At 52.0% G+C, this 57,671-nt stretch carries 49 protein-coding genes (2 of these 49 cut by a window edge); 29 read left to right on the forward strand and 20 right to left on the reverse strand.

Annotation, left to right across the window (positions count from 1 at the left end; genetic code table 11):
- On the forward strand, positions 1 to 8 hold the final stretch of the coding sequence (locus tag PsAD26_RS11605; RefSeq protein ID WP_063299842.1) for a CoA-transferase. Its footprint begins 1,516 nt before the window's first position; the window shows 8 of its 1,524 coding nt (coding positions 1,517–1,524); the start codon falls outside the window, past its left edge; it ends in the stop codon at positions 6 to 8.
- 755 nt (positions 9 to 763) lie between these two features.
- Here the strand turns inward: PsAD26_RS11605 and PsAD26_RS11610 are convergent.
- The 3 genes from PsAD26_RS11610 to gmd all read right to left on the reverse strand — a co-directional run bounded on the left by PsAD26_RS11610 (position 764) and on the right by gmd (position 3,277).
- Entirely contained in the window at positions 764 to 1,108 is a 345-nt protein-coding gene (locus PsAD26_RS11610) for a RidA family protein (protein WP_063287656.1), read from the reverse strand.
- Between the two features lie 146 nt (positions 1,109 to 1,254).
- Positions 1,255 to 2,223 (reverse strand): GDP-L-fucose synthase, encoded by a 969-nt coding sequence (locus tag PsAD26_RS11615; protein WP_063310548.1) that lies wholly within the window; start codon positions 2,221 to 2,223, stop codon positions 1,255 to 1,257.
- On the reverse strand, positions 2,216 to 3,277 hold the full coding sequence (gene gmd, locus PsAD26_RS11620) for a GDP-mannose 4,6-dehydratase (protein WP_063310696.1): 1,062 nt from the start codon (positions 3,275 to 3,277) through the stop codon (positions 2,216 to 2,218). The genes PsAD26_RS11615 and gmd overlap by 8 nt, the downstream gene beginning before the upstream one ends.
- 321 nt (positions 3,278 to 3,598) lie before the next feature.
- Here gmd and PsAD26_RS11625 point away from each other — a divergent pair, with 321 nt between their 5' ends.
- The 7 genes from PsAD26_RS11625 (at position 3,599) to PsAD26_RS11655 (ending at position 14,242) form a co-directional block, all read left to right on the forward strand.
- Positions 3,599 to 4,855 carry an Hsp70 family protein gene (locus tag PsAD26_RS11625; protein ID WP_063310549.1) on the forward strand — a complete coding sequence of 419 codons (1,257 nt, stop codon included), beginning with the start codon at positions 3,599 to 3,601 and terminating at the stop codon, positions 4,853 to 4,855.
- Between the two features lie 353 nt (positions 4,856 to 5,208).
- Positions 5,209 to 6,054 (forward strand): hypothetical protein, encoded by an 846-nt coding sequence (locus PsAD26_RS11630; protein ID WP_063310550.1) that lies wholly within the window; start codon positions 5,209 to 5,211, stop codon positions 6,052 to 6,054.
- 36 nt (positions 6,055 to 6,090) lie between these two features.
- On the forward strand, positions 6,091 to 10,839 hold the full coding sequence (locus PsAD26_RS11635) for an Ig-like domain-containing protein (protein ID WP_063310551.1): 4,749 nt from the start codon (positions 6,091 to 6,093) through the stop codon (positions 10,837 to 10,839).
- Between the two features lie 130 nt (positions 10,840 to 10,969).
- Positions 10,970 to 11,884 (forward strand): alpha/beta hydrolase, encoded by a 915-nt coding sequence (locus PsAD26_RS11640; RefSeq protein ID WP_063310552.1) that lies wholly within the window; start codon positions 10,970 to 10,972, stop codon positions 11,882 to 11,884.
- Between the two features lie 58 nt (positions 11,885 to 11,942).
- On the forward strand, positions 11,943 to 12,956 hold the full coding sequence (locus PsAD26_RS11645; protein ID WP_063310553.1) for a glutathione S-transferase family protein: 1,014 nt from the start codon (positions 11,943 to 11,945) through the stop codon (positions 12,954 to 12,956).
- A gap of 309 nt (positions 12,957 to 13,265) precedes the next feature.
- Positions 13,266 to 13,604, forward strand: coding sequence for a hypothetical protein (locus PsAD26_RS11650; RefSeq protein ID WP_057462935.1), 339 nt, complete (start codon positions 13,266 to 13,268; stop codon positions 13,602 to 13,604).
- Between the two features lie 257 nt (positions 13,605 to 13,861).
- The gene (locus tag PsAD26_RS11655; RefSeq protein ID WP_063310554.1) at positions 13,862 to 14,242 is read left to right on the forward strand and encodes a hypothetical protein; all 381 of its coding nucleotides are present in this window, start codon (positions 13,862 to 13,864) and stop codon (positions 14,240 to 14,242) included.
- Positions 14,243 to 14,291: 49 nt separating this feature from the next.
- Here PsAD26_RS11655 and PsAD26_RS11660 read toward each other — a convergent pair whose 3' ends face one another.
- The 6 genes from PsAD26_RS11660 to repA form a co-directional block, all read right to left on the reverse strand.
- Entirely contained in the window at positions 14,292 to 15,056 is a 765-nt protein-coding gene (locus PsAD26_RS11660; RefSeq protein ID WP_063310555.1) for an isocitrate lyase/phosphoenolpyruvate mutase family protein, read from the reverse strand.
- Positions 15,043 to 16,122, reverse strand: coding sequence for a trifunctional transcriptional activator/DNA repair protein Ada/methylated-DNA--[protein]-cysteine S-methyltransferase (locus PsAD26_RS11665; RefSeq protein ID WP_063310556.1), 1,080 nt, complete (start codon positions 16,120 to 16,122; stop codon positions 15,043 to 15,045). Before PsAD26_RS11665 ends, PsAD26_RS11660 begins: the two co-directional genes overlap by 14 nt.
- 162 nt (positions 16,123 to 16,284) lie before the next feature.
- Positions 16,285 to 16,812 (reverse strand): GNAT family N-acetyltransferase, encoded by a 528-nt coding sequence (locus PsAD26_RS11670; RefSeq protein WP_063310697.1) that lies wholly within the window; start codon positions 16,810 to 16,812, stop codon positions 16,285 to 16,287.
- A 34-nt stretch (positions 16,813 to 16,846) separates the two neighbouring features.
- Positions 16,847 to 18,214, reverse strand: coding sequence for a plasmid replication protein RepC (repC, locus tag PsAD26_RS11675; protein ID WP_063310557.1), 1,368 nt, complete (start codon positions 18,212 to 18,214; stop codon positions 16,847 to 16,849).
- A 282-nt stretch (positions 18,215 to 18,496) separates the two neighbouring features.
- On the reverse strand, positions 18,497 to 19,546 hold the full coding sequence (repB, locus tag PsAD26_RS11680) for a plasmid partitioning protein RepB (RefSeq protein ID WP_063310558.1): 1,050 nt from the start codon (positions 19,544 to 19,546) through the stop codon (positions 18,497 to 18,499).
- On the reverse strand, positions 19,543 to 20,751 hold the full coding sequence (gene repA, locus PsAD26_RS11685) for a plasmid partitioning protein RepA (RefSeq protein ID WP_057462928.1): 1,209 nt from the start codon (positions 20,749 to 20,751) through the stop codon (positions 19,543 to 19,545). Before repA ends, repB begins: the two co-directional genes overlap by 4 nt.
- A gap of 533 nt (positions 20,752 to 21,284) precedes the next feature.
- On the opposite strand from repA, the gene PsAD26_RS11690 reads away from it, so the two are divergent.
- The 3 genes from PsAD26_RS11690 to PsAD26_RS11700 all read left to right on the forward strand — a co-directional run bounded on the left by PsAD26_RS11690 (position 21,285) and on the right by PsAD26_RS11700 (position 24,085).
- Positions 21,285 to 22,625: a YheC/YheD family protein gene (locus tag PsAD26_RS11690; RefSeq protein WP_063310559.1), complete on the forward strand. Its 1,341-nt coding sequence runs from the start codon at positions 21,285 to 21,287 to the stop codon at positions 22,623 to 22,625.
- A gap of 180 nt (positions 22,626 to 22,805) precedes the next feature.
- Complete coding sequence (locus PsAD26_RS11695) at positions 22,806 to 23,582, forward strand: SDR family oxidoreductase (RefSeq protein WP_063310698.1); 777 nt, start codon at positions 22,806 to 22,808, stop codon at positions 23,580 to 23,582.
- A gap of 20 nt (positions 23,583 to 23,602) precedes the next feature.
- Positions 23,603 to 24,085, forward strand: a complete 483-nt coding sequence (locus PsAD26_RS11700) for a GNAT family N-acetyltransferase (protein WP_063310560.1) — start codon at positions 23,603 to 23,605, stop codon at positions 24,083 to 24,085.
- Here PsAD26_RS11700 and PsAD26_RS11705 read toward each other — a convergent pair.
- The gene (locus PsAD26_RS11705) at positions 24,039 to 24,854 is read right to left on the reverse strand and encodes an AraC family transcriptional regulator (protein ID WP_063310561.1); all 816 of its coding nucleotides are present in this window, start codon (positions 24,852 to 24,854) and stop codon (positions 24,039 to 24,041) included. The two genes, PsAD26_RS11700 and PsAD26_RS11705, sit on opposite strands and share 47 nt — an antisense overlap.
- A 177-nt stretch (positions 24,855 to 25,031) precedes the next feature.
- Between PsAD26_RS11705 and PsAD26_RS11710 the strand changes: the two genes are divergently transcribed.
- The gene (locus PsAD26_RS11710) at positions 25,032 to 26,024 is read left to right on the forward strand and encodes a threonine dehydratase (RefSeq protein ID WP_084403646.1); all 993 of its coding nucleotides are present in this window, start codon (positions 25,032 to 25,034) and stop codon (positions 26,022 to 26,024) included.
- A 48-nt stretch (positions 26,025 to 26,072) separates the two neighbouring features.
- On the opposite strand, the gene PsAD26_RS11715 is transcribed toward PsAD26_RS11710, so the two are convergent.
- Together PsAD26_RS11715 and PsAD26_RS11720 are read right to left on the reverse strand one after the other, a co-directional pair.
- Positions 26,073 to 28,976 (reverse strand): DUF2339 domain-containing protein, encoded by a 2,904-nt coding sequence (locus PsAD26_RS11715; protein ID WP_063310562.1) that lies wholly within the window; start codon positions 28,974 to 28,976, stop codon positions 26,073 to 26,075.
- A gap of 199 nt (positions 28,977 to 29,175) precedes the next feature.
- Positions 29,176 to 29,988, reverse strand: a complete 813-nt coding sequence (locus PsAD26_RS11720) for an SDR family oxidoreductase (protein WP_063310563.1) — start codon at positions 29,986 to 29,988, stop codon at positions 29,176 to 29,178.
- A 439-nt stretch (positions 29,989 to 30,427) separates the two neighbouring features.
- Between PsAD26_RS11720 and PsAD26_RS11725 the strand changes: the two genes are divergently transcribed.
- The 5 genes from PsAD26_RS11725 (at position 30,428) to PsAD26_RS11745 (ending at position 35,593) form a co-directional block, all read left to right on the forward strand.
- Entirely contained in the window at positions 30,428 to 32,323 is a 1,896-nt protein-coding gene (locus tag PsAD26_RS11725; RefSeq protein ID WP_063310700.1) for a 2-oxoacid:acceptor oxidoreductase subunit alpha, read from the forward strand.
- The gene (locus PsAD26_RS11730; protein ID WP_063310564.1) at positions 32,320 to 33,348 is read left to right on the forward strand and encodes a 2-oxoacid:ferredoxin oxidoreductase subunit beta; all 1,029 of its coding nucleotides are present in this window, start codon (positions 32,320 to 32,322) and stop codon (positions 33,346 to 33,348) included. Before PsAD26_RS11725 ends, PsAD26_RS11730 begins: the two co-directional genes overlap by 4 nt.
- Before the next feature lie 121 nt (positions 33,349 to 33,469).
- Positions 33,470 to 34,012 (forward strand): RNA polymerase sigma factor SigZ, encoded by a 543-nt coding sequence (gene sigZ / locus PsAD26_RS11735; RefSeq protein WP_063310565.1) that lies wholly within the window; start codon positions 33,470 to 33,472, stop codon positions 34,010 to 34,012.
- 163 nt (positions 34,013 to 34,175) lie between these two features.
- On the forward strand, positions 34,176 to 34,877 hold the full coding sequence (locus tag PsAD26_RS11740; protein ID WP_063310566.1) for a glutathione S-transferase family protein: 702 nt from the start codon (positions 34,176 to 34,178) through the stop codon (positions 34,875 to 34,877).
- 188 nt (positions 34,878 to 35,065) lie between these two features.
- A complete protein-coding gene (locus PsAD26_RS11745; RefSeq protein ID WP_063310567.1) occupies positions 35,066 to 35,593 on the forward strand; it encodes a DUF1566 domain-containing protein in 528 nt (175 codons plus the stop codon).
- Positions 35,594 to 35,596: 3 nt separating this feature from the next.
- On the opposite strand, the gene PsAD26_RS11750 is transcribed toward PsAD26_RS11745, so the two are convergent.
- A complete protein-coding gene (locus tag PsAD26_RS11750; protein ID WP_063310568.1) occupies positions 35,597 to 36,304 on the reverse strand; it encodes a DUF930 domain-containing protein in 708 nt (235 codons plus the stop codon).
- A 405-nt stretch (positions 36,305 to 36,709) separates the two neighbouring features.
- Between PsAD26_RS11750 and PsAD26_RS11755 the strand changes: the two genes are divergently transcribed.
- From PsAD26_RS11755 to PsAD26_RS11765, 3 genes are all read left to right on the forward strand, one after another.
- Positions 36,710 to 37,858 carry an NnrS family protein gene (locus PsAD26_RS11755; protein ID WP_208985647.1) on the forward strand — a complete coding sequence of 383 codons (1,149 nt, stop codon included), beginning with the start codon at positions 36,710 to 36,712 and terminating at the stop codon, positions 37,856 to 37,858.
- Between the two features lie 245 nt (positions 37,859 to 38,103).
- Positions 38,104 to 39,249 carry a helix-turn-helix transcriptional regulator gene (locus tag PsAD26_RS11760; RefSeq protein WP_063310570.1) on the forward strand — a complete coding sequence of 382 codons (1,146 nt, stop codon included), beginning with the start codon at positions 38,104 to 38,106 and terminating at the stop codon, positions 39,247 to 39,249.
- A 482-nt stretch (positions 39,250 to 39,731) separates the two neighbouring features.
- Positions 39,732 to 40,520: a pentapeptide repeat-containing protein gene (locus tag PsAD26_RS11765; RefSeq protein ID WP_063310571.1), complete on the forward strand. Its 789-nt coding sequence runs from the start codon at positions 39,732 to 39,734 to the stop codon at positions 40,518 to 40,520.
- A 76-nt stretch (positions 40,521 to 40,596) separates the two neighbouring features.
- Here the strand turns inward: PsAD26_RS11765 and PsAD26_RS11770 are convergent, their stop codons facing one another.
- Positions 40,597 to 41,580: a TRAP transporter substrate-binding protein gene (locus tag PsAD26_RS11770; RefSeq protein ID WP_063310572.1), complete on the reverse strand. Its 984-nt coding sequence runs from the start codon at positions 41,578 to 41,580 to the stop codon at positions 40,597 to 40,599.
- Positions 41,581 to 42,274: 694 nt separating this feature from the next.
- Here PsAD26_RS11770 and PsAD26_RS11780 point away from each other — a divergent pair.
- Positions 42,275 to 43,375 (forward strand): FAD-binding oxidoreductase, encoded by a 1,101-nt coding sequence (locus PsAD26_RS11780; protein ID WP_063310574.1) that lies wholly within the window; start codon positions 42,275 to 42,277, stop codon positions 43,373 to 43,375.
- A 17-nt stretch (positions 43,376 to 43,392) separates the two neighbouring features.
- Positions 43,393 to 43,746 carry a RidA family protein gene (locus tag PsAD26_RS11785; RefSeq protein WP_063310575.1) on the forward strand — a complete coding sequence of 118 codons (354 nt, stop codon included), beginning with the start codon at positions 43,393 to 43,395 and terminating at the stop codon, positions 43,744 to 43,746.
- Between the two features lie 71 nt (positions 43,747 to 43,817).
- Here the strand turns inward: PsAD26_RS11785 and PsAD26_RS11790 are convergent, their stop codons facing one another.
- Positions 43,818 to 44,435 carry an NAD(P)H-dependent oxidoreductase gene (locus PsAD26_RS11790; RefSeq protein WP_063310576.1) on the reverse strand — a complete coding sequence of 206 codons (618 nt, stop codon included), beginning with the start codon at positions 44,433 to 44,435 and terminating at the stop codon, positions 43,818 to 43,820.
- Positions 44,436 to 44,563: 128 nt separating this feature from the next.
- Between PsAD26_RS11790 and PsAD26_RS11795 the strand changes: the two genes are divergently transcribed.
- Positions 44,564 to 45,442: a LysR family transcriptional regulator gene (locus PsAD26_RS11795; protein ID WP_063310577.1), complete on the forward strand. Its 879-nt coding sequence runs from the start codon at positions 44,564 to 44,566 to the stop codon at positions 45,440 to 45,442.
- A 480-nt stretch (positions 45,443 to 45,922) separates the two neighbouring features.
- On the opposite strand, the gene PsAD26_RS11810 is transcribed toward PsAD26_RS11795, so the two are convergent.
- The gene (locus PsAD26_RS11810) at positions 45,923 to 46,228 is read right to left on the reverse strand and encodes a hypothetical protein (protein ID WP_063310580.1); all 306 of its coding nucleotides are present in this window, start codon (positions 46,226 to 46,228) and stop codon (positions 45,923 to 45,925) included.
- 886 nt (positions 46,229 to 47,114) lie between these two features.
- Here PsAD26_RS11810 and PsAD26_RS11815 point away from each other — a divergent pair.
- Both PsAD26_RS11815 and PsAD26_RS11820 read left to right on the forward strand, forming a co-directional pair.
- A complete protein-coding gene (locus PsAD26_RS11815) occupies positions 47,115 to 48,683 on the forward strand; it encodes a Re/Si-specific NAD(P)(+) transhydrogenase subunit alpha (RefSeq protein ID WP_063310581.1) in 1,569 nt (522 codons plus the stop codon).
- Between the two features lie 18 nt (positions 48,684 to 48,701).
- Positions 48,702 to 50,090 carry an NAD(P)(+) transhydrogenase (Re/Si-specific) subunit beta gene (locus PsAD26_RS11820; protein WP_063310582.1) on the forward strand — a complete coding sequence of 463 codons (1,389 nt, stop codon included), beginning with the start codon at positions 48,702 to 48,704 and terminating at the stop codon, positions 50,088 to 50,090.
- Positions 50,091 to 50,183: 93 nt separating this feature from the next.
- Here PsAD26_RS11820 and PsAD26_RS11825 read toward each other — a convergent pair whose 3' ends face one another.
- The 3 genes from PsAD26_RS11825 to PsAD26_RS11835 all read right to left on the reverse strand — a co-directional run bounded on the left by PsAD26_RS11825 (position 50,184) and on the right by PsAD26_RS11835 (position 52,476).
- Positions 50,184 to 50,579 carry a hypothetical protein gene (locus PsAD26_RS11825; RefSeq protein WP_063310583.1) on the reverse strand — a complete coding sequence of 132 codons (396 nt, stop codon included), beginning with the start codon at positions 50,577 to 50,579 and terminating at the stop codon, positions 50,184 to 50,186.
- Between the two features lie 185 nt (positions 50,580 to 50,764).
- On the reverse strand, positions 50,765 to 51,655 hold the full coding sequence (locus PsAD26_RS11830) for a DUF5666 domain-containing protein (protein WP_063310584.1): 891 nt from the start codon (positions 51,653 to 51,655) through the stop codon (positions 50,765 to 50,767).
- On the reverse strand, positions 51,655 to 52,476 hold the full coding sequence (locus PsAD26_RS11835) for a DUF6502 family protein (protein WP_063310585.1): 822 nt from the start codon (positions 52,474 to 52,476) through the stop codon (positions 51,655 to 51,657). Before PsAD26_RS11835 ends, PsAD26_RS11830 begins: the two co-directional genes overlap by 1 nt.
- A 152-nt stretch (positions 52,477 to 52,628) precedes the next feature.
- Here PsAD26_RS11835 and PsAD26_RS11840 point away from each other — a divergent pair, with 152 nt between their 5' ends.
- The 3 genes from PsAD26_RS11840 to PsAD26_RS11850 are packed head-to-tail and all read left to right on the forward strand — an operon-like array spanning position 52,629 to position 56,370.
- On the forward strand, positions 52,629 to 54,266 hold the full coding sequence (locus tag PsAD26_RS11840) for an amino acid adenylation domain-containing protein (protein ID WP_063310586.1): 1,638 nt from the start codon (positions 52,629 to 52,631) through the stop codon (positions 54,264 to 54,266).
- Positions 54,266 to 55,579, forward strand: a complete 1,314-nt coding sequence (locus PsAD26_RS11845) for a hypothetical protein (RefSeq protein ID WP_063310587.1) — start codon at positions 54,266 to 54,268, stop codon at positions 55,577 to 55,579. The genes PsAD26_RS11840 and PsAD26_RS11845 overlap by 1 nt, the downstream gene beginning before the upstream one ends.
- Before the next feature lie 2 nt (positions 55,580 to 55,581).
- Positions 55,582 to 56,370, forward strand: coding sequence for an enoyl-CoA hydratase-related protein (locus PsAD26_RS11850; protein ID WP_063310588.1), 789 nt, complete (start codon positions 55,582 to 55,584; stop codon positions 56,368 to 56,370).
- A 58-nt stretch (positions 56,371 to 56,428) separates the two neighbouring features.
- On the opposite strand, the gene PsAD26_RS11855 is transcribed toward PsAD26_RS11850, so the two are convergent.
- A complete protein-coding gene (locus PsAD26_RS11855) occupies positions 56,429 to 57,328 on the reverse strand; it encodes a LysR family transcriptional regulator (protein ID WP_063310589.1) in 900 nt (299 codons plus the stop codon).
- Positions 57,329 to 57,458: 130 nt separating this feature from the next.
- Here PsAD26_RS11855 and PsAD26_RS11860 point away from each other — a divergent pair, with 130 nt between their 5' ends.
- A protein-coding gene (locus tag PsAD26_RS11860; protein WP_063296063.1) for a peroxidase-related enzyme crosses the window boundary here: on the forward strand, positions 57,459 to 57,671 show its start. 333 nt of this gene lie beyond the right edge of the window; only the first 213 of its 546 coding nucleotides appear in the window; its start codon is at positions 57,459 to 57,461; the stop codon falls past the right edge of the window.

Here is a 57,671-nt window from a genome sequence, read left to right on the forward strand (position 1 = left end):
CATTGTAGCCGTTACAAACACGAATAGCACCGCACGGCTTTGCCGGCAGTGTTGGCGCTTAAATTCCCGAGAAACGGGAGGAGCAAGGCGAGCAGGCAACACCTGCGCTACTTGTTGAAGTTAGTTTCTTCGGCATTGGCTGTCGCCTTGCCCGGGCATTTTGGTATGGACAACATCGCCTCTTACCCTGAAAGACACGATAGCCAGTTTCCTGGAAGGACAATGGCTTATTCCAGCAAGTTTCCTTACTAAAACAGTTCCTTCATCCCTGACACGCACCACTCTGACTGGTTCGTGCCACCGCGTGATGCCCCTCAGACTTGGGCCCTTCCTCTCAAACCATGCGGTCACGTTTGAAAATCGGTTCCACCGGACCACTGAAAGATACGTTACTTCTTCCAGAAGCCCCACCCAGCCTACGACAAACTGACGGACGGTCCGCCAGCAGCCCGTTACGTAGGCATAAATTCAGAGTACGAGAGATTTTGGAAAGGGGAATAAGTTTTGGCTGATAACTGACCGATTTTACGCAAAGAGCACGACTGCTTGCCTGCAAATCACGTGGTGGTGGTCATCCACTAAGCCGTGCTCACTTTAACATTTGCCATGGTTCGCAAATGGCGAGGACAAACGCTTCTCAGCTTCACTCCTAAGAGCGCACCCTGCACATGAGCAGGACGCGCACTCGCAAAATCATAGGAATGGAACTGTACTCCTTGGTTGAATGAAACCAAGCAAAAACAGCTCTAAACACCTGTCTGTCTTAATCGTAAGCCGCTGTTACGATGACTTCCACCAACAGTTCCTGAGAAGCAAGACGGGCTTCACCGCATGCGCGTGCAGGAGCATGCCCTTCTGGCACCCATGCGTCCCAGACTTCGTTCATCTCAGCAAAGTCACGCATGTCAGAGAGCCAGACGATGGCTTGCAGAATCTGCTCGCGGCTGGAGCCTGCTTCCACAAGCAGTTCATCAACACGGCGCAGGCATTCTGCGGTCTGTTCTTTGATGCTTTCACCGCGCACGCCAACCTGGCCACACAGATAAACGGTGCCGTTGTGCTTGACGATTTTGCTCATACGCTGCTTGGTGTGCATGCGTTCAATCATGGTGCTATCCCTTTGGTTTAGGGGCAGAAGGATGCAGAGATCAACATCCGCTCCAACGCCCAATCTCAGCGAGATACCATGACTGAAACTGCTCTTAATTTCACTGTGACATTTGCGGGTGTCCAAGTGTTTTCGAGAAAGCTGCGTTAAACCAGCTCTTTCTGCACCCCGTTTTCCAAAAACCACTGATAGGTTTGGCGAATTCCCTTATCCAGCGAGATGGATGGCTCCCACCCCAGCCGCTTCAGACGTGCTGAGCTCATTAGCTTTCTCGCAGTTCCATCTGGTTTGGAGGTGTCCTGTGTAATGGCACCTTGATAACCCAAAACCTTGGAGAGACGTTGCGCAAGTTCCAGAATTGAAATGTCCGCACCAAAGCCAACATTGATGTGTTCTTCTGCAGAGTATGTCTTGAGCAGATGCACCAGAGCATCCGCGCAATCATCGCAGTGCAGAAACTCTCTGCGCGGAGCACCCGTTCCCCAAATCTCAAAGGATTCAGCTCCGCTTATCTTCGCTTCGTGCACTTTGCGCATAAGGGCAGGCAAAACGTGGCTGCTTGTCAGATCAAAGTTGTCACCCGGCCCATACAAGTTGGTTGGCATGGCAGAAATGAAATCACAATCATATTGCCACCTGAAGGCCTGACACAATTTTATGCCGGCAATCTTAGCAATGGCATACCATTCGTTGGTTGGTTCCAGAGGGCCAGAGAGCAATGCCCCCTCCTCTATCGGCTGCAGAGCGTGTTTTGGGTAGATACAGGATGACCCCAAAAACAGGAGCTTTTGCACGCCAGCTGCGAAGGCACCACGAATGAGGTTGGTTTCAATCGCCAAGTTTTCATAAAGAAACTCGGCAGGATACTCATTGTTTGCCCAAATGCCCCCCACCTTGGCAGCAGCGACAATCACGACCTCAGGCTTCGCTTCCTGCAAAAATGCTAGGGTTTCTGCTTGCATGGTGAGGTCTACTTGCCTCCGGTCCGCAGTCAAAAGAGTGCACTTCTCACGCGCCAACCGTCTTATAAGAGCTTGGCCAACCATGCCCTTGTGCCCGGCTACGAAAACCGTTTTTCCAGTCAGGTCAAAGTCAACAGGTTGGAGATCAGGCATCTTCGAGCATCCTACCGTCTTTCACCTCCAGCAAGTCTGCCTGCACCATCTCCTCAATCAGTGTTTCGAGGGATGTTTTCGCCTCCCAGCCGAGTTTATCCCGCGCTTTGCTCGCATCACCAAGGAGCTCGTTCACCTCTGCTGGGCGGAAGTAGCGTGGATCGATCTCAACAAGAGTACGGCCACTTACCGAGCAGATCCCCTTCTCATCAACCCCACTCCCCTGCCATTCCAGTGTGATACCGCATTTTGAAAACGCCAGTTCTGCAAACTTGCGCACTGATGTCATGGTGCCGGTTGCCAGCACATAATCATCTGGCACATCCTGCTGCAGCATGGACCACATGCCTTCAACAAAATCCCGCGCATGCCCCCAATCCCGGGTCGCATCGATGTTACCCAAGTAGAGTTTGTCTTGCAGCCCCAGACTGATTGCGGCGGCGGCGCGGGTGATCTTACGGGTTACAAACGTCTCACCACGCAGCGGGCTTTCATGATTGAACAAAATGCCATTGCTTGCATGGATTCCGTAGGCTTCCCGGTAGTTGACCGCAATCCAGTAGGCATAAAGCTTGGCCGCGGCATAAGGGGAGCGCGGGTAGAACGGCGTGGTTTCTTTTTGTGGTACTTCCTGCACCAAACCGTAGAGTTCCGAGGTTGAAGCCTGATAAAACCGCGTTTTCTGCTCCAGGCCAAGGATGCGGATCGCCTCCAGCAATCGCAAAGCCCCCAAAGCATCGCTGTTGGCGGTGTACTCGGGCGTTTCAAAACTCACCTTCACATGCGATTGCGCCCCAAGGTTATAAACCTCATCCGGCTGCACCTCTTGCATGATGCGGATGAGGTTGGTGGCATCTGTCAAATCGCCATAATGCAGGATGAAACGTGCATCATCCTCATGAGGATCCTGATAGATCCCCTCTACCCGTCCTGTATTGAAGCTGGAAGAGCGGCGTTTGACGCCGTGCACCACATATCCCTTATCCAGCAAAAAGCGGCTGAGATACGCTCCGTCCTGTCCGGTAACACCTGTTATCAAAGCGGTTTTCTGCAAGGCCATGGCACTCTCAAAAATTTGAGGGAAACAGAGCATGAACCTAGAAGCAGATTGGTTGTTGTCGCAATTCTGAAAACACACCCCTGTATTCTTTGGGTGTTTCTGCAGCCATATGTTTTTAAACGGGTTTTGATGTTCACCCACAAAGATATCCAAGTCCCGTCAAAATTCACTGGCAATACCGCGAAGCAGCGTGTATCAAGCTCGCCCTCCCAAACGCCTTGGGAGGTATCCCGAACCTGAAAACCCATTGGTGCCGCCAATTGCCTGGCAGCCGTCCAGCTTTGCCTGACTTGAGGCATGATAAGAGGTCTTAAAATGAACACCGCATTCGCAGGCATTGATTTTGGAACCTCCAACTCAACCGTGGGCATCTTTTCCGGCGCAAGCCCTGAACTTGTGATGCTTGAAGACGGGCACAGCGAAATGCCGTCAGCTATCTTCTTTAATTTTGAAGACGAGCAGATCGTTTATGGACGCAAAGCGAAGGAAGAGTACATCAGGGGTGATGAGGGCCGCCTTATGCAGGCGCTTAAAAGCGTTTTGGGCACATCCCTCATTCAGGAAAAAACGGCTGTCATGGGCGGCCGTATGGCTTTCAGAGATATTATCGCGCTCTACCTGCGCCAACTGAAACGCAAGCTGGACGCACACATGCAGGACAATGTCTCCAGCGTGGTTTTGGGTCGCCCAGTGCACTTCATTGATGGCGATGAAACGGCTGACCGTGCTGCGGAAAAAACGCTGGAAGGGATCGCCCGTCAGGAAGGGTTCGAGCACATCGCCTTTCAGTACGAACCGATTGCAGCAGCGCTGGCTTATGAACAAACCGTTACACGCGAAGAGCTTATTCTGGTGCTGGATATCGGCGGCGGTACAGCGGACTTTTCCGTCATTCGCGTGTCACCAGAGCGGAAAAACGCAGCAGATCGCACCAATGATATTCTTGCTAATACGGGTATTCATATCGGCGGCACTGACTTTGACCGGTTGCTCTCACTCGCGCAGGTTATGCCGCATCTTGGCTACAAAACGCTGACAAAAGACGGCAAGCGCGCCCTGCCTTCAAAATACTACTTTGATCTGGCAACCTGGCAGTTCATCAACCAGCTCTATTCTCCGAATATCCTGCGGGAACTGGGCGAAGTACGCCGCGAAGCTGCACAGCCACATCTCGTGGAACGCCTGCGCGAGGTGATCCGCGCAAAAGACGGCCACATGCTGGCTACCCGCGTGGAGCAGACCAAGATCGACCTGTCCTCAGCAGAGATCGCAAGTCTCAAAATTGAGTTGGAAGAAGAAGACGTTCTGGTTGATGCAACCAATGCAGATTTCCATGCTGCTATCGGCCCATCCGTTGGCAAAATCGAAGCCACCATTCAGGAAGCGCTGAATAAGGCTGGCGTGAGCGCAGACCAGATCAACAGCATGTTCCTCACCGGTGGCACAACCCGCATCCCGATGTTGCGCGAGCACTTTAAGTCCTTGATGCCAAACGCATCTGTGGTTGAAGGTAATGTCTTCGGCGCTGTCGGTCTCGGCCTGGCCGCCGACGCCCGTCGCAAGTTCGCATAGGGTTATCATATTGAGTGGGGCCTGCGTCTTGCTCAGAATGCTTTAGCCACTGACGAACGGCAGCACACCATCTCAAGATGCATCAAGAGGCCGCTAGGCCTCTTTTTTCTTGCCTCGTCTTAACATAAGCGAATCCTCCTCCCCCTTTGCAGGGTAAGAACAAGATCCTTTGCCTTGCAGAAGGCATTCCCCCTCAAAAACAGCACCCTCATATTTAAATCTACACCATGTCTCTACCCGAATTTAAGAATTGTCACTTTCAACCAATTCAGGTTCCCTAGATGCAAATGTTAATGAATTCTTAAGAGGAGAGGTGCTGCCGGAGGGTGGATTGGGCGCCTTGAGGGGGCTTTATGAAACAGTGGCAAAATTGGTGTTTCAAACATAGTTGGTTTTGCCGATTTGCCATCATGACGGTTGCGTCCTTCATGGTCACATCAAGCGGTGCAACCACACTTCGCGACGCAGTGGAAGATAGCTTCCTCTTCACCTCAGCTGAAACTGGCGGGAGTTGGATCAAGGCATCCGAGCAAGAGACGAACGAACTTTGCCTGAGCGTTCTTGAAGCCTATCTGACACTTCACCTGAATATCCGAACTCTTGAAATTTACAGCAAATCTGAGAGTGAGTTGAAGGCATTTGCAGCGACGCTAGCCGATACTGAAGGCGTCCATTCTCCAGAAGCCGTTGAGCTTGCCGGGAAGGCCGTCGAGAAAACCCTTAAGACGCTGAATGAAATAACTATTTCAGCAAAAAACCAACTCATTGCCGCCCATGCAAAATATGTTGAGTTGACCGGAGCGCGTGCATCAAATCTGCAATCCTCCCTCAGCCCATCTCTTTTTAGTGGGTCAACGCTCACAAGAGATAATCGCAGGGATGAGAAGCGATTTCAGCGAGCCGTCGACCAGCATAAACAGCTGCAATTTCGCGCAGCTCGGCGGGCACGTGCCTATCATCAGGCACGCAAGGCCAGTCTGGTTGATCCGACGTTGTTTGCACAGTTTCTGACCGCCCTCGACGACCTACGCCAGGCTGACTTGAAGCTTGCAGCGTCTGAAGCAGACCTCGTACGCCTGCATTTTCAGGCGAGAATCCGACAAACAGACATCCTGCTGCATCTGGGGCTCTCACCCCGGCTGATTGAGAAGAAAAAACACACTCACAGAAAGCTGTTGGCTCGCCAACACGCCAAGTGATCGCAGAGCAAACCGAAAGAAAGAGGAGACGCAGCCATGACAAATCTGACCGCACCGCCCGCGACCGCGCCTTCTCAGCCCGCACCACCGCCGATCCTGCTTGCCGATCCGCTGGCCCCCTCCAGAACACCAATCCTTATGGTGCGAGAGCAAGGGCAACTTGTTGACCTTTCCAAAACCATCGGCACAGCGAAGCTTATTCGCGATGGGGACGAGCTGCATATTTTGCAAGCAGATGGGCAGATTGTCGTCATCGAGCAATTCTTTGGCGGACTCGCCAATGAGTTCTTCATTTTGATGCCAACTGGCCCGCTAACCACACAAGCTCAGTTTCTGAAGGCCGTTGAGGTTGATACGACACCAAGACTTGGCAGCTTTCAGGTTGACCTCCCCTCCCCTGCCCAGGAAAAAGCAGAGGGTGCTGACAAGACATCTGAAGAGCCAAATTGGCAGCCGACATCTAAAACAAGTTTCCAGAGTATTCATCAGGAACCAGTTCTTGAAAAATTGAGCACCCCGACACACCACACTCAGCTTTCTGCGAGTAAGCAGGATAATGATCAGGGACCACAGTTTACAAACCCACTCTCAACGCGATCAGAGAACATCGTTGTTCCGCAACTCTCACTCTCTGATCTTTACGTTCAACCAAACAGCACAGTTACCCGGGCAAGTGATCTTCCTGTCCATTCCGTTCAGGAAGCATCCTTTCGCACATCCAACAGTATTTCAGTCAGCGATAGTCTCGCTCTTGATTTCGGCCTGGATGGAACCAACTACCGCGCACTGCTCTTTACACTTGATGCAGCCGGACGCCCACTCGGCCGCTCAGGTGATCCGCTCGATATTACCTGTGGCGGTGCGCGGGTTCTTTTTCAATCTGAGTTTGGCCCGCAAGGCCAACACATATTGAAAGGTTTGAAAGGCGACGGAACGCTTGCTTTCAAGGTTACGCTGGATCCGGGTACACCAAACGGCACATACAGCTATGAGCAATTTGCGTCCTTGGACCATCCGGGTAGTTCAGCAGAACTCTTAGTGAGCCTTAGGTTCATTGCAAAGGATGCGGATGGCGACACTCTTGTTTCCTATTTAGACATACGTGTTGAAGATGATCCGATGCCGACTGAGTGGAACCTGTCAGCAACGGTTTCAGAGGCAGGGCTCGCGGGTGGTTCAGATGGCAATCCGGGGCAAGCTTCAGCCTCTGGAGACTTACCGATCACTGCTGCGCAAGGTCCTGTCGCTCTGTCTTGGAACGCAGCATCTCCAGTTGAAGGCTTTAGTTTTCATCAGGAAGGACAAACGCTCTTGATCTTGCAGGGAAACAAAGTCGTTTTGTCAGTCACACTCAATTCAACAACAGGCTCTTACAACGTCACCCAGCACAGTGCGATCAATCATGGATCTGCTGCGGAGGCCGTCTTTAACCTCCGTTTCAGCGCGACAAATACGCAAGGCCAAACGACAGAAGGCAAGCTTCTGGTTTCTTCACTGGATGATGCGCCAAAAGCATTTCCGCTCAACCAGATCAACTTTGATGAAAGCCAGCTGAGCACTGAACCAGAGCTGAGCTATTCGTCACAGTCCTTGCCTCATTCAGCAGGGGCAGATGCAGCCACGATACGCTGGCAATTACCTGATGACCTCGGCGGTCTGATCTACATTATCGAGGGGCAACAACTCAGTGTCCTGCAGGGCGATACGGTCATTCTCACTGCCCAGTTTACTGGCGGCAACGGCGCTTACTCGGTTCAACAACACAATCCATTGCAACACCAGCACGGCGTAGACCAACAAATCATCAACCTTCCCTATCTAATTACGGATGGAGACGGCGACACAGCTTCAGGCAACTTCATGGTGTCAATTAAAGATGACACTCCAGAAGTCGGGGCAACGGTCAGCCTCAGTTTAAGCGACGACGCATTTGCCCTATCAGCGCCAGCAAATGCACAAGCTGAGGATACTCATGCGTTAACCGGTGTACTCCCGATCTCAGCTGGTGTAGATGGAGGACAGGTTTCATGGACACAGTCCGCGCTTCCTCCGGGCTTCAGCTGGGACTTGACTGGCGAGAAACTGACGCTTTTCCAAAACACGACGGCGATTTTCACCGCGACGCTGAATTCCAGCAGTGGCGCGTATTCTGTCGAACAGCACGCTCCGTTGAACCACGCTCAGGGTATTGAACAGTTTCAACTCCAGTATATTGCAAGCGATGCAGATGGGGACGCTGCACCCGGTCAACTTCAGATCACGATAGCAGATAGCTCCCCCATCCTAGGCTCCGCACCTGAAACACTCAGCCTATCAGAAAGTGCTCTCTTTCAAGCACGAATGAACGACAAGGCCTCAATCACTCAAGACGGCGACCTGAACATTCAATGGGGCGCAGACGCTCAGTCAGCAACGTCTCTCACTTTCTCCTCCAGCATGAGCGGCAGTCGTGCCCCCTTCACTGTCAACGGTGCCCAAGTCTATTATGCCATTGAAGGAACCGGCAACCAACTCACAGCGAAGACACTGGACGGCACACTCGTTTTCAGGATTAAACTGAACCCGGGTGCCTCAGGCAATTACGAGGTCGAGTTCTTCACACCGATAGACCATGGGACGGCAAGCGATTTTTCCTTGTCGTTTTCGGCAGTGGCTACTGACGGTGACGGAGACACGGTTCCTCTGACCTTCTCCTTCAGCATCTCAGATGGAAAATCACTGGCATCCCCTGATCAGTTTTCTGGCAAGGAAGATACACCGCTTGTGTTGGATCTGTTAGGCAATGATATTCTAAATAGCGAAGGCTTCACCGTTCGCATCGTCTTGGCACCTGCCAAGGGCCATCTCTCTCAAAACCCGGACAACACGTTCAACTACACAGGTCACCCTAACGCCAATGGCTCGGACAGTTTCAGTTACTATATTGAAGATGCCGACGGCGAACGGAGCGACACCGTTACCGTCTCTATTGAACTGTCGCCAGAGAATGATGCGCCGATCTTTTCTGGTGTGGACCAAGACGCGCCGGTTCATCTAAGCGTTGAGGATGACGGTTCAGAGACCGTGTTCACGGCAAATGCTTCTGATGCCGACGGAGACCCCCTTCATTTTTTTCTCGAAGGGTCTGATAAGGCCCGTTTCAACATCGACGAACAGACAGGACAAGTCAGCTGGAAAGAGGATGTAACCTTCGACGCACCTACGGATATGGACGGCGACAACATCTATGAGGTCTCCGTGGTTGCAAGAGATCCTTCTGGCGCCGAGGCTGTTCAGCAGTTCCGCATTGAAGTCACCGAGGGCACAAACACACCCGTTCCGCCACCCGTCGTTTTCCTTCACACCCGAGAGCCTGGCAGTTACCAAGTCGGGTGGACCTTCGAAGAAGCAACTTATTCGTCTGAGGCAGCGGGTCATTTGCAATCCAGCCTTTGGATCGAATCTGGAGACGACGGTAAAGCAAACGCCGCCAATGATGGCTCCTCAGACATCTATATCGATGCTGGTACAGGCGCCCTTATTCTCTCTGATCGGTCTGGCTCATCCTCAAATGGAGACGACAATCTCGCCAGCATCAGCAAGACGTTTGATCTGACAGGCGCCCAAAATGCTGCAATCCAACTCACTTACACGGCGGAGTTTGCGGCGGTCGACCCAACCAGAGTGTTCTACATTGAGGTCATGTTAGCGGATGGATCGGTCCATCAGATCGGGCAAGTTTCCAGTCTGGAAAACCATGCTCAATCCCAGAGGATCAATCTTGATTTGAGCGATTACATCTCATCCGCGACAACAATCCGTTTGGTTGCGCCAGCCGAACTCACCGCTGCGGACACGCTGAGAATAGAAGACCTGACGGTTTCAATGACCCAACCAGACACTCTGGAACAGCAACACTTTGAAGCATCCTTTCAGCTTGGAGATGATGACTTGGCAATTGCCAAGTCGGCCAAGATCGAAGGAGTGCAGGACGAGATCTCGGGTCTGACCATAAAGCTCTTCAATGCGCAAAGCGGCGATCATCTCAACTTCCTGGATGTCGAAGGTGTAACCAGCCAGCTGGAAGACAACGACAATGGAACCGTAATCCTCACGTTCTCCGGTTCAACCGACAGCTCCACCTATCAGAATCTGCTCAACTCAATCACCTTCACAACCACATCGGACAGCTTGGAAACCCGTAGTCTCTCCGTGGTTGCTCACTCAGAGGATGGGAACTCCAATCCGTCCATTACCAGTATTCAAGTTCACCCCAATCCAGATGACGGTGTCACCGATACGAGGAACCATATTGACGGGACAACTGGAAACGACACTCTCAAAAGCACCGATGAAGATGATGTGATCAATGGTTTTGAAGGCAACGACCAACTGACTGCCGGAGCCGGATCAGACGAACTTACAGGCGGTGAAGGCTCTGACATCTTCTTCTTTGAGCAACTCGATGGCGCAGCAGATCACATCACAGACTTCCAGCTGAAAACCTCTGCCGGCGGAGACAGGGATATCTTGGACCTTTCCAAACTGCTCGACGACTACGGCGAAGGTGGAACCAGCCAGTACTATAATTTCACTAAGCAATACGTCCGCATCGTGGAAAATCAAGACGGGCAATATGCCGTGCAAGTCGATTTGGACGCACGGGATGATGACCAGACATGGGAAACCGTAACCACATTAGAATTCCAAAACGCGGACGCAGTTGGTGCCACCTTAAGCGTTGACGTAAAAGGCTTCATGCCAGAAGTTGAACTTCCAATCGAAAGTGGATTCCCAATCTCCTAGACACTCCCGTTAAATTTGGCAGCTGCCAAGTCGAGAAATTCCAGATAAAATCGCTATTCTGCTTTGGTAGAGCTTGTTCTCCCATACGGTATGACTACACTTCCTTTGGAATTGCTGCAGAGGATATTTTATGCGTTCAGATACCCCCATTCAAATGTTCGTCGACGCGGGAGATCACAAGATCTGCCTTCATGAATGGGCGGGCGAAGGTCCTACATTCCTACTTCTACATGCCACCGGTTTTCATGGTCGTGTTTGGGATTACATCATCAAACATTTTCCTGGCCGCCACGTTCTAGCATGGGACATGCGCAGCCATGGCCAGAGTGACAATGCGGCCTTGCCAAAACTCTGGACTGATCTGGGAGAAGATCTTTTCGCTGTGATCGAGCAACTCGGGCTCAAGCAGGTATACGGTGTCGGCCATTCTTGTGGAGGTCATTTGTCTATCTTGGCAGCTGCCAAGTTTCCTGAACTCTATAAAAACATTCTTCTGTTGGACCCGGTCGTGTTTCCAAAACCGCTGCTTCCGTTCTTTAAGCAAATAGCAGATCAGGACCATCCAGTTGCACGCCGCCGCAACCAGTGGGCGGATGTAAGCGAAATGTATGAGCGCTTCAAAACCCGCAAGCCATACAACAGTTGGTTGCCTGAGATTCTGCAGGATTACTGTGACCACGGTTTAGTCGCATCAGAGCAGGGCGAAGGATACCAGCTTGCTTGTCCACCAGATGCAGAGGCTGAGGTTTATCGCACTTGTTACGGCGATCATATCTATCCGCTTCTGGATGCTGTGACTGTGCCAACTACAATTGTGCGTGCGCGTCGTCGGCAACCGGACGAGCCTTTGCATGATTTCTCGCCGTCTCCCACCTGGGAACTGCTGGCAGAAAACATGCCCAATGCGAAAGACATTTACGTTCCTGATCACACCCATTTCCTGCCAATGGAAAATCCAGCCGCCATTTTGAACATGATGGTTCAGATGGAGAGGGGAGAGGACATACAGTGGCGGGGTGATGGAGCTATTTTGAACGACATGTAACAACACGTTTGGCAGCGAACTTTTGTGAAAACAGAACCTGCCAAGTCAGGGAGGGAATATGGGGAATTTCGAAATACACGGCGCGTTGGGTTCACCGTACTCAATGAAGGTGCGTGCAGCATTCCGAGCTAAACGCATTCCACACGCATGGAAACTCTGCGCGCCTATGGGACCAAACAGCCCAATCAAGCATGTAAAAATTCCAGTCATCCCTGTCGTCAAATATCCGGATGAAACCTGGATGAACGACTCCACTCCGCTGCTTCTCGATCTGGAAGAAAAAGGGGAGGGGAGATCGCTTGTTCCTGACGATCCGCTCCTTCGGTTCGCTTGTTACCTGATTGAAGACATGGCAGACGAGTGGCTTGTGAAAGCCATGTTCCATTATCGCTGGTTCTATGAGGAAGATCGAAAGATCGTGCCAAGCTGGCTGCTTTATGATGCGTGTCTTGGTCTGGATGAAAAAACCATCAAGGCTATGGGCCAGCAATTTGGTGCACGCCAGATCAGCCGCATGCCGAAGGTTGGATGCACGCCAGAAACAGCACCGATCATTGAAACCTCCACCAAACGAATGCTTGGCATTCTGGAGCAAGCGGTTCTATCCAAGCAGCACTTCTTATTTGGTGATATGGCTTCCATGGCAGACGTGGCCCTTTTCGGTCAGCTCTACCAACTCAAAGACGACCCAACTCCGTCTGCCATGTTGCAAAAGGAGTTCCCATTTGTGTTCCGCTGGCTGGATCACATTGATGATGCCTCGGGCTTCGACGGCGAGTGGATCACCGAGCTCACTCCGGCAGTCAAAGACTTGCTGAAGATGGTAGGCGATACCTATCTGCCATTCCTAGCAGCAAACTCCAAAGCTATCGACAAAGGGGAGGCGACCTTCACTGCAGATCTGCCGGAAGGTTTCTTCACGCAGGACATCTTCAAATACCAGAAGAAGTGCCTCGACCGACTGCGGGATGAGTGGGCGAAGCTGACACCAGAGCATCGCGAAACGCTGAGTGAGTTCCTCATTGGGGGAACGGAGATCCTCGACTGCTCACTGGCTCAAACCGCTTCATAGAAATCCGACTTGGCAGCAATTGTTGGCAGCTGCCAAGTTCTCTACTCTCTGCCAACCTTGCTCGCCTTATCTGTGACTTTTCCCCAAAACTGGCGGAAAACTGCCATAGTGTGCATCAAAGTGTATCCGTGAGCAGCGGTTATCTGCCCAATTTGTAACTGAGTTTGTCAGAGTGCACGAGAGGCGACAGCCGATTACAAAACTCAAATTGCTCAAATTCTACTGATCCCCGATAGTCCCTTCAACGCAATCAAACAGTGTCTTTATCCCAAACAGACGTGTTGAACGACCGAACCACCGGAGATCAGAATGAAAAGAATTGCTATTGCAAGCGCCGCCCTTGTTACTCTGTCCGGCGCAGCTTTCGCCGATGCTTTGACTTTCTATGACAGCAACGGCACCAAGACGATTATTCAGACAAACTCATTGACCGGATGCGTTGCCATTTATGACTCCGGACGCAATCCACTCCAGATCTGCCGAATGAATGCGGCCCCTGCTGCAGTTGTTGTACCAGCCCCAACCACAACAGTTGTCACTCCGGCCCCGGTCGCTGTCGCCCCCAAAGCATGGGACCGCCGTCAGGACAGAGCAACCGCGCGCCGTGTCATTCGCAGAACCGAAGCTCGTCAGGATCTTTTTGACTAAGCTTCACCTTTAAAGTTGCCTTAAATCCCAATGCTGGCAACTGTGCCCGCCTCCTATCCGAGGCGGGCATATCTTTATGAAAATGCGAAATAACCTGACTAGAATATTTCCCAATATTTTTAATGGGTTAGTGAAAGTGTAACGACCTGTCACAAGGAACGGAACGAAGACGTTCTCTTACACTATTTGGTTTGCACTTAACGCAGCGTCCGCGCACAGTTTCAAAACATAGCCCAATTACAAAAACAGGAGCCCCCATGTTCAAGGCAATAGCTCTCTCCCTGTCCCTCCTATTCGCAGCACCTCTCATTGCTCATGCTGATCCTGGCAAAGGTCAGCGTTTGGAAATGATGGCTGAAAAGCTGCAGCTGACCGAGGAGCAAAAAGAAAAAGTTGGCCCGATCATGAAGCAGTCCATGGAAGAACGCCGTGCAATTTTGAAAGGTGCCGGGATTGAACGTGGCAAGAAGCCAACAATTGCGCAACTGCGGGAAGTCCGTGGCCCAATGGAAGCGTCCAGAGAAAAGATGAATGAGCAGATGGCTCAGGTTCTCAGCGCAGAGCAGATGGAAAAATTCAGCGCAATGCAGCAGGAAATGCGCGATAAAATGAGAAAGAAATTCAAAGAAGGCAAATAAGACAACACGCCGATAAAAAGGGAAGGGGAGCAAATGCTCCCCTTTCATATCAACCAAGTATGGTTTCAACTTTCCGCTTCAGGTCCACCATCGCTTCCCGATAAGGTCCTGGACCAAAACTTACCCGCGAGACGCCAAGCATCCCGAGTTCTGAAATCTCAGGCATACCCTTCATCATGTAAGCATTGACTGGCAGAGGGACATTTTCGCAAATCCGTGCAATCAGATCCCGATCCGTTAGGGCAGGGATGAAAAACCCGCTGGCCCCAGCCTCTGCATAGCGTTGACCGCGCAGTATTGCATCCTCAGCAAGAGCAGCATGTTTGCTTGCGTCTGGCTCCTGCAAAAACAAGTCTGTTCTCGCATTGATGAAAAACGGAATACCTGCCTCATCCGCAGCCTGCCGAAAAGCAGCAATCCGCGCGCATTGCTCATCAACGGAGTAAAGGCCAGCTCCCTGGACCTTTTGGTCCTCAAAATTTACACCAACCGCACCGGTTTTGATGATCCGGGCCGCATTTTCCTTCACATCCGCAGCGCTATCTGCATAAGCGCCTTCAAAGTCGAGAGAGAAGGGAACATCCACGCTTTCCGCGATGCGGCTTGCGATGATCTCAACCAGCGAAAGCGGGATCTCTTCGCCATCACCATATCCATGAGCCGCAGCGACAGATGCACTTCCCGTTGCAACGGCCTTGGCACCTGCCTTCGTGGCGGCCTGGGCCGTGCCCGCATCCCAAATGTTGTAAAGGACGATTGGTTCGCCTTTTTTATGCAAAGCGGCGAACTGTTTTGCTTTATCAGCCTGAGACATCAATAAGGCCTTTCGATCTTGCTATTTTCAATTCAACATCAATCAATTTCTGCTTGCGCCAAAGCCCACCACCATATCCGGTGAGGCCACCATCCATCCCAACAACACGATGGCACGGAATGACAATGGCAATCTGGTTTGCTCCATTTGCACGGGCAACAGCGCGGGTAGAACTGGGTTTCCCAATCTGTTTGGCCAGCTGGCTGTAGCTTTTGGTTGCGCCGATCGGAATACGGCGCAGTTCGCGCCAGACATCCTTGGTAAACTCAGTTCCGTGCATCACCAGCGGCACGTCAAAATCCAGTCGTTTGCCCTCAAAGAACTCTCGCAGTTCTGAGGCGATCTGGTCGGTTGGCGCAGTCCGGCCAAGACCCAGATCTCCCTTAACTTGCTTACGCAGACGGGCAAGTTCTGCAGGCAGTGCTTTGCGGTCAGCAAACTCCAGCAGATGGAGCGCACGATCATCACTCACGGCAATCATTGCACCAAGCGGTGTATCGAACCAATCCGCCTTAAGGAGACCATCGCCTTTCAGTTCCGCCGGTTTACATCCCAACAAACGGGCAAATGCTTGCCGGAAAGCATCCGGAGACGAAAACCCTGAGGCCAGTTGTGCATCAACCACCTTGCCCCCGTCGGAAAGCGTCTCAAATCCATCGCGCAACCGAGAAAGCCGCGCCATTTCCAGAAACGTAATCCCAAACTGGCGCTTAAAGCTGCGACGAACCGTCGAAGGATCTAAGCCAAGCCGTGCGATATCTGCCTCGGACCATTTGTGTTGCGGTTTGGCCTCAAACTCACAGAGCAGACGCGTCACCACTTCATCATTGTCGGCGGACGTACCCACCGGATGGCAGCGTTTGCAAGGCCGGAAACCTGCTTCAAAGCATTCGGAGATAGTCTCGAAGAAACAGCAGTTCTCAAACTTTGGCTTACGGGCTGGGCAGGTGAGGCGACAGAACACTCCGGTTGAGCGTACGCCAACATAAGCCCGGCCATCAAAGTCCGGATCTCGGTCAATCAGTGCCTGATAAAGCACTTTGTTATCTGGAAGTTCAAAAAGCATAGTTTCTTATAAATCCAGATGCCCCCAAATGCGCACGGTTTTCGGGCGTCTATTAAGGACATCTGCTTTCTTGTTTTCCGAGCATCTGATTAAGGCTAATCAATAACAGCTTACAGCAAAGCGCCGGATGCAGAAATTATGCAGTACCGGTTGCGTGCAGGGTCAATCAAAATTCAGGTTTGCAATGCGAACCTGCATGACGCGGGCAGGGGTGTAAGTGTCGGCAATGACTTCAAACTCTGTCTCTCCGCAATCAATGAAGCCCAGTTTCTGATAAAACTGCTTGGCTTCCTCGTTTCCTTCGAGCACATAGATTCCGGCAACTTTATCTGCGGGAAATTCAGAGACCGCCTGTTTCATCATCAGCCGGCCCAACCCTTTGCGCTGAAAGTCGCTGGCGAGATAGCAGGCCCAGATGAAAACCACTTCACCGCGAAGGGCACAGGCAAGAGAACCAACAATTTTTTCCTCGCTCTTCGCAAGATACAGCTTGCCATGTTCGCCGGGATCAACACCGCCCAAATCCTCACTTTCCAGCCTGGCAACCAACTGTTTTGTCAGCTCGGAACCCAACTCTTCCTCATGAGCTAATGTCCAGGCCGTTGCGAGAAAATCACGCAGCTCCTGCTTATCTTGCTCCTCAAACAAGGAGATCAGAGGCATTTGCGTTGTAGCTGATCCATGGTCCATGAGTTTCACATCCAATTCTAATTGCAGTCCGACGTCAGTTGTCTGCAGCAGATGATCCAGAGGCAGCCAGACCAAACAAAGTGCGGTGCAAGGCTAGCTTTCCATCAATCGCGCGGTCAACACAAGCACGGAAATAACCCGCCGGTCGTGCAATGCTTTCTGGATCACGTAGCGCCTTTTCAACCGTAGTGATCAAAACCGCAGAGGCCGTATAATCACCAACCCTGTTTCGCGCATCAAACCAGCCTTTTTGAGAGAGGCCAATCAGCAAACGCATGTCATCTGAGGCATCAATCAAACTGCTCCAGCTGGAAAGGTCGAGCCCAATTGCAGCTTGGGTTTCTGCTGTTGCTGAGCTGATCAATCCAAGGGAGACCTCTGACAGGAGAGGGGAGAATGGCTCACTTTCGTGAGGATCAACATGTTCTGACCAGTTCAGACTTTCAGCTTTGCTTAGTTTCTGACTTGTGGCACGAGTTTCGCTTTTTGGTTCCTTTTCGGGAGCCATTTCAAATCTGGTGTAACCTGATTTGTCAGTATTTATGTATGTGTCGTTAGACACGTTCTGCTGTTGTTTACTTTTAATCCAAGAGTCTTGAGAGGTTGTATTATTATAAGGGGTGACATTGCTGTCTTCTGCGCATGACATTTTTGATTTTCTATCAAAAAAAACATCAGCTTCATTCAGATCAACAGTTCCCTTTTCAGCTGCCATATCGTTGTCTTCAAAGCACGCCACCAAAAGCTCATGAAGCATGATCAATGCCTCAGCGCGATCAACAACACACATTGGCTGGTCCATCAACTCGTTGAATGCGGATGCAATCTCTGAGACTTCCAGCTCTTCCAAATGAGCAAGGCGGAACAAGTCTGCCATAGCCCGGGAAAGACGGCTGATTGTGCGCTTGGCTTCTTTTTCCTGGGCAAGGCGAGCTGCGAACTCAGCGCCGATCTGCTTCAGCTCAGCTAAACGTTGGCGTGCAGGAGAAAAGTCCAACCCGTAACCACGCTCAATCTGGCGGTCTTCACCCGCACGGTAGATATACCGCCGCCCGGTTGGGCTGTCTTTGTAAGCAAGAACGCCAGCTTCCACCAGCCTGCGCAACGAGCGCACGACCGTACGAGAGGAGCGGCTGACATATTCAGCCAGTTTTTCATTGGAAATTGCGACCAGCGGACGGCGGTCCTGTGACCAGTCCTCTGCAGCCGTCAGGCCAATCAGAATATCGAGAATATGATAGGTCGTACCATCAATTCCCAAAGCAGGCGCGGCCTTCTTCAAAGCCATCGCAACTTCTGATTTTGTCGTCTTTACAATGTCATTGGCCATCGCCAGTTTTTGACTGGCAACCATTGCCGGCGTCAGTTTTCTGAACGACGCCACTGAACCAACAGATTGCATAGCTACACCGTTCACCTACTAAGTCTAGTAGGTGTTCTCATGGGTCAGGACGCAAAACATCCTCCCCAAACTGAGGATAAACGGGACAAACTGGCGATTAGCATGCAGAAAGACGCTTCAACACCTTGGTGGAGGGTTGATTCGTACCGCGTCTCGAAGTAATTTGAAGATGCAAAAAAGGGTTACATCGAGCGCTATCGTTTGTTTGTACCCAAGGAATTTCGGTCTTGTTGATTGCCGTCAGCAGGACCGTTTTTCTTTGGAAGAGACGTAACTAGACCGTCATACATCCTCCTTCAGAATTTCTTCTTCAAACTCATCCATCAGATCCGGCAGACGGCGCTTCAAAAACGCGGCGAGTTCAGGCTGCTTTTTCGCATCCACCTGAAAGCGCAGCGCATTCGGGCCGTCCTTCATCAGGATCTGCTTATCGCCAATCCAGCTCTTAGCAGCTGTGGCGATAGAACCAGTTGTTACCGCTGCCGTTGTTTCGGCAGACTTGCAGGCAGACAGGATCGCGCTAAAGCGCTCGTCGCTTGCAGAAAGCTCGAAGTCGGCACTGATCATCACTGCATCAACACGGGCCTTGAACGGATCAGGCAACTGGCCGTGAGCGAAATGTCCAGCAAGCTCTTCCCATCTTGGCCGCCCGATCTTTGGCGCCGGGCCAATCTCGCGGACAAATTCTTCTGGCAGCGCATTCATCAGCTTGAGCAGCTTGGATACGGTGGTCGCGTCCTTGCCAATCGCTTTGGAGATGACAGTCTGCGGAAATGTTTTTGCCAGACGAGAGGCAAACAAAGCGGTCTCGATGAACGACAGGTTCTTCCGCTCATGGTTTTCCTGACCTTGAGCAATCAGAAGAGCTTCGTCGGAAAGCTCTTTGATGATCCCGCGAACCGAGATGCCAAGGTCTTTACAGGCGCGCCAACGACGGTGACCAAATGCGATCTGGTAGCGATCCGGCATGTCCGGATGCGGGCGCACCAGAATAGGCACTTGCTGGCCGCTGGCAGAGATGGAGGCTTTGAGCTTCTCAAAATCCTCATCATTGGCCACGACCATACGGTCAGACACAAAGGATGGGTCCAGATCTTCCGTGTTCAGCTCATGCGCAACACTGCCCTCTTCGATCATCTGGCGCAGTTTTTCGTTTTCCTTCTCCACGTTGGAGAAGGTGTTGCGCATGGACTTGATCGCACCCGGCGAGACGCGTTGCTTGGTTGTCGCCGTCATGGATGGGGCAGGGCCGGGCGACTTCGCCAGCTCAGCCGGATCAACACCGCCAAACATGGCACGCATCTTCTTGGAACGATCAGTTGCCTTGTTCATGGACGACCCCATACCTGTTTGATCAGTTGGAACACTTCCGTATTGGCTGCATCGACCGATTCAAGAGCACGATTGAGTGTATCGCGGGTCATGTTTCCGCGCTCAACCTCATAAAGGCTCTTCTTTTCCAGGCCTGCATTGGCAATCGCTGTGGTCTCCACAATGGACGCTGCCAGCACATCCTCACCAAAAAGACCTCTCAAAAGCGCTGCAACGTTCACCTGCGGCACATCATGAGGTGTATGGCGTGTGAGCAAGTAGCGCACGAAATCGTGGCTCAGGGTGCCGCCAGCCTCTTCAATCACCGCCAGCAATTCTGAGGTCATGGAGAGGAACTGGTTCATGGATGACACGTCCAGCATGGCCGGATGCACGGTGATGACAATACCGGTCGCGGCATAGAGCGCACCAAGGGTAAGGTACCCCAGCTGTGGCGGCGCATCGATAAGCACAACATCATAATCATCTTCCACCTCCTTCAGGACGGTCGCCATGCGGCGGAAGAACATGCCATCGCCGCGCGAAAGCCCCTGAGCAATTGCTTGCGGGGTTTCGTGCTCATATTCCATCAGTTCCAGGTTACCGGGGACAAGATCAAGCCCATCAAAGTAAGTTTTGCGGATAACATGGCTGAGTGGAACGCGCTCCTCGTCGTCATAACGGATCGCGGCATAAAGCGTCTGGTTCTCGTCAACATCGAACTCTGGCTGATACCCGAACATGGCAGACAAAGAGGCCTGCGGATCAAGGTCGATGGCGAGCACACGCAGGCCCTGAAGCGCAAGATAGTGCGCTAAATGGACGGTTGTGGTGGTCTTTGCAGAGCCGCCTTTGAAGTTGGCGACGGCCAGAACCTGCATCTTCTCGCCATGACGGCGGCGCGGGTCCAGACGCAGGGCATCTGCAGGGCGTTTTTCAGCCAGATAACGACGTAATTCGTTGATCTGAGGAAGGGTATAAATGCGTCTGCCGTTATCCAGCCTTTCGGGGATAACTGCTTCGCCGTTGAGTGAAAGCTGGCGCAAACTGGATTCGGCAACGCCGAGCAGGCCTGCAACCTCGCGCGAAGAGAACGTCTTCAGCTTCTTCATAGCTTCAGGCGGATACATCTTCTCCCTTAAGGATTGCAGTTGCCGTGACAACAAGTCAGAATGGCGTGCAATCTTCTCAGCAGAAGTTTCATCATGTTCAGCAGCGAGCAGCATATTGCCTCTTAACCTCTATGACGGTTTTGAAGTTCAGAGCGAAAATAATCCGTCACAGCGCATCCTTCTCCGTTTCAAAACCCGCGTCAATATCTTTATAGTTAACGAGTATTAACCAATATTAAGAGATCGTTAAGGTTCTTTCCGCTGTCCTTGTACTGCGGAACCGGAGAATTACCAGATATTGCGTAAACCACCGATTTTACAGCAACATTTCCATAATAAGACAGAACAATCTTATTAAGAAACGTCACTTTCGCCAAGCCAACAAAAAAACCAGGACATGACGGTTTATGTGCAAAAATCGATGAAATACCGATTTGACAGTTCGAACCTTCCTCTCAACCGGCAGTGTACACGTGAATCAGTCATAGATTCGCACTGAGTCGTAAAGCCCCCAAGTACACGCAAAAACCTAAACCATTAGAGCTTTCCCAAGTTCCGCAAGGCTTTGGCGAGGACCTGTCTTGTATGGTCCGGCCCAACCGGTTTCGTCCGTTTTGTCTTGATTTCCAGCTGATCTTGGGGGGCCTGTGGTTTCCGCTGTCAAACTTCATCTTTATCGTGTGTCCAGTTCAAGCAATGAAGTGGTCTTTTCCAAAGGTGCCCTTCAAAAAATCGGCGCCACAGCTGGTGAACACCTGTCCTTCAAGATAGGTGCCTGTCACCGATTTTCTGCCAAAACGGCAATCAACATCGAGCGCAGGTCAGCCCTTGGCCTGCCAGCAGATGTGTTTGACGAACTCGGCCTTGCACTTATTGATGGCCTTCACGTTAAGCGGGACGGGGACACCATCCACATCGGCCCAACCATTGGCATCATGGGAGCGGGCAAGTTCGATCCTGAACGCCGCCACCAACAGGACATGCTGAAATACGCACAAACCCGCGGCTACATCGCCTTTCTTTTTTCGCCTGAGGATTATAACTGGGCGACAAACACGATCACCGGAGAGACCATGCCCGGTCACCGTCAACCCGGTCTGCCCCTGCCCACCGCCATTTATAACCGCATTCATACCCGTGATGAGGAACATAAACTGCGCGTGGAAGCGGTGAAGAACAGAATGCGGGCATTGGGCTCTCACATCTACAACCCCGGTTTCTTTAATAAATGGGAGGTGCATGAGCATCTGATGTACGGGCAAAAGCTGCGCAAGTATCTGCCTGAAACCCACCGTGCACCAACGCCGCCCCTTTTAAAGAAAATTCTGGACCTTCATCACTCCGCTTATCTCAAGCCCGTTGACGGGCGAGGGGGTAAACTGCTGATGCGCTTGTCCAGGCGCGATAAAGGCTACCGCTTGCAATGGTTGACCGACTTGTCGTGCCCACATGCAGATTTCATGCAGCTGGAAGACGCCTTTGAGTTTGCCTTCAGCCACACGTCACTGGATCAGTATCTGGTGCAGCAAAGTCTCGACTTTTCCTCCTTCGATGGCCGGTCCGTTGATTGCCGCGTTCAGATGCAAAAGGACATCAGCGGCACATGGCGCTGCCTGATGATCGGCCCAAGGGTCTGCGCGCACGGCTGCATCTCCTCTCACTTCAGTCAGGGCGCGGATGTGATTAATCCGGATGATTACTTCACCAACGCATTCGGCAAGAAGGCAGAAGCAGTGAAAGCAGCAGTCGAGGAATGTGGTTTCGCCATTGCCCATCGTATGGACGCCTATCACACCTCTCCAATCGGGGAATTGGGACTGGATATAGGTGTCGACAAAACAGGTTGCCCGAAACTTCTCGAGATCAACGCCAAGCCCGGACGCATGATCTTTCTCGATCCAAGCCACGCAGAAGCAAGAGTGACAACGCTGGAGGCCAGCATCGACTATGGCGCGTTTCTTTCCGGCTTTGGTGAAGAGCCTGAGTGACGCGCCTCAAAACTTATAGATGTCGGGAAGGTCTTAGCGCTCCGGTTACTTTGATTGCTGTTTCGCCTGTCTGCCTCTCCTGTGTTGAGCAAAAACATACGGGATCTGTATTAAAACAACTCTTTGAGCATCTACGCGAGCAAGATCACGACGAGAGTTCAGTCGCATCTGGAGGTCACTGTGGCGCGGAAACTAAATGAAACCTCAGCAGTCATCGTCGGAGGCACATCCGGCATCGGATTTGCTTCTGCCAAAACACTCCTCCAATCCGGTCTTCAAAAACTCACCATATGCGGGCGCGATGTCACCAAGGGCCGCAATGCTCTGAGCAAACTTGCAGCAGAATTTCCCGGCGCATATTTGCATTTTGTGCAATGCGACGCCTCAGACCCGGAGCGCACAGAAACCGCCATTACCCATGCAGAACTGGCTATGGGGCGAATCGATGTACTGGTCAGCACGGCTGGTGGAGAACTCATCCCCAAACCATTGCATGAAATAAAACTGCAAGAGCTCATGCCCACGGTCACCTCACTCATGAGCAGTATCCTGCACCCAATTCATGCGGTTTATCCGGTTATGACCAAGCAACGCTGCGGTTCAATTATTTGTTTAACCTCGGATGTTTCCATAATCCCGACCTTTGGCAGCACAGCCGTAGGGTCTGCAACAGCAGGCATCTCCATGTTCTGCCGTGCCCTAGCGGTAGAAGCCAAACAGCATTGCATCCGGGTCAATTGTGTCAGCCCAAGTGTTGTACGTGGAACCCCTCTTTATGATAAGCTTCAAAGAGATCCTTTTGCTGCAAGCCTCATCTCAAAAGTCGAGCAGAACGCTCATCTGGGCGTCATCAGACCCGACGAAGTAGCCGAAGCGATCAACTTCCTCGCCGGTCCGGGCTCCGCTAAAATAACAGGACAAATCATTAGCGTTTCCGGAGGAGGTACACCGATTTAGTTTTACAGGTCATCAGTCCTATGGAAAGTTTAGAACGCACTTTTACCCTTTCTGAAATGAGCAAAACCCCCGATTTTATTCCCACCATTGCCCATCGCATCTGGCAGGCGTGGTGGCGAGATAAGGGTGTTTTGCAAGACGAGATCGAAGTCAAAGTCCGTGCAGCTCTTTGTCCTGAAGCTGTCCCCACTGCCTTTGTTGCCCATCGTAACGGAACCTACCTCGGCAGTGCCTTACTGATTGAAAGCGACTTTGCCGCCCGTCCTCACCTGACCCCATGGGTTGCCGCTGTCTGGACAGAGGAAGTGCAACGCCGCGAAGGCATTGGCACAGCCCTTGTGGCACGTCTGGCTCAACTGGCTTTTGAGAGCGGGCACTCACGTGTGTATTTGTGCGCCTCTGACGACAACACGCCGTTTTATGAGAAAATGGGGTGGCGCGTGCTTGAGTATCACGTCAAACAATTGAACGTGCTGGCGCTGGATAAACCTGGTTCGTCATAAGCTGGGTGGGCGAAACGCCAAGCCGTTTTTTGAAGGTCGAGCTCATATGCGCGTGGGATGAAAATCCGCAGGCATAGGCAACCTGACTGAGAGAAGCATGTGGTGTGCCAAGCAGTTTGCGCGCTCGCGCCACGCGCCGCTCCAGCACGTAATCGTGTGGCGTCTTGCCTGTGGCTCCTTTGAATGCACGATTAAAGAAGCCAGCAGACAGATCCACACACGCTGCCAGATCAGACATGGACATCTGCTGAGCAAGGTGGTCTTCGACAAACTCCTCCACGCGCTTCAGCCGCGTATCCGTCATGGATGTTGCAGATGGAGGGTCTTCATGTTCTCCCGCCTGCACCCGCTCAACCACATCCAGCAGAGCATAGAGCTGAGCTTCAATGGCCAGAGTATCTTGAGGTTCTGCTGAAAGAAGTGCCTTGCGAAGATGAAAGGCAGCTTTAATCGCATCGGGCGAGATGGCATGGTTGAAGCGCAGCTGTTCGCCGCGATCAGGCAGGGGTTCAGCTGGTACCGTAAAAGTCAGGTATTCCCCGCCGCGTTCACTCTCAGAGGTGACATCGCATCCCATAGGCACAAAGGCGAGGCTGTTGGGCCGCGTCCAGAAATCAACCCGGCGGTCACTGTTAAAAGAATGCGCCCCCCGCTGACTTTCAAACGCAAACCCGATTGAGGCCCGAGCCGCCGTATAGGCAACAGCGTAGGCACTGCTTGGCAAAAGCTGCAGCTTCCACTTGCTGATTATGTCCTGCCCTAAGCTCATAGTCTCAATTTCTTCAATGGGTTCTTCTGATTTCCAACGCCTTATTTATAAGCCGTCAGGCCGCGTGTAAACAAGGGGCCATCCTCAAGGAACTTTAGGTCAGTATTTTGAAAGCCATGGCCAGTGGTGGGTTTTAAGTTGTTGGCAAAGTGTTTCTAACTGCCAAAAGGAAATTCAATGCCGCTGTTTTCGCTAGAGGATCTTGAAGCTGCTCACACCACTGTTAAGCAGTTCGTCCCTGAGACCCCGTGTTATGCATGGCCATTATTGAAAGAGCGTACAGGTGTTGATGTTTTTGTGAAGCATGAAAACCATACGCCAACAGGCTCGTTTAAGGCGCGTGGTGGGTTCACTTATGTGGATGCCTTGATGAAGTCCGCGCACAGGCCCACTGGACTGGTGACGGCAACACGTGGCAACCATGGTCAGTCCGTTGCCCTTGGCGCAAGCCGTAATGGCATTCCTTCTTACATTGTTGTGCCTGAAGGCAACTCGCTGGAAAAGAATGATGCCATGCGCGCCTTTGGAGCCAATGTGATCATTGCTGGCAAGGATTTTGACGAAAGCCGCGTAATTGCGCAGCAACTTAAGGAAGAGCATGGCTACCATATGGTGCCTGCGTTCCATGAAAACCTCGTCAAAGGCGTCTCCACTTATGCGCTGGAACTGTACCGTGCGGTTGCAGATCTGGATGTTGTCTATGTCCCGATTGGCATGGGCTCTGGCATCTGCAGCCTGATCACCGTTCGCGACTTACTCGGCCTGAAAACCAAGATCATTGGTGTGACCGCCAAAAACGCAGCTGCCTTTGCGCTGTCCTTTAAAGCTGGCGAGGCAATCCAGACAGATACAGCCAACACTTTCGCAGACGGTATGGCCTGCCGCGATCCGCAGGCACAGCCGCTGGAGATCATCCTGAAAGGCGCAGAAGATGTGATCAGCGTGAGTGAGGCGCAAATTGCTGAAGCGATGGCAGCTTACTACAAAGACACCCACAATCTGGCTGAAGGGGCAGGGGCTGCACCACTTGCAGGCCTGATGGCAAACAAACACAATTTGCAGGGCAAACGGGCAGGCGTAATCCTGACCGGAGGCAACATCGATCTAACCACCTTCCTGAGTGTGATGAACACCCACTTAAAGACAACCGGTGAGCTTGCACTGGCATAAGCAAAAAGGCCGGAGAGAGATATTTGCTCTCTCCGGCCCATTGATGAGTTAAGCCTGATCTTGCTGAGATTTGAGCTCGGGCTCATCCTCCTCAACTGGCGGACCAAACGACAAGAACCGCTTGTTCGCCCAGGCAATACCAACCAGCGTTAATCCAAGACCGATGAACGAAGTTGCGCGGGCAAGCCCATAAAGACCCGACATGTCGATGAAGAACACTTTCAGGCAGGTGATAATGATGAACGCCAGTCCAGCTTGCCCAACCCGCTTGCGTTGCTTCACAGAGGCAAAGGCAATCAGTCCGACTGAGAAAATCAGCATCGCAACGGTGTAGCTGTAGAGTTCTTCCAGAACCACACCGCGACCCGTCAGCACAGGGCCCTGCCAGAAGGCGCGGATTTCCAATCCAACAAACATCACCAACAACACGCCCGCCAGACCGCGTGTCACGTTTTGCAGGTGATCCTCACGGGTCCAGAAACGCTCAGTTGCCAGCAACAACGCCAGAGCCGGATACAGATAGGCGATGGACAGGCTATCAATCGGGAAGTAGCCGAAGACATGGTCCTGACCCAGTGGGTTCGTCACAATCGCGACCACACAGTTCAACACAGCAATGGCCCAGTACCAATGGAATAGCCCTTCTCTCAACTTGGTGAAGGAGCTTGAAAAACTCATCCGCTTCAGCTGAACAGAAACCTGAATTGCCAGAACAAAGGCATAGGACCCATGCATCACATACATGGGCATGTCGCCCTGATCGCGGTAGAACACTTGAAGTAAGGCGCAGAAGAACAGAGACAGAGCCGCCCAGACGGTCGTTTCAAATACGACTGCCTCGCTCTCATCCCCACGCTGCTGGCCACGCCACCAACCCAATGCGCTGAGCGCGAGCACTGGCAGGAACAGCAGCGAAATGTCTGCGTACCCCGCTTCGCCAAATCCGTCGATGTAGCGCTGCGTAGTGAAGAAAACCATGCCACTCAGGTATGCAAAGAACGCTTTTCGCGCAATGTTAAGCCCGAACAGAACTGAGATTTCAAGAACGACAACAGCGCCGACCATGAGAACAATTGGAAGCGTGATTTCTCCAAAGAAATAGTAGGCAAATGGTAGGAATAGCAAAAAGGCAAGCGCTGCGCTTCCCTCAGTCCCAAACTTAAACTTATGCGCTGACTTGCGGAAATAGACTGCAACGCAAACTTGCAGAGCAAGCGCAAACAGATAGCCAAAGGCCCCGACCGCGCCTTGCAACTCCGGCGCATGAAGTGCTGTGTAGACAAAGTAGATCCCCGCGCCCAGACCCGGCAAGGCGACGGCAGACCAGTTCCAGAACCACGCCCGCATGGAGGTTTGACCACGCAGCAGGTTGCCACCTGTCACAGCGGTAATCGTCACCGCCAGAACAGCAAGGTAGAACGGTTGATCATCTGGAACAGCTTGCCAGACCAGTGCCTTTGGCATCCACATCATCAACGTGAAGCCTGCAAGCAGGGCTGGCCCAATCAGGTCAAGGCTTTCCGCTTTACTCAAGAAGAACACATGGGCGATCAGAAGACCAGCAAACATCAGCGTCATTGGCCGTGCCAGATCCATATCTTCACCCGCAAAGAACAAACCGGTCAGGAACACAAGACCCGTAACGGCATAACTTAGCAAAGCAGGATAGGTCTTCTTGTAGTGCAAAAACGCTTTGTCCAGCGGCCAGCTGGAGATAGATGATTTCGGCGGGGCACCAAAAGCAGGCACCGTAATCGTTAGCGCCAGAATTGCGGCCAGCATGAGCGGCGTCAGTTGCTGGTCCGGCATTTGGATCTGCAACAGGAACACCCAGACGAAAACGGAAAGAACACTGAGTGTGGAGAGCCAGATCCAGCGCTGCAAGCGCTCGACCGCAAAGCTCGTTGCCAGCACCATGGCAAAATAGAGATAGAGCAGGGCAGATGGTTCTGTCCCACCAACCAGCAACGGGGAATAATAAGCACCCAGAATACCAATGGTCGCGAGCACCGGGCCATAAAGCAGACCACCGCCAATCGCGAGCCATGACACAAGGGCCAATCCGATGAAGGTGGTCGTTGGGCCGATCAACCCATAAAGAGAATAAGCCCCAACAGTGGCGCCAAACAGAGATGCAAGACCTCCACTGGCCGCTGCAACCAGCGGGCCGAACGGATCAATATGCGCCTCTTTCTGTCGGTAGCGGAAGAACTCGGAGCCAGCAATCAGCAAGACACCAAAGGCCAGCGCACAGCTGATACGCATGGCAGGTGAGAGGACGCCATTTTCAATGCCATATTGAACAAAGAAGATACCGGCAAAAGCAAGCGACAAGGCACCCAGCCAGACAACCCAGTTTTTGCGGGCATTGTTGATCACATCGCGGGCAACGCGACTAAACCACGCTTCAAACCTATTAGGCTTCAGCTGAGGCGGTGCAGACTTGTTTGAAGCAGCCTCTTGCTCAGATTTTGGCGCGTCTTTCGCAGCATTTTCCTGAGCAAGCGTTTGGTTTTGTGAAGGCTTTTGTTGTTCATCTCCGACGATTTTCTCGGAGACCGAAGCCTGCTCAGATGCCAAAGCAGCCCGCTTTGCAGCCTCTGATTTAGCATCTTCGTTTGGTGCTTCCTGCGAGGCCATCTTACTCGGTACAGGAGGAGACGTTGGTTTCACCGCCTCGCTCTTGGCATCCAAATCCCTCATCCATGGCTTCTTCGACACAGCCGCCACAACGGAATCCCGAGGTGTTGCTGGTTTTTCAACACCAGTTGGAGCTGCTTGAGCAGTCTCCGCATTCGGAGAGTGGCCCTGAAGCTCAGCCAAGCTCTTGTGGAGCTCTTTCATCTGCGCATTCAAAAACGTGAGTTTGAGCGCGATATCTGAGAGGCGGTTATAAAATGCAAATGCCACGCCAAGAAAAAGGGCGACAGCAACAATAATGATGAGTTCCATGAAAACCTGAGGAAGCAAGACTTAAAGAAAAAGACTGCGGCAAACCTACACGCATTGCCCTTTAAGAGCCACGACAATCTTTCCTGTGCCTGACTTGCAGCTGCCTCAACTGGTTACAGAAGCTTCAAGCAAAAAGCAGAGGACACCGCCGCATCCTCTGCCTTCGAACTGTACTTTTGGAAATCCGTTCAATCAGCCTTTAAAGGCCCAACTGCTCCTTCAGGCCACCAATGAAAGTTGCATCATCCAGTGCCTTGCGATTGTCGAGGAACTGGACGGCATCTGCTCCGGCGCGATAACGCAGGGTGTTGGTGCCGTCAGTGACAGCTGTATAGATGACGTCTGCCACAACGATTGGCTCGGAAGGTTGCATGCCCCCGTTCATCGCACCAAACAACGCCTGCACAACACCTTGGTATTCGGTCATGCTCTCATCATTGGTGAAGTCGAATGAACGACCAGCAAAATCAGTGCTGATCATGCCAGGTTCAACGATCTTCATCTTAATGCCTGCAGCTTCCAGCTCAAAGTGAAGCGCCTCGGAAATACCCTCAACCGCAAACTTGGTACCATGATAGAGCGTGCCGAGCGGGAAGGTCATCTGACCGCCGATCGAAGAGACGTTCACGATACTACCAGACTTGTTGGCCCGCATATGTGGCAGGACAGCTTTTGTAACTTCCAGAAGACCAATCACGTTGGTCTCAAACTGACGGCGGATCTTCTCCATGGAAAACGCTTCCAGCGGACCATAAGCGCCATAACCTGCGTTGTTGAGCAGCACGTCAATTTTGCCAAACCGTGCAATACCTTCTGCAACAGCCGTTTCAATGGAAGCGCTGTCTGTCACATCCAGACGCGTAACAAGCACGTTGTCGAGCTTGGTCAGTTCCTCTTCTTTTTCCGGCTGGCGCATGGTCGCGATCACATTCCAGCCTTTGTCGTGGAACAGTTTTGCAGTCACTTTGCCAATGCCGGAAGATGCACCTGTAATCAGAATTGTGTCAGACATGAAGAAACTCCTGAGGTTCTTTACTCGGGGTGCTAGGGGAGGCAACCCGTCTGTTGTTCATCATGCTTGATAAATTAGGGAGGCTAATAGCCTTCTACAAAGCCATATCGCGCCAAATGACTAGCAGATCACGCCAAATATGATCACAGCACAATACCCCGATGAAAATCATCGTGCGCGCATCATTGATGAGTGTGTTTCAGTAGTTCGAAGAGGATCAGCACCGCAAAAACCGCCAGACTTGGTATTAATGCAGAGGGAGGTTCGACCAATTACCAGCGGGCTGCGTTAACGGGTCGCAACTCCATTCCTGCTATTACAGGCTACAAAAAGCCACAGAGAAGTGGGTATTCTGGCTCAGCTGATTGGCAATGTCCTGAGGGACAAAAGAACAGACGAGATTTCTGCCACTGCCGCTGCCAGTATTTTGGAGCCGATTATGCAGAACGGACTGGAACACAGCACAACAACGCGTGAGCTTCCTGTCTCCCAGCAGCCGGAGGTCGACTATGTGCGCGTCCGCTTTGCCGGAGACTCGGGCGACGGCATTCAGATGACGGGCACGCGGCTGGCTGAAAGTGCTGCCAGATTTGGCAATGACATTGCAACCTTCCCGGATTTTCCGGCGGATATACGCGCCCCAAGCGGAACGATCTATGGTGTCTCAGCCTATTCCCTCAATATCGGCCACACCGAGGTGGACACGTTTGGTGATGAAACTGACGCACTTGTGGCGCTGAACCCGGCAGCCCTGCGCAAGTATCTGGAAGGTGTGAAGCAGAACGGTCTGCTGATCATCGATATGGACGCCTTTACCGAGCGCGCCATCACTAAAGCAGGTTTTTCCTCCAATCCGCTAGAAGATGGGTCACTCTCCAGCTTCCGCGTGCTGCCGCTGGAAATCACCAGCAACACAGAAAAAGCGCTGAAGGAAACCGGCCTGTCCGTCAAGGATGCGCGGCGCAGTAAGAACATGTGGACCCTTGGTCTGGTCCTCTGGCTGTTCGAGCGTTCCACCGCAGATGTTGAGCATTGGATCGAGCAGAAGTTCTACAAAAAGCCTGATGTGGCCAAGGCCAACATCATGGCATTGCAGGCAGGTCATCTTTACGGAGAAGTCACCGATCTGCCGCCGGATGTTTCCCGCTACCGCATTCAACCAGCCCCATTGATGGAAGGCGAGTACCGCTCCATCAATGGCAATGAAGGCATGGCCTATGGCCTTTATGCTGGCGCCACCCTTGCTGATCTTGAACTGTTTTACGGCTCCTACCCAATCACGCCAGCCTCTCCACTGCTGCACACAGTGGCAAAGTTGAAGGAGCTGGGTGCGATTTCGTTTCAGGCGGAAGATGAGATTGCCGCCATCTGCGCCGCCATCGGGGCATCCTATGCCGGTCACCTGGGCGTGACGGGTTCATCCGGTCCGGGCATTGCATTGAAGACGGAGGCCATTGGCCTTGCCATCATGACTGAATTGCCACTGGTGATTGTCAACGTGCAGCGCGGCGGACCTTCCACGGGCTTGCCCACCAAGACCGAGCAATCCGATCTGTTCCAGGCTATCTGGGGCCGCAACGGCGATGCTCCATTGCCCGTCATAGCACCGGCCCATCCGGGTGAGTGCTTTGATATGGGCGTGGAAGCCGCCAAGCTCGCCACCAGACACATGACACCACTCATAGTGCTTTCTGATGGATACATCGCCAACGCCAGCGCCCCTTGGAAACTACCGGACTTCGATGATCCGGCCTATGAGCCGTTTCCAGTAGAGCAAGCCAAAGAACCAGAGGGCTTCCTGCCTTATGACCACGATCCCGACACCATGGCCCGCCCATGGGCGGTGCCAGGCACAGCAGATCTGATGCACCGCATTGGTGGGCTGGAGAAGCAGGCGGGCAGCGGAAACATTTCATATGACGGTGAAAACCACCAGCTCATGACCCAGATCCGTGCGCAGAAACTGGACGCGATTGCGAAAAGCATTCCACCACAACATGTGGAATCCGGACCAACCACTGGTAAGCTGGCCATTCTGGGTTGGGGCTCCAGCTGGGGCCCAATCCGCGTGGCCGCGCGCCGTGCGGAGCTGGAAGGCAAGTCTGTCTCCCACATCCACTTGCGTCACCTCTGGCCGCTTCCACCAAATTTGGAAGAGCTGCTTTCGGGGTTTGATCGGGTGATCATTCCAGAGATGAACAACGGCCAACTCGCAACCGTTTTGCGTAGCCAGATGGATGTTAAGGTGGAAAGCGTTTCCTGCGTGAAGGGGCGCCCGTTCCTTGTGCGTGAGATCGCCAAAATCATAGAGGACGCGCTGGGAGCTTTATCATGACTGATCTGAAACCAAAAGATTTCGCCAGCTCCCTCGATGTTCGCTGGTGCCCTGGTTGCGGCGACTATGCTGTTTTGAAAAGCCTGCACAAGATGCTGGCGGATACAGGTGCAAAACTGGAAGACACCCTGTGCGTCTCCGGCATCGGCTGCTCCTCCCGCTTGCCGTATTACATGGCAACCTATGGCTTCCACACAATCCATGGCCGCGCACCAGCTATCGCATCAGGTGCAAAGCTTGCTAATCCAGAGCTGGATGTGTGGGTGTTCACTGGCGACGGCGATGGCCTGTCCATCGGTGGCAACCATCTGCTTCACGCGCTGCGCCGAAATCTGGATATGCAGATCGTGCTGTTCAACAACCAGATTTACGGCCTGACCAAGGGCCAATACTCCCCAACCTCACAAAAGGGCATGCGCACGCCGAGCTCTCCGGGCGGCACAGTGGAAATGCCGCTCAACCCGGCTCGCTTTGCCATCGGGGCAGGCTCCAAGTTCATCGCCCGCAGCATTGACACACAGGCCAAAGTGCTCGGCCCCATTTTGCAAGCCGCCCGCGACTTCGACGGCACCGCCTTTGTGGAAGTGCTGCAGAACTGCGTGATTTTCAACGACGGTGTGTTTGATCACCTGAAGGACAAGAAACAGGGTCCAGACCACACCATTGTCGTCGAGCACGGTCAGCCCATGGTGTTTGGCGTCAACAAAGACAAGGGCATCCGCGTGAAGCCCGGTGGGTTCGGGCTGGATATCGTTTCATTGGAAGAAGACGGCGTGGCCGAAGCAGATCTACTGGTCCACGACGAAACCAACCACGCACTGGCCGTCGCTCTGGCAGAGCTTGGTGAGAAAGACGGCGAGCCAACCGTCCTCGGCATCCTGTTCCGCGAGCAAGCCACCGAATTCGGAGCCGCCAGCCGCATAGGCCTGCCAGAAAAACCACTGAGCATGAACGAAAAACTCGACCGCCTTTCTGCAACCCTGCGCGCATCAGAAACATGGGATGTGGGCGAAGACGCGGCTTAACGCGTTCTTCACAATCAAAGACAGTAAGAGCCTGCAAACATAACCGTTTGCGGGCTCTTGTCTTGACAGAGCGTGTTCCACCTCCCACGTCTGCGCTTAGAACAAGATGCAGGGACTAGACATGACACTTGAACAGATCTGGCAGGAGTATCGTGCGGCGCTTAAAGCCTTTCTGCATTCTAAGCTGAGCAATCCGGCAGATGTAGATGACCTGCTGCAGGACATTTTGATCAAGACATTTGAAAAGCGCAGTGAGCTGAAAGACCAGACTGCGCTCAAATCCTGGCTGTTTCAGGTGGCCAACAACGCGATCATTGACCATTACCGCAAGAACGCCACGCGCAGTGACACCTCCGCAGCGGAAGATTGGCACAAACAAGACGCTGCCAGCATTGAGCAGGATCTGGCCGTTTGCATTCGCCCGTTCATTGCCTCCTTACCGGATGACAGCGCGCAGCTTCTGACCCGCATTGACCTGGAGGGCATCTCCCAAAAGGAACTGGCCGCAGAACTAGGCATCAGCTATTCCACGCTGAAATCCCGCGTCCAGAAAAGCCGCAGTGAAATGCGCAAACTCTATGACGACTGCTGCAAGATGACCCTGGACACCAAAGGCCGTGTCGCAGATTATCAAGAAAAGTCTGATAGTTGTAAAAATTGCTAGGACGTATTCCCAAAAAGCGGACACTGGTTTTCCGATAAGAACACGCAGGCAAAAGTAAATCCAAACAGACCGTGAGCTTCCTAAAATCAGTCTGTCTTGGATTTTATTTCGTCTTTTTCCGTCCTCACCCGTCTAACAAGCGAAACTAAATGAGGACACTAAGATGCTCAAAATCATTAGCTATAAAATCTGCCCCTTCGTCCAGCGTGTTACGGCCATGCTTGAAGCGAAGCAGATGCCTTACCAGATCGATTACATAAGCCTCAAGGACAAGCCAGGCTGGTTTCTGGACGTCTCTCCAAACGGACAGGTGCCAGTTCTGATCACCGAGAACGGCACTGCTCTGTTTGAGTCCGATGCCATTGTTGAATACATCGACGAAATAGCACCGCCAATGCACCCAGGACTCTCACCAGAGCAGAAGGCGATTGAGCGGGCATGGAGCTATCAGGCCGCGAAGAACTATCTGGTCCAGTGCAGCACCATGCGCAGCCACGACAAGGCAACGCTGGAAGAGCGTGCTGAGAAGCTGAGCGCTTTGTTTGGCAAGGCTGAGCAGCAGCTTTCAGACGAGGGCTTCTTCTCTGGCGCGCAGATCGGCAACGTCGATATGGCATGGCTGCCATTGTTGCATCGCGCCAACATCATCGAGCGTCATGCTGGCTATGATTTCCTAAAGGGCTTTCCTACTGTGGAGGCATGGCAGAAACGTCTGTTGGAAACAGGTCTGGCAGAAAAGTCAGTTTCTGAAGACTTTGAAAAGCTGTTCGTTGAGTTTTATCTCTCCGATCAGACCTATCTGGGATCTGGAAAGTGCTGCGACTCTCCAAAGGTAGACGTCTGTAAGACGGGCGCTTGCTGTTAAGCACGAGAGCAAGAAGAGCGGCCCCAATCCGCTCTTCTTTGCAGGACGCACAAGTTAATCCTGGAAATGCCCAAGCTGCCATAAACACACCACTATTTCGCGTCAGTGAAGTTCAGTCGTGCTGCGGTTTGCTTGATAAAACATGCTCGCACCGCGATCTTTCAAAAATCACTTTGCGATGTTTTATAATGACAAAAAAGCCCTTCTTCCTTACCACAGGTGCCGCTCTCGGCCTCTTCCTGTCAGCATTCCCCGCCGCTGCGCAACTTGATTGCAGCAACAAACCTGCCTTGCAAGAGCGCTTCACTCTTGAGGGAGGCCTGCTCAAGCAAACCGGCTACGCGCTGGAATGGAAACGCTGTGTTGAGGGGATGACATGGGAGAGTGACACACAGAGCTGTTCCGGTGAGCCAATGCAGGTTGGGCAAGACATCGCTGCCTCTCATTTCGCGGAGAACAGCCAAGGCTGGCGTCTGCCAACAATCCGCGAGCTTTATGGCCTGCTGGATTCCACCTGCGCTGATAAAGACGAACTGCACGCCCTGTTTCCAGACCTTACATCCCCAGCCTTTGTCGACTACGCCGACTTTTGGTCCGCCACTGGCGATCAGAAGCTGAAAGGGATGTACTACTATCTGGACTTCGTCACCTACGCCCTCGACTTTCACAGCCAAGGCTACTCTCTGGCTGTCAGGGCTGTTCGCGACACCAAGTAACCTTCACTCCGCAAACAGAAAATGATCTTCCCACTCTGACCGTGCGATGACGTCACCTGCCAGGAACTCCAAGGCGGTGACGAGGTTGGTGGTGGGGTTGTAGGTGCATTTGTAGGTGAGGTGGTACCAATCACCCTTGCTGCGGAAAGCTGCACCATCTGCGCTGACGCTGTCGCCGAACACCACAGGGTCTTTGTAGGCGAAGGCGACCACGCGTTCCGGGTTGAAGCTCTCATCCCATAACTGGATTTGCTCCATCACCTCCAGATTGCACAGCTGCTCGCGCTGATCGGATGGATCAAACAGAACCAGCGACTCTTTCAGTTCTTTGTTTTCAGGCGCATCCAGCAAGCGCCCCAGTTGAAAATGCTGAGCAATGACAGGTTGTGGCGTTTGAATGATTTCCTCTCTCACAACTGGCGGCGGCAAAGGTTGCGGGGTTGCATCTTCCGGCGGAGCAGATGAGAGAGATGCCGTTGGCGGCTCTTGTTGAACTGGCGGCGTGATGAGTTGCTCAAACTGAGCGGTGCCAATGAGTTCGACACCAATGCTTTTCACCGGGCTTCCACGAAAGCTACGAGGCAAATGAGACATAGCCAGCACCCAGTAGGCGAACAGGTGCACCATTAATGAGGACGCAAACACCAGCGTATAGGTCTTGTTTGACCCCGCTATCACATAGCTGTTTCTGTCTGCTTGCAAAACGTGCAATGAATCAATCCTGTGTCTCGCCCTTGGAAGTTGCCAGACTCGTGGCAGAACAAGGCAAAAATCCGGCAGAACCTCTCACATTTCAACTTACCCGCAACTGTTTGCGCACGACCGCCCTCTCTCTGAAATCAGTACCTTACGTCTTGCTTGCAGGCCGGTTTGAGAGGCTAATTTAGAATTATTTGACATTCCACAAATATGAGTATTAGTTTCATGTTTATAAGGGGTGATAAGTGGAGAAGTTCGACCATCGCTCCATCACTTCTGGTCGAATGCGTTTCCTGTGCCTTGATAAGAAAATGAGCGAAGGCTAATCCTTCGCCGACCGAGACCTGACACATGCAGCAAACACAAACTATGCCGAAGCCTCCCAGCGCGAGCACAGCTTTCTCCTGGGAAGCATTTTTGTCCCTCGGCTTTCGTCCATTCTATATTGTTGGTGCAGCGTATGCGGCCATCAGCGTTCCGCTTTGGGTTGCCTCCATCATCGGGTTTGTCGAGATCAACGGCCCGCTCGAAGGCGTGTTATGGCACTCTCATGAGCTGATCTTCGGCTTCGCGGTCGCCATTCTCATCGGCTTCCTTTACACCGCCGTTCAAAACTGGACGGGCCGACGCACTCCGAATGGCATGGTTTTGGGTGGATTGCTTGCCTTATGGCTGGCGGCGCGCGTGCTCTTGTTTGTGGGCGGCGGACCACTTGGGTCACTGGGACAAATTCTTGATCTTCTCTTCCTGCCTCTTGCCGCTCTTGGCATCGCAATTCCGTTGTATCAGGCGAAAAACAAACGCAACTACTTCGCGGTGGCTTTGCTGCTGGTGCTGGCGGTGGCAAACGGTCTGTTCCACGCCATTGCGCTGGATCTCATCAATTATGACTCTGCCGATGTGTTCCTCTGGGCAGTTGATGTCTTCGCGATCTTTGTAACCGTCATTGGCGGGCGTATCATCCCGCTCTTCACCAACAATGCCCTCGGCGTGAAACGCGCAGTGCGCAACCAGCGCCTTGAAGATGCAATTGGTCTTGGCATGGTTCTGCTATTGGTCAGCGACATCTATTTTGGCATGAGCTACGAAGCCGCAACGCTGCGTGCGGTGGGCTTGCTGGTGCTCGCCGGGCTGCACATTGTGAAGATGGGCCTGTGGCGCCCTCAGATCACATGGGGCAAACCGATCCTCTGGATCCTACCGGTCTCCTACGCTTGGCTACCAATTGCATTGTTGTTGCGGGCAGGGGCTCTGCTGGATGCACCATGGGATCAAGTGCTGGCCATCCACGCGATTACCGTTGGTTCCATCGCCGGTATGATGCTGGCCATGATGACACGCAGTGCGCTGGGTCACTCCGGCAGACCACTCCAGCCAACATGGGTTGAGATTGCAATCTACTATCTCATTGTCATGAGTGCAGCGGTGCGGGTGTTTGGTATTCTTCTATATCCGCAGGGATATTTCATGGTTCTGGGGCTTTCAGCCCTGTGCTGGGTCGGTGCATTTGGCTTATTTACTATTAGATACTGGGGCATTGTCACCCGGCCAAATACAATCTTCTGACATCACAAAGGCCCGGTTTTCCGGGCCTTTCCTGTATTCAAGCACACATCTTTATTCAGAATATTCTCATATATACCTATGCACTGTTGCTGATATATCGCAACGTCAATTTCTTTTTAGACCAAACGGTCAACTTACTTGATTTAACCCGTCTGCCAGCTCAATACTTAAGCGGTTTCTTTATTAGAGATCTTTGATTACCGCTCTGTACCACTCCTTTCGAGCCCTATTGCAGACCATTGATTATGACACCGCTCCTTGATCAAAGTATCAGCGACATCTTCCGGACCTTCATGAATGAAGAGCCGCTGGAAAATGCGTTGAAGCAACTGCAGACAAAGTACTCAGAGTTTCCCTTTGCCATCAATGTGCAAAGCCTGGCAGACCGTCACTATGACTATCGCAAGGTTTTGAATGTGGGGCAGGCGTTCCATGACAGTTTTGCGCCCGTAGCTCAGCTGAATCCACTGCCCTCCGTTTTAAAGCGGGTTGATATTGAAGAGCCCTGCCGTCCGCATCGGCATTTCCGTAAGGAAGACATTCACGCGGATTATGTTGGCAATTTCATTGAGCCCAACCAAAACATCGACCGCGCAATTACGCTAATGATCGATCGTCAAAACGGTCTGTGCTCTTACATCAACATTTCGCTTCCCTATGCCGTCTCAGAACATGACGAAGACCAGCTTTTTGAGGAAGTGAAGTTCTTGCAGCCGTATTTCCGCAATGCTTTTCAGCTGGCTTTGCAGCGTCGCATGCGTGAGGCAGTTGCCCCCACCAAGGCATTAGGCAAGTTCTGGTTGGAGCAGATGCCCTTCAGCGCTCTCGTGGTTGATGAAAACAGCAGCGTGCAGGTGATGAACGGGCGCGCAGAAAAGCTGCTGAGCAAACATACCAACTTGCAGCTTGGGCGTTACATGCGGCTCTCTGCCAAGGCAGTAGATGAGGCCAGCGCATTGGAAAGCGCAGTCAGACAGTCCATTTACACGCACACCCTGCCGTCTCCGGTTATCATCCGTAATGAGTTTGGTCCGAACACACTGGTCTTCATCCAGCCTATCGAGACCCAAAAGGACGCTCCAGACTATCTTTCGCATTTTTTGGCCAGACCAAAATACTGCCTTTTGATGGTGTTTGATCCGACCGATTTTGCCGAAGTGCCGGACAAAATGATCAGCCATCTTCTGAATCTCACCCCGAAAGAAACCGAGGTCGTGAAGGCGCTGACCAATGGAGCGTCAACACGAGACGCTGCTGAGCAACTCGGCATTTCTTACAATACCGCACGAAACCACATCGCCAATGTGTCTCGCCGGCTGGATGTTGGCTCACAAACCGAGATCGTGCGACTGGTGATGACGACACTCTCGCGTTATCCGTGGCAGACCTAATACAATCCCTTCAGGGATTTCCCTCAGTCGCCTAAACCTGCCCCCTCAATTTCATGCACCCGACATATCGGAGAGGAAAATAATCTGATATTTTTATTAGATATATCAGAGCGTTATCAGCCAATTTTAGAGTTTTGTCTTTTTCTGCAGAAAATTAGTGCAATTGCATCAAGTCACCTCGAAAAATTCTGAGTAAATTTAACTCAGCAAACAAGAGGCGTCGGGAGCACAGGTTTTCGGAGGCAGTCTTGGCACAGAAGGCATACCTTCAACCGCAATTCGGTCCTTAAGTTTGCTGTTTGGTGGTTCGTTTGCTTGGGAAATGAGCCGCTTGTATTGTTGCAAATTATTGCCTAGCCGGCTTAGCCTTCCATATTTCAAAAGGCGACGCCGGTCTTTTCTTGCCTAATTGAACCTGCCCGATTGAACGCTCACACTGCACATGGCACAGTGGGTATCTCTTCGTTCATCACGGTGCTCACATGACATCCTCAGATATTTCCGCTGCTCTCACCTTTGAAACATTCTCTGCTCTTTTGGAATCTGGCAGACCAATTATCGATGCGGAGTTGGAAGCGACATGGCTTGAAGGCAAAGACCTGCGGGACGCGCAGTTTTTCAATTGCAGTTTTGAGCCCGGCTGCGACTTCAATGCCGTAGATTTTCGTGAAAGCAGCTGGAAGGACTCCCAGTTCCCGGCCAGCACCTTCAAAAGCTGCGATCTAAGAGATGCGAAGTTTGAAAATTGCAGTTTTTATTATGCCGACACACGGGCAGGCGGGTGCTTTCGGCATGCGGACCTGAGCAATGTGGAGTTTCACAACTGCGACCTGCGCCTTACCACCTTCCCCTATTCGCAAATGTTCTGCATTGCCTTCCAAAATTCCCGATTGACGGGCGCTTCACTGGAGGGCTGTGACTTTGGCAAGGTTGCGGGCAAACGGGCCCTGAAGACGCGCGCTACATTCACAGACTGCCAGCTGAACTATGCAACCCTGTCTGATCTGGATCTGGAGGAGTGCATTCTGACTGACTGTGATCTGACCAGCAGCAATCTGTCCAACACGAACCTGACAAATGCAGACCTGAAGCGCAGCACGCTCTCTGATGCGGAGACGGAAGGTCTGGATCTCACCTATGCGGATTTAAGAGGTACGAACCTTGGTGCGCTCTTCTTAACAACCTTGCGCGGATACCGCGGCATGTTGATTTCGGCCAGCCAGCAACATCTGCTTTTGCAGGGTCTCGGTATCAAGGTTGAGCCGGACTAAAAAGCAGTCTTTTCCATACAAAAACCCCGCCTCCAAGAAGGCGAGGTTTAAGGTCATTGCCCGGAGAGTGTTTTACTTATTTCGCAAGGCCTTTGATGCGTGCGACCAGATCAGCCAGTTTAGGTGACTTTTCTGAAAGCGCATCGTGCATTGGCAGAACCGCACTGATGAACGGACCTTTTTCAACTTCAACAAACTCAACTTCAAGCTTGGTTTTTGCAGCTTCGATCGCTTCAAGGGTCTGCTTGTTGTAAAGGTCGCGGTGGAAATCCATCATTTCACGAGCAGCTGTTTTCAGCGCTTTTTGATCATCGCCGTCCAAACCATCCCACACTTTAGTGGAGACCATCAGAACGCCTGGGATCATGGTGTGCTCATCGCGGGAGTATACTTTTGCAACTTCGCCGTGGCGCACATCAACAAGTGCCTGCGGGTTGTTTTCAGCACCGTCAACCACGCCCTGCTGCAGCGCAGAGTAGAGCTCACCGAAGGAGATCGGGGTTGGCGCGCCGCCGAGTAGTTCAACCATCTGGATTGCGGATGGGGAAGGCTGCACGCGGATCTTCATACCCTTCAGATCAGCTGGGCTGTTGATGGCTTTGTTTGCGTAGAAAGAGCGGGAACCGTCTACCATAAAGGCCAGACCAACAAAGCCCTTGTCTTTGGAAGCCATGAAGACGTCTTCAGCAACATCTGAGGTCAACACTTTGTAATAGTGGTCTTCACTCTCAAAGATGTATGGCAGGGTCAACGCGGAGTAGGATGGTTCAAAAGCTTCCATTTCTGCTGCGTTGGAACGGGCCATGTCCAAAAGGCCGTTCTGCATCAGTTCAACGGATTCACGCTGTGTGCCAAGCTGTGCATTGGCGAAAATGCGCATTTTAACATCGCCGCCGGAAAGCTCTTTAACGCGCTTTGCCATGAACTCCAGAGAGATATGTGCCGGGTTGTCAGTCGGCAGGTTATGGCTGACCTTCAAGGTCTTTGCTTCTGCAACAGTAGCGCCCACCATAAGAGCAGATGTAAGCACAGCACCAATAAAATGAGACTTGCGGAACATTCTTCTAAATTCTCCCTTGAAGTACACAGACAAGAGGCGCCTGGTATGGAATTCCCGATTTATCGAAATGAGCCGATCTTCCCTCCGGCGACATCTCTTGCCCGTATTTCTGACCAATTTCACAAAAAGGTCAACCAAAATATCAATTCTAGGTGTTGGCACTGACAATTGGTCACGCCTCACGGAATGTACCCTGAAAAGAAAACCATAGATGATGCAAGTCACATAATCTTTACAAAAAGCGTGATTTAATGGCACTTTCTGAGTAATAATAATAATAGTATCAACTTATATCGAGCAGCCCTCGCAGTAACCACTCTCTTTATTTTAAAGCTATATCCAATGCTATATTTGCCGGAAATTTACATTTAAGTATACTAGTTGGAGCGCATTGACAGCCGATCGCAGATAATGTCCGACCTTTCGACCAAAAATCTTCCAATAGGTCGACCAAATATTTAAAACTTCAGAACAACACCCACTCTGCATCCAGAGAGATTCGCATTTTTTGGCAGTTCTTTGCTCTCTCAAAATTGGCCGACCAATATCCAAAACCATCTCAACCAAGTGAAAATCCGCGTTCCAGACATTGTTATGGGAACAATATAAAAGTGCGTAAGATCGGTTTTTCCTCGCATCGCCGCGCCCTTTGCTAGATATATCAGCTTTGCTTTTTGTATTTGCGAGGTTTGACATGGCACAGCACTGTGATTTTCTGATTATCGGCGGCGGCATCGCTGGCATCAGTGCGGCCTCTCAACTGGCAGAAAACGCAAAAACCATTGTGCTGGAGATGGAAGATGTGATCGGCCACCACTCCACAGGCCGCTCTGCCGCAATCTTCATTCGCAACTACGGCAATGCCGTCATCCGTGCCTTAAACGCTGCTTCAGAACCTACGCTCATGAACCCGCAAGGCATCTGTGACGGGTCCGTGCTCACGCGCCGCGGGCTTTTGATGCTGGCCGAAGAGGGCAAGGAAGACCAGCTGGAAACCTACGAGGAAGACGCAGAGGGGTTGGAGACACGCAGCGCTGAAGAAGCCCTCGCCATGGTTCCAATCCTCGCCCCGGAGAAAGTCTGCTCCGCGCTTTACGAGCCCAACGCATTGGACATTGACGTGGACCGCCTGTTTCAGGGCTACGCCCGCCTCTTCAAATCCCGTGGTGGAGAGATCATCCTCTCAGCACCTGCCACTCAGATTGAACGGCAAGATGGGCTTTGGCAGGTCACCACACCCAAAGGCGTGTTTTGCGCCCCTGTTCTGATCAACGCTGCGGGAGCATGGGCTGATAAAATTGCCGAACTTGCCGGCCTTAAAACAATTGGGCTCACCCCCAAACGCAGAACGGCAGCAATCCTGCCTTTGCCGGAAGGTGTCGACAGCAGCAACTGGCCCTTGTTTGAAGGTGCAGCAGAACCGTTTTACGCCAAGCCGGAAGCAGGCAAACTGCTTGTCTCTCCTGTAGATGCCGACCCTGTAGAGCCGCATGACGCCTTCGTCGACGACATGGTGCTCGCAGAAGGGCTTTATCGTTTTGAAAATGCCGTCAACTTCCCCGTCACACGCGTGGAGCACAGTTGGGCAGGCTTGCGCAGTTTCGTTGAAGATCGCAGCCCCGTCGTCGGCTTTGCACAGGATGCAGACGGCTTCTTCTGGCTCGCCGCTCAAGGCGGCTATGGCATTCAAACCAGCCCGGCTCTTTCCCGCCTCACCGCAGATCTCTGCCTCAATCGCCCCTCCGAACTGCCGGAGGAGATCGTTGCAGCTCTTTCACCACACCGTTTTACGTAAAAGCATAGGACTACCCCATGTCTGACATCACCCGTCTAAACAAAGGCCCACGCATGAGTCAGGCCGTCATTTACAACGGCATCGTGCATCTTTCCGGTCAGGTCGACACCAACGGCAAAACCGCTGCTGACCAGACCCACGCTATTCTGGCAAACATTGAGAAACTGCTGGAAGACGCCGGTTCCAACAAGTCCCGCATCCTACAAGCCACCATCTGGCTGAATAATGTTGCTGACTTTGATGAGATGAACTCCGTCTGGGACGCATGGGTCGACCCTGAAAACCCTCCGGCCCGCGCCTGCGGCGAATGCAAACTCGCCCTAGACAGCCTCAAAGTAGAAATCCTCATCACAGCCGCAGTCGCTGCCTGATTAGAGTGGCACAAACAGAGGAGAGGGGAGTAAGGTCTCCTCTCCTTTTGTTCAAAATCTCCGAGTTGAACTCAAGCCGCTTGAGTGATCTGGGAGATCTTTGTGATTTTCTTGTGGGCCTCGCTTATACCGGCTTCCGCAGCTTGTGGCCCCAGCGCCAGTCCTTGCGCGTAAATGAACTCAATATCTGTGATACCGATCAGGCCCAACGCTACCTTCAGGTAGGCGGTTACCAGATCATTGGGTGTGCCAAGAAAGCAGCCGCCCTGCGTCACCGCGATATAGCATTTCTTTCCTTCCAGAAGACCGATCGGGCCATTCTCAGTAAACTGAAAGGTCTGTCCGGCACGCGTTACATAATCAATCCAGGCTTTCAAAGTGGAGGGGATCATCAGATTGTACATCGGGACGCCAAGGACGATAAAATCAGCCTCTTTTAGCTCAGAAACCAACGTATCAGACAGCGCTAGCCCCGCTTGTTGAGCAGGTGTGCCAGCGGCTTTGGGGTCATGGAAGCTTTGGAAAAGGCCTTGATCCAGATGAGGGATAGGATCCTTGCTCAAGTCCCGTTTTATGTGCCGGATTCCTGTAAACATGGAAAGCAAGGCATCAGTCATTGCGTCTGAGAGCTGTGAGGACTGGGAGTCCTGTTCTTGTATGCTTGCATTGATCTGCAACAGAGTTTTCATGAGATAATTCTCTTTCAAATGAAATCAGTTGCCCTCCCTTGATTTTGGAGGCGCGCAAGTTGCTTAATCGATCAGGTGAATGGTACAAAACTAATAACTAACGATTTTATCAATACATTGAGATCACTATGCCAAGCCTCGACCAATTGAAGATGTTTATCGCAGCTGCAGAAACCGGCAGTTTTTCGGCGGCGGGTCGAGTGCTGGGTAAAGGACAATCAGCCGTCAGCACTGCGATTGTGAATCTTGAGGTTGATCTGGGCTTCGAACTTTTTGATCGCGCCACTCGCAAGCCTCAGCTCACGCAAGACGGCGAACGCATGCTGGCGCACGCCCGCGCGGTGTTAATGCAGCTGGACAACATGACCTCCGCCGCAAGCAGCATTTTTGCAGGAGATGAAGTTAGCGTCAGAGTTATGCTCGATGATGCGCTTATGCTTCCTTCACTGAGCAATATTCTGATCGAGTTCGGCACAAAGTTTCCCGCCACGCGGATTGACTTGATGTCCAACGTCAGCCCGGAAATTCCGGGTATGGTTGCGCAGGGCTCAGCTGACATCGGTCTTATGTTTTCCGGTGGGATGGTTCAAAAAGGGGTCGAACAGGTTTTCATTGGCAATCTGCCCTTTGTATCTGTCAGCGCACCTGACTACCCGCTTTCAAAACTAGCCACGGTCAGCGCAAACGAGCTGCTCTCTCACAGACAGCTTCTCTTACGCAGCCCTCAGGGAAGTGTGCTGGACCAGTTTCCAGCTCTCTCCACCCAAGTCTGGTATGCAACAAGCTTTCACACCATCCGCCAGCTCGTCCTTCAGGGTGTTGGTTGGGCCTATCTGCCTGAGCATCTGGTCAGTCCTTCCATCGCTTCCGGCCATTTGGCCAGAGTAAACCTGCGCTTCGAGCACAAACTCTGGAGCCCTCCGGTCGAATGCATTAAACTCAAACACACCCGCATGGGCCCAGCAACTTCATGGCTGTTTGAGAGCATCAAGAATGTTTTGTCGTGAGAACTGTGGGGGGGGGGGGCTGCTGATGGCAGCAGCGATAAGAGAACGTTCTTATCCTCCACGTCTATTAATGGCCATCAACATAAAGCTCTAAAAGCGCAAGCAATGTTGCATAGAACCAAATCAAAAATAGGATGCCAAGCGTATATAAAATGCCAATTGTGATAAGTTTCACATAAACGCGCTTATAGGTGAAATCCTGCCTGCACCAGAAAACGAGAGGGAGGGCAGCGAGCTTATGGTCCTCTGCCGAAAGAGTGTTTTCGCAGCAGGTCATACTCGGGCTTCTGAGTAATCTTGTAAAAGGTGAAGAGGCTGCCGATGCAGATCAGGAAGATGCCAATATAAAGCGCGGCGTCCATTTCTTGGTTTTCTCCCTGCAACCAGTTATCTTTGAGTGTCTATTCTTCGAGTACATTCCGTTCAAACAGAATGCCACATGCTTGGAGGAGGGGGATAAGTTCTTTCTTAGATCAGAGTTTATAAGGGCAATCGGTCAGTCATATAGAGTTCAATGAAAGCCAGAAGATAAGCATAACCCAATATCCCAAACGGGGCGCCAAACGCATGAACAAGACCAATCTTAGCCAGCCTCACATAGGCTGGCTTCAGCGCAGGCTCTTTCTTGTACCAAAATGCGGGCAGCAGGAAGATGAAATTCAGATTGCGCGCGAGATTGCGCTTTCTCAGCTCTTCGTATTCTGGCCTCTGACGGATCTTGTGAAACGAGTAGACAGTTCCAGCGAAAATCACGATTATTCCGATGTACCGTAAAGCATCCATCATCCGATTTGTCTTATGCCCCTCAGCAAGCCAACTTATCCCCGCGCGGTGAAGCGCTGTAGCGTTGGTCTTTTAACTCGGCGAAGGGCGCCCTTAGCACATATGCAAAGAACAATCATCAGCAAAGCGAGGCCTATCAGGGTACGGTGGTGAGAACTTACCGTGGTGGTGGGGTGCGCCGCCTTCCTTGGGTCCGTTTTCAGCCGCTTCTCCATAGCAGCGCATGAAAACGCAAAATCGCGCAAAGAAACGCACAGAATAACGCAAAGGCGGAAAGTGGCCTTCGTGAATGGGTGAAGGGGCAGCTTCTATGTCAGGTTGTCACATGCGCCAAAGTGATAAGCTGGTATATCTACCTGTAACTTCAGACTGAGACATAAATATATTTCAGTTAATCTCCCACTTTAGGCATAGTTTTCCTCTGCGCGGCCTAAGAGCAAATGCAAGTATAAACCCCGATAATCTGCGTGAAATGCGGTTTATACTCACCTTCGCTCTTATATATGTGAACTATATTGAGATTCATTCAATTTCACTTATCCACCTCGTTCTTTAGTTTGAACTCAAACACTTGGGTAAAGGTGATCAACTGTCGTTCAGATAGTGCTTTACCCTACTGGGAATTGAACGAGGTCCATTTTAAAGATGAAGGGATTTTCGAAGTTTTTAGGAGAGACTTGCAGTTTACGCAAAGGAGCTTAACCTGCCTTTCGAGCAAAATTGGTCAAAGAGATTCCTTTGGTCGGTTTGGTAAAGTTTAGGGCCTTTGGTGCATTGCACAAAAACGATACCAGCGCCTACGCTGGGATCGAGAATAAAAAAACGATTGGAACAGTTGGTAACGAGCGATTTCTGCTGGAAACCTATTTAACAGGCAAGAGGTTAGAACATGATCATAGGGGCTGCCAAGGAAGTCCTTGACGGGGAACGTCGGGTCGCGTTGACGCCGGACAGCGCCCAACAGCTGCAAAAGCTGGGATATGAGTGCGCTATTGAATCCGGCGCCGGTGAAGCTGCAAACTTCTCTGACACAGATTATAAAGATGCTGGCGTAAAGGTTATCGCAGATGCAAAAACGCTCTGGGAAACCGCAGATATTGTTATCAAAGTCCGTCCGCCCGAAGCGTCTGAACTGGAACTGACACACGAGGGACAAACCCTCATCAGCTTCTTCTGGCCAGCGCAAAATGGTGAGCTTCTTCAGCAGTTTGCCGACAAAAAGGTCAACGTGCTGGCGATGGATATGGTGCCGCGTATCTCACGTGCACAGAAGATGGATGCTCTGTCATCCATGGCCAACATCGCTGGTTACCGCGCTGTTATGGAAGCTGGCAACAACTTCCCACGCTTCTTCACCGGCCAGATCACCGCTGCCGGTAAAGTGCCACCAGCCAAAGTGCTCGTCATCGGCGCTGGCGTTGCTGGTCTTGCCGCAATTGGTGCTTCAACCTCTCTTGGCGCGATCACCCTTGCGTTCGACGTTCGCCCGGAAGTGGCTGAACAGGTCGAATCCATGGGCGCTGAGTTCGTTTATCTGGACTTTGAGGAAGAGCAGCAGGACGGCGCCTCCACTGGCGGCTATGCCTCTGTTTCTTCTCCAGAATTCCGCGAAGCGCAGCTGGCGAAATTCCGCGAATTAGCACCAGGTGTTGACATCGTCATCACCACAGCACTGATCCCAGGCCGCGATGCGCCTGAGCTCTGGACCGAAGACATGGTCCAGTCCATGAAGCCGGGTTCTGTGATTGTTGACCTTGCTGCTGAAAAAGGCGGCAACTGTAAACTGACCAAGATGGACGAGAAGATCGTAACCGACAACGGCGTCACCGTGATCGGCTACACTGACTTCCCATCCCGCATGGCAACGCAGTCCTCCACGCTTTACGCGACCAACATCCGCCACATGATGTTTGATCTGACCCCTGAGAAAGACGGTCAGGCCAATATCAACATGGAAGACGATGTTATCCGCGGTGCAACGGCAACCAAAGATGGGGAAATCACCTTCCCGCCACCAAAGCCGAAGATTGCTGCAATTGCTGCCCAAAAGCCAAAGGCACCTGAGAAAACCCCTGAGGAACTCGCGGTTGAAGAGGCTGCGGCTGCCAAAGCTGCCGGTCGCAAACAGCTCGGTCTTCTGATTGGCGGTGGTGCTGTTATGGCGTTGATAGGTGCCTATGCGCCTGAAAGCTTTATGCAACACTTCATCGTGTTTGTCCTCGCAGTGTTTGTTGGCTTCCAGGTCATCTGGGGTGTGGCTCACTCCCTGCATACACCGCTTATGGCTGTTACCAACGCAATCTCCGGCATCATCATTCTGGGCGCCGTGCTGCAGCTTGGCTCTGGCAGCTGGATCGTCTGGTTCCTCGCAGGCATCTCGGTGCTGATCGCATCGGTCAATATCGTTGGTGGGTTTATGGTTACGCGCCGTATGCTCCAGATGTTCAACAAGTCTTAAGCGGGGGAGGGAAGCATTATGTCTATTGGACTTCAAACCGCCGCTTATATTGCGGCAACCGTACTCTTCATCCTGTCTCTGGGCGGTCTGTCCAATCAGGAAAGCGCAAAACGCGCTGTTTGGTTTGGCATCGTCGGTATGGCACTGGCTGTTCTTGCAACAGTCTTCGGTGCAGGCGTTGACCTGACAAGCCCAGCCGTTTTGATCATGTTGCTTGTGACTGTAACCGTTGGCTCCACTGCCGGCGTGATTGTGGCTCAACGCGTTGAAATGACTGGCATGCCGCAGCTTGTGGCTGCTCTGCACTCCTTCGTGGGTCTGGCTGCTGTGTTCATCGGCATCAACTCTGATATCGCTCCACCAGCAGGTTTGGCAGGCGCGGAGCTGGTTATCCATGAAGCTGAAATCTTCATCGGCGTCTTCATCGGCGCAATTACCTTTACCGGCTCTATCGTCGCTTACGGCAAACTTGCTGGCAAGGTCGGCGGTAAGGCACTTCTGCTGCCGGGTCGTCATGCTCTCAACGCAGGCTTGCTCATTCTCGCAGTGATCCTGATGTTCATGTACATGAACCACGCAGGTTCCTGGACGCTCTACCTGATGACCCTGATCGCCTTCTTCATCGGTTGGCACATGGTTATGGCTATCGGCGGCGCGGACATGCCCGTTGTTGTTTCCATGCTGAACTCCTACTCCGGTTGGGCAGCAGCGGCGACAGGCTTCTTGCTTGGCAACGACCTGCTGATCGTTACAGGTGCTCTGGTTGGTTCTTCCGGTGCGATCCTCTCTTACATCATGTGTAAGGCAATGAACCGTCACTTTGTCTCTGTTATTCTGGGCGGTTTTGGCACTACAACGGGGCCAGCTCAGGAAATCGAAGGCGAGATGGTTCCAACTGATACGGACTTCGTAGCTGAAACACTCAATGATGCAGATAGTGTTGTGATTGTACCAGGTTACGGCATGGCTGTTGCTCAGGCACAGCAGTCTGTTTCTGAGCTGACTAAGCGTCTGCGTGCAAAAGGCAAAAACGTCCGCTTCGCAATCCACCCGGTTGCAGGCCGTCTGCCAGGCCACATGAACGTGCTGCTCGCTGAAGCGAAAGTGCCTTATGATATCGTTCTGGAAATGGATGAGATCAACGATGACTTCCCTGATACGGATGTTGTCATCATCATCGGCGCCAACGACATTGTGAACCCAGCTGCTCAGGAAGATCCAAACTCACCAATCGCTGGCATGCCAGTTCTGGAAGTTTGGAAAGCCAAGCACGTGTTCATCTCCAAGCGTGGTCAGGGCACCGGTTACTCCGGTATCGAAAACCCACTGTTCTACAAAGAGAACTCCCGCATGTACTACGGTGATGCGAAGAGCTCTATGAACAACCTACTGGGTAAGATCAGCTAGTTTGGTCCGTAATTGATGTACAAAAAGCCCCGGAGCGTTCTTCACGTTCCGGGGCTTTTTTTCTTCATCGTCACAAAAAAGTAAGTCGTATATCTATTTTACGTTTATCTTATATGTATCTGAAAAGTAATTCATTTGACTACCTTGAACATACTTCGGCATTGAATAGCTGGTCTTAAATGTATCCTTGCCGCGATAGCCTTTCTCCGGAGTATATACAACAACAACTGCGTTGAACTTCTTTCCGTAACAGCGTCTACCTTTAGGTGGGCTATATGTTGTTCTGCGAATTTGTACGCTTCCATGCTTAGGTTCAACTTTAACCTTCACCTGAGCAATTGGGCCTGACGTACATTGGTTTTGATCGTAATAGACATGTCCGTTAACAACAGACGCTTTGCGTGCTGGGACATCGCGCGAATGCGTTTCCGCAGCAGCGGTACTTAGACCCGCAACTAAAAACGCTACTCCAGCAATATACTTGATCATCTTATTTCCCCACCAAGTTCACTTATAGTTGCTTCAGTTTTCAAACCTTTTAGGCAGAAGGAACGAAAGAAGCAAAGAGCCAGTGACTCTATGTCTATTCAATCACAACTATATGGGGTAGATATACGCAAGTATATGATATTGATAAGGAACGCGTAGCCGCTTAACCACGCGCTCCCAACAGACTACTGACAGCCTAGCTTCTCCAGCAGTTCAGGGTCTGCTGCTTTGGTTGTGTCACTTCCCAGCTTGCCATCATATCCACACACGAGCACTTTTGCTGTTTCGTCGATCATGTCAGGTTGATCAGTGAAAGCTACCATGCCGGAACCGAGCAAGGTGTAAAGGCCGGTTGAGTTTGGCGGAGACAAGTAACCTTCTGCCTGAACCAATCCGACTTTCCCATCAAAGATGCCGGTTTCAAGCGATGTCGCACGGATACTGCCAGCCTCAGGAACCCCTGTAACCCGGATAACATCACCAGACTGAACGTGTTGCGGAATAATGCCTGCAATCAGCGTGTTACCGATTTGGGGAACATTGCTTGCACCAACAGAAAGATTGCTGCCGATGATAACAGCGGACTGGCGGGGCGGAACAACCTCGACACGTGTTGCAACCACGTCCTCATCTTGCCACAGACCGCTGATTGCCACCCAATCTCCTTGTTTCACCGTGGTCGCAATAGCTTCTGGTACGTGAACGAACGTTCCCATAATCTCAAAGGTTCTGCCTGCCTCATCCGACTTCACCTCAGAAACCGGGCCAATGATCGGCACAATTCTGCGGATACTTTGCGCTTCCCAGTTTGCACCAGTCAGGGCTGCAACAACAGCGACAGTATCTCCGGGCACCAACTGCGAGGCCGTCAGTGGTCCAAGTTCATTTTTGACCAGCAGGTCTGGAGGGAAGGTGATGCGCTGATCATTTACAATGATGCTGCCAAGGCGCGTAATCGTGCCAACAATGCCTGTCCCTAAAATACCACCTTCACGCTCTTCCTCTGCATAGCCTGCAGCTGGAGCGATCAGAAAAGTGGATGCAATTAAAGCGGAAAGTGTGTGCCTCCAAACCATTACGCAGCAGCCTCATCTGATTTTGGCTTTTTTTTTGGAAGGACGTAGGCCCCAAAGGCAAAACGGCCATTGGCGGTCTGTTCCGCATCATTCATTTGCATCTCCCGTGCCAGAGCGTTGACTTCTTCCAAAAGCATCTGGGCTTTCTCTTGCGTCAACCTGTTCAGAGTCTCCACTGACTCCTCTGACAAATGCGAATAGCGCAGGATTCGATCAAAATTGAGAGCTTCTCCCTGAGGGGCAATTAAGTTGTGGGTAGCGGCTGATAAATGGGTCGAAAGCGTCGCCTGATAGGCGGCAACTTGCTCTGCGCTTCCAGGTGTCGGCAAAAGGGCATGAGTCAATAAACGATAAAATCCGTCATCTAATTCCGCAACGACACCCTGCTCAATGAGTGCCTCAAGCACGGTTCCAGGTGCCATATCTGCGCGTGTAAGGCGAACCAACTCATCAAAGCCTGGTTCCTTGTCACTGCCTTGTCGCGGCAAATTTCGGGGCGTTCCTTCTGCGCTTTGAAACTCTGGGGCCGTCGCCCAGTAACTGATCGCCAGAGCCGTCGCATTGACGGATTTCTTGAGAGAACTGCCGTTTTCGTCGGATCGTAACCGTTTGACATCTTTGCGGTGAATACCGGTTTTAAGGCTGACACGGCTATCGGTCGTCTTGCCGGGAGTTTCTTCAATTGCGGCCTGGAGCAGGGCCCGTTTTAGTGCCTCGGTCGCTGGCCCGATTGTGACGCCACGCGCCACCATCGCTTTTGCCAGTGGGGCAAGGAGCGCTGTGAGGGCAGTCTCAAAAGGGTCTGTTTGCTCGGGACTCATTTCCGTTTCCTGTGCTGTCCAGTTCTCTAATCATTACACCAGAATTTTTCATCCTACGAATTCGTTACTGCCAGTTGAACACTTGTTATACTCAAATGGGAATTTTTCCCATTATTTAGGATCAGTGATTATCACCATAAGAGGGACTCGCCATGCGGGATATTGCTGCAGATTATCTAAATGACATTCGGCCAGTGTTTCCGGCCATGCCAAAACTGACAGGAGTTGCACCACGCAATCCGCTTCTGTCGGCATTAAGCGATTTTGATCAGGAACGTTTTCTGGATTTTGGATGGGGACCAGAAACCGCTCCACGTTTTCCAACTATCATTTCCGCAATGAACCACTTTATGACTGCACAGCCAAATGCCGTTGCAGCCGAATATCAAGACCAGGAAATCAGCTACGGTGAGCTGAATGAAGCCGCTAACCGGCTCGCTCACACTTTGGCACAGCACGGCGTAAAGAGAGGAGACGCCGTTTGCTTGTACCTGCATCGTTCCATTCCAATGTTGGTTGGTATTGTTGCAGCCCTACGCGTTGGTGCAGCGTATATTCCGCAGCATGTGGGTGTTGCGCCACAAAAGGCATTGAACCACATAGCTGCTGTGACTGGTGCCGAAGTCATCCTAACGCTGCGCAGCCTTAAAGATCAGGTGCCCGTCGCCGAAGGGCAAACTCTCATCGCGATAGAAGATGTGATCGAGGATGAAACTCTGCCGACCACGCCAGTAGAGGGCGAACAACATAAAGCACAGCCAGACGATCTGTGCATGATCCTGTTCACCTCTGGCACCACAGGCGTCCCGAATGGCGTTCAGGTTACCCATAAAAACCTCTGCAACATATTGCAAACCAGCCCCGGTGATCTCGGTATGCGTCCGGGGTTGCGGGTGGGTCAAATTCTTTCAATCGCCTTTGATATGGCGGCTTGGGAAACTCTTGGCGCTGTTTCAAACGGCGCTACGCTGGTTATTCGCGGCAAAAGCATTCAGGAAACAGCCGAAAAGGTAGACGTGCTGATTGCAACACCGTCAATCCTGAACTCGCTTGACCACAGCCGTTGCCAGCAAGTGCAAACTGCTGCTGTTGCAGGCGAACCATGCCCAAGACCACTTGCAGACGCATGGAGCAGCTTCTGCCGCTTCTACAATTCTTGTGGCCCAACAGAAACCACTATCATCAACACGGCTGAGCCGCATTATCCGGGCAAGGAAATCCTCTCCATAGGTCGTCCGACACCCAACAACACGGTCTATGTACTAGACGAAAACTTACGGCCCGTTGCCATTGGCGAGAAGGGCGAAATGTGGGCTGGTGGTGATTGTGTGACTGCTGGATACCTCGCCAATCCTGAGCTTACGCTTGACCGTTATCGTCCAGACCCGTTCTGTCCCGGTCACATGATGTTCCGCACCAAAGACCTTGGTCGCTGGACCAACACAGGTGAGTTGGTACATTTTGGGCGGGTTGATGATCTGGTCAAAATCCGTGGTTTCCGTGTGGAACTGGACGGTGTTTCCAACACATTGGAAGCAACGGAAGGCTGTGATCAGGCAGTAACGCTCAAGTTCGACAGCCGCAATCTGGTTGCCTTCGTCAGTCCGGCGAATGTGTGCACCAACACTGCGGCCCAGTCCGTGAAAGACAAACTTCCTTACTATTGTAGTCCAACGCTGATCCTTTCCATGGATGAGTTGCCTCGCACACCACGCGGGAAGTTGGACAAGCGCCTGCTTTTGAAGCTGGCACAAGACCATATTGACGCTCAGGGTGTGGAGTTAAATTAATGACTATTGAAGCAACAACTGCTGAAACTCGCAGTTACAACTGGCGACGGATAACGCGCCATCCATCCTTGATGGAGTACAATCGACTGGTGATGCTGGTCGCCGTGGTCAACATTGCAGTCTTCATCGCAGGTTTACAGGATGGACGCTGGTTTGCAGAAACTGGCTTTGCTCTTGGTGCTATTGCAGATATGGCGCTGATCAACCTGTCTCTTGGCATCCTCATCCGGCAGCAACGGGTGGTCAACGCCTTGTTCTGGCTGGCAACCCGCATTCCAACCAGCTGGCCGCTGTGGCTTCGTTGGGGCGCTGGCAAGGTGTTCCATTTCGGGGGGCTTCACTCCAGCAGCACGGTGTCCGGCACAATCTGGTTTGGCTTCCTGCTTTACGCCATGGTTGCGAACCGCGTTGAAGGTGCAACGCTTCCATCAGACCGGACGCTTGCTCTCAGTGGGGCAATGGTCGCGTTGATGGTTCTGCTGATCGTCACGGCACAAGGAGGTTTCCGCGCGCGCCATCACAACACCTTTGAGAAGGTGCACCGTTTTGTTGGTTGGACAGTGCTTGGCTTGTTTTGGGCACAGACTGTTTCTATCACACAGGATACTGGCGGCATTCTTATGGAAACTCCTGCATTCTGGATGCTCTGCCTCATCACACTGTCCATCGTTTCACCTTGGCTCTCGTTGAAACGCGTTAAAGTGGATGTGGTCAAGCCATCCAACCATGCAGTTTTGGCGAAGTTCGATTATGGCGATACGCCATTCCCGGGCAGCTCAAACGCAATCAGTCACACTCCATTTGGGGAGTATCATGCGTTTGCAAATATCCCATCTCCAGCTGAGCCAGGCTATCGCCTCGCCATCAGTCGGGCAGGGGATTGGACCGGAGACTTTATTGAAAACCCGCCAAGTCATGTTTGGGTGAAGGGCATCACCACCTCTGGTGTCGCGCGTATTGAGGTGCTGTTCAAGAAGGTCGTTTACGTTGGGACTGGTTCTGGCATTGGTCCAATTGTGCCGCATCTGCTCGCAGGCGAAGTGCCGAATAAAGTAATCTGGTCAACACGTAATCCGCGCAAAACGTATGGTGATGCTTTCGTTAATGAGATTGAGGCAAGCACTGAGAACCCGGTGATCTGGGACACAGACTCCCAAGGTAAACCAGACCTGACCGCATTAACTTTGAAAGCGGTTGAGGAGAGTGGAGCCGAAGCTGTCATCGTCATTTCCAACCAGAAACTGACCCGCAAACTTGTTCATGACATGGAAAGCTTCGGCATTCCGGCCTATGGCGCAATCTGGGATAGCTGATCATGTATGAAACTATTGAAACATCCGTCGAAGGGCGCGTTGCGACCATTCGCTTCAATCGCCCAAAGGCTCTGAATGCGCTTAACTCTCAGGTTCTGGAAGAGGTGCTGGACGCTGCGACCAAATACGATGCAGATCCTGCCATCGGTTGTCTTATCCTGACAGGCAACGAGCGAGCCTTTGCAGCAGGTGCTGATATCGCAGAGCTTAATGTGCAGGATTACGCAAGCATGTACGCCAGCAACTTCTTCACCGGATGGGATCGTTTTGCTGCGCTTCGTATTCCGAAGATTGCGGCGGTCTCTGGCTATGCCTTGGGAGGCGGCTGTGAGGTCGCCATGATGTGCGATATTATTTTGGCATCAGACACCGCCAGATTCGGCCAACCGGAAGTGAAGATCGGCTGTATTCCGGGTATTGGTGGGTCTCAGCGTCTGACCAAGCTGGTTGGTAAAGCACGGGCCATGGATCTCATCCTCACAGGCCGCATGATTGATGCGCAAGAGGCTTACGACATGGGTCTCATTAGCAGAAAGATCCCTGCAGATGAGCTGATGTCCGTTGCAAATGAAACAGCAAAGACTATTGCTGGCTATGCACGCGACATCACGATGATGGCACGGGCCTGCGTGAATGCGGCGGATGAAAACTCATTGGAAAATGGCATTCGCTTTGAACGGCAGATGTACCATGCCTTGTTTGGCTCTCCCGCACAGAAAGAGGGCATGGCCGCCTTCCTAGAAAAGCGTCCGCCAAACTTCAATGAGCAAGCAGAGCTGGAAGATGCTTAAATAAATGAGAGGCGCCCGGATACCATGTGAACATTCCGGGCGTTTCACTTTTTAGATATCAGTCACCGATAAACGGATTGTCTCGCAAGCGCTCAGCGGCGAAGTCAACGAATGACCGCACTTTTGCGCTGGCTCGTCGGCCTTCCATATAAACGATATGGACTGGAAGCGGCTCAGGCTCATAGTCCTCCAGCGCCAATTGAAGCACGCCATTCGCTACATCTTTTGCTACCTGATAGGACAGCAAACGGGTAATACCAGCCCCACCTATAGCGGCCTGAATAGCTGCACAATTGTGATTACAGCGCAAATGCGGGCTGATCTTCACCACCTCAGTCTTCTCACCGGCAAACTTCCAATGGCTGCTCGTTTCAACCGAGGTCGGCTGGATAATCTTGTGCGTTGTAAGGTCTGACGGTGTTTGCGGTGTGCCGTGCTCACTAAAATACGATGGTGAAGCACAAATCACGCGGCGGATACTGCCTACGCGGGTGGCATAGAGCCCGGAATCCTGCAGATGCCCGATGCGGAATGCGACATCCAGATTATCTTCCACCATGTTGACGATGCGATCATAGAATTCCGCATTGGCGGTCACTTCAGGGTAGAGTTCGAGGTACTCTGTGATCAGCGGGATGATGTACTTCTGCCCAAACAGTATGGGCGCTGTGATGGAAAGCTCGCCGATTGGCTTGGCATAACTGCCGCTGACAAACGCTTCTGCCTGTTCGACACTCTCCAGAATGCCTTTTACATCGCAAAGATAGTGCCGGCCCGCATCCGTCAGGCGAACGTGGCGCGTGGTTCGGTTGAATAATCTTGTTCCGAGAGATTGCTCCAGCCGGGCAATGGAGCGAGTGACGGCAGGAGCTGAAAGGCCAAGCTTTTTGCTGGCTTCCACGAAGCTTTCCCGTTCAGCGACTTCTACAAACACCTGCATTGTTTCAAGCTTATCCATTTCAATCCCACAATCACGCTCATTTATTACACTGAGTGTAATAGTGAATTGCACAGAAGCCCAATTATTTCCTTTCAAACATTGGTTACATGAAGACCATCATCCGATTTCAAAAAATGGAGATAAAATAATGTCACGCATTCCTACCCCATCTTCCATTGAGGCAGCTCCTCAGGACTCCCAGGCTTCCCTTCAGGCCGTCAACTCTCAGCTCGGCTCCGTGCCAAATCTGTTCCGAATTGTTGCCAACAGCCCGCAGGCGCTGGAAGGTTACCTCGGTTTGAACGGCGCGCTCGGCAAAGGAACACTGCCTGCTGCTACGCGTGAGCGTCTCGCGTTGGCC

Origin of the sequence: Pseudovibrio sp. Ad26, from assembly GCF_001623285.1 — a bacterium.
GTDB classification, from domain to species: domain Bacteria; phylum Pseudomonadota; class Alphaproteobacteria; order Rhizobiales; family Stappiaceae; genus Pseudovibrio; species Pseudovibrio ascidiaceicola.

Coding starts and splice junctions, on each gene's coding strand:
- PsAD26_RS11795 (WP_063310577.1), top strand. CDS start 44,564: ATGCCAAGCCTCGACCAATTGAAGATGTTTATCGCAGCTGCAGAAACC.
- PsAD26_RS11730 (WP_063310564.1), top strand. CDS start 32,320: ATGACTGATCTGAAACCAAAAGATTTCGCCAGCTCCCTCGATGTTCGC.
- repC (WP_063310557.1), bottom strand. CDS start 18,214: ATGCAATCTGTTGGTTCAGTGGCGTCGTTCAGAAAACTGACGCCGGCA.
- PsAD26_RS11635 (WP_063310551.1), top strand. CDS start 6,091: ATGACAAATCTGACCGCACCGCCCGCGACCGCGCCTTCTCAGCCCGCA.
- PsAD26_RS11765 (WP_063310571.1), top strand. CDS start 39,732: ATGACATCCTCAGATATTTCCGCTGCTCTCACCTTTGAAACATTCTCT.
- PsAD26_RS11655 (WP_063310554.1), top strand. CDS start 13,862: ATGTTCAAGGCAATAGCTCTCTCCCTGTCCCTCCTATTCGCAGCACCT.
- PsAD26_RS11830 (WP_063310584.1), bottom strand. CDS start 51,655: ATGGTTTGGAGGCACACACTTTCCGCTTTAATTGCATCCACTTTTCTG.
- PsAD26_RS11825 (WP_063310583.1), bottom strand. CDS start 50,579: ATGATCAAGTATATTGCTGGAGTAGCGTTTTTAGTTGCGGGTCTAAGT.
- PsAD26_RS11645 (WP_063310553.1), top strand. CDS start 11,943: ATGGGGAATTTCGAAATACACGGCGCGTTGGGTTCACCGTACTCAATG.
- PsAD26_RS11835 (WP_063310585.1), bottom strand. CDS start 52,476: ATGAGTCCCGAGCAAACAGACCCTTTTGAGACTGCCCTCACAGCGCTC.
- PsAD26_RS11700 (WP_063310560.1), top strand. CDS start 23,603: ATGGAAAGTTTAGAACGCACTTTTACCCTTTCTGAAATGAGCAAAACC.
- PsAD26_RS11650 (WP_057462935.1), top strand. CDS start 13,266: ATGAAAAGAATTGCTATTGCAAGCGCCGCCCTTGTTACTCTGTCCGGC.
- PsAD26_RS11740 (WP_063310566.1), top strand. CDS start 34,176: ATGCTCAAAATCATTAGCTATAAAATCTGCCCCTTCGTCCAGCGTGTT.
- PsAD26_RS11840 (WP_063310586.1), top strand. CDS start 52,629: ATGCGGGATATTGCTGCAGATTATCTAAATGACATTCGGCCAGTGTTT.
- PsAD26_RS11745 (WP_063310567.1), top strand. CDS start 35,066: ATGACAAAAAAGCCCTTCTTCCTTACCACAGGTGCCGCTCTCGGCCTC.
- PsAD26_RS11710 (WP_084403646.1), top strand. CDS start 25,032: ATGCCGCTGTTTTCGCTAGAGGATCTTGAAGCTGCTCACACCACTGTT.
- PsAD26_RS11815 (WP_063310581.1), top strand. CDS start 47,115: ATGATCATAGGGGCTGCCAAGGAAGTCCTTGACGGGGAACGTCGGGTC.
- PsAD26_RS11615 (WP_063310548.1), bottom strand. CDS start 2,223: ATGCCTGATCTCCAACCTGTTGACTTTGACCTGACTGGAAAAACGGTT.
- PsAD26_RS11725 (WP_063310700.1), top strand. CDS start 30,428: ATGCAGAACGGACTGGAACACAGCACAACAACGCGTGAGCTTCCTGTC.
- PsAD26_RS11760 (WP_063310570.1), top strand. CDS start 38,104: ATGACACCGCTCCTTGATCAAAGTATCAGCGACATCTTCCGGACCTTC.
- repA (WP_057462928.1), bottom strand. CDS start 20,751: ATGCTGCTCGCTGCTGAACATGATGAAACTTCTGCTGAGAAGATTGCA.
- PsAD26_RS11665 (WP_063310556.1), bottom strand. CDS start 16,122: ATGCTTTTTGAACTTCCAGATAACAAAGTGCTTTATCAGGCACTGATT.
- PsAD26_RS11855 (WP_063310589.1), bottom strand. CDS start 57,328: ATGGATAAGCTTGAAACAATGCAGGTGTTTGTAGAAGTCGCTGAACGG.
- PsAD26_RS11630 (WP_063310550.1), top strand. CDS start 5,209: ATGAAACAGTGGCAAAATTGGTGTTTCAAACATAGTTGGTTTTGCCGA.
- PsAD26_RS11780 (WP_063310574.1), top strand. CDS start 42,275: ATGGCACAGCACTGTGATTTTCTGATTATCGGCGGCGGCATCGCTGGC.
- PsAD26_RS11610 (WP_063287656.1), bottom strand. CDS start 1,108: ATGATTGAACGCATGCACACCAAGCAGCGTATGAGCAAAATCGTCAAG.
- PsAD26_RS11705 (WP_063310561.1), bottom strand. CDS start 24,854: ATGAGCTTAGGGCAGGACATAATCAGCAAGTGGAAGCTGCAGCTTTTG.
- PsAD26_RS11845 (WP_063310587.1), top strand. CDS start 54,266: ATGACTATTGAAGCAACAACTGCTGAAACTCGCAGTTACAACTGGCGA.
- PsAD26_RS11720 (WP_063310563.1), bottom strand. CDS start 29,988: ATGTCTGACACAATTCTGATTACAGGTGCATCTTCCGGCATTGGCAAA.
- repB (WP_063310558.1), bottom strand. CDS start 19,546: ATGAACAAGGCAACTGATCGTTCCAAGAAGATGCGTGCCATGTTTGGC.
- sigZ (WP_063310565.1), top strand. CDS start 33,470: ATGACACTTGAACAGATCTGGCAGGAGTATCGTGCGGCGCTTAAAGCC.
- PsAD26_RS11625 (WP_063310549.1), top strand. CDS start 3,599: ATGAACACCGCATTCGCAGGCATTGATTTTGGAACCTCCAACTCAACC.
- PsAD26_RS11715 (WP_063310562.1), bottom strand. CDS start 28,976: ATGGAACTCATCATTATTGTTGCTGTCGCCCTTTTTCTTGGCGTGGCA.
- PsAD26_RS11660 (WP_063310555.1), bottom strand. CDS start 15,056: ATGTCTCAGGCTGATAAAGCAAAACAGTTCGCCGCTTTGCATAAAAAA.
- PsAD26_RS11770 (WP_063310572.1), bottom strand. CDS start 41,580: ATGTTCCGCAAGTCTCATTTTATTGGTGCTGTGCTTACATCTGCTCTT.
- PsAD26_RS11820 (WP_063310582.1), top strand. CDS start 48,702: ATGTCTATTGGACTTCAAACCGCCGCTTATATTGCGGCAACCGTACTC.
- PsAD26_RS11670 (WP_063310697.1), bottom strand. CDS start 16,812: ATGGACCATGGATCAGCTACAACGCAAATGCCTCTGATCTCCTTGTTT.
- PsAD26_RS11790 (WP_063310576.1), bottom strand. CDS start 44,435: ATGAAAACTCTGTTGCAGATCAATGCAAGCATACAAGAACAGGACTCC.
- PsAD26_RS11785 (WP_063310575.1), top strand. CDS start 43,393: ATGTCTGACATCACCCGTCTAAACAAAGGCCCACGCATGAGTCAGGCC.
- PsAD26_RS11850 (WP_063310588.1), top strand. CDS start 55,582: ATGTATGAAACTATTGAAACATCCGTCGAAGGGCGCGTTGCGACCATT.
- PsAD26_RS11810 (WP_063310580.1), bottom strand. CDS start 46,228: ATGATGGATGCTTTACGGTACATCGGAATAATCGTGATTTTCGCTGGA.
- PsAD26_RS11640 (WP_063310552.1), top strand. CDS start 10,970: ATGCGTTCAGATACCCCCATTCAAATGTTCGTCGACGCGGGAGATCAC.